Annotated in this window: 55 protein-coding genes (1 of these 55 running past the window's edge); 28 read left to right on the top strand and 27 right to left on the bottom strand. The window is 40.8% G+C overall.

The window, feature by feature from the left end; all coding sequences use genetic code 11:
* Positions 1-76: 76 nt before the first annotated feature.
* The gene (locus ACIQZ2_RS06410; protein WP_395768023.1) at positions 77-1,267 is read left to right on the top strand and encodes an FAD-dependent oxidoreductase; all 1,191 of its coding nucleotides are present in this window, start codon (positions 77-79) and stop codon (positions 1,265-1,267) included.
* A gap of 33 nt (positions 1,268-1,300) precedes the next feature.
* Here ACIQZ2_RS06410 and ACIQZ2_RS06415 read toward each other — a convergent pair whose 3' ends face one another.
* Positions 1,301-1,711: a DsrE family protein gene (locus ACIQZ2_RS06415; RefSeq protein WP_395768024.1), complete on the bottom strand. Its 411-nt coding sequence runs from the start codon at positions 1,709-1,711 to the stop codon at positions 1,301-1,303.
* A 35-nt stretch (positions 1,712-1,746) separates the two neighbouring features.
* Between ACIQZ2_RS06415 and ACIQZ2_RS06420 the strand changes: the two genes are divergently transcribed.
* The 4 genes from ACIQZ2_RS06420 to ACIQZ2_RS06435 all read left to right on the top strand — a co-directional run bounded on the left by ACIQZ2_RS06420 (position 1,747) and on the right by ACIQZ2_RS06435 (position 3,856).
* Entirely contained in the window at positions 1,747-2,349 is a 603-nt protein-coding gene (locus ACIQZ2_RS06420; RefSeq protein WP_395768025.1) for a class I SAM-dependent methyltransferase, read from the top strand.
* A 76-nt stretch (positions 2,350-2,425) separates the two neighbouring features.
* Positions 2,426-2,731, top strand: coding sequence for a rhodanese-like domain-containing protein (locus ACIQZ2_RS06425; RefSeq protein WP_395768026.1), 306 nt, complete (start codon positions 2,426-2,428; stop codon positions 2,729-2,731).
* A 61-nt stretch (positions 2,732-2,792) separates the two neighbouring features.
* Positions 2,793-3,095, top strand: a complete 303-nt coding sequence (gene trxA, locus ACIQZ2_RS06430; protein ID WP_395768027.1) for a thioredoxin — start codon at positions 2,793-2,795, stop codon at positions 3,093-3,095.
* A gap of 44 nt (positions 3,096-3,139) precedes the next feature.
* A complete protein-coding gene (locus tag ACIQZ2_RS06435; protein WP_395768028.1) occupies positions 3,140-3,856 on the top strand; it encodes a thioredoxin domain-containing protein in 717 nt (238 codons plus the stop codon).
* A 212-nt stretch (positions 3,857-4,068) separates the two neighbouring features.
* Here the strand turns inward: ACIQZ2_RS06435 and ACIQZ2_RS06440 are convergent, their stop codons facing one another.
* The 5 genes from ACIQZ2_RS06440 to polA form a co-directional block, all read right to left on the bottom strand.
* Positions 4,069-5,265: an MFS transporter gene (locus tag ACIQZ2_RS06440; protein WP_395768029.1), complete on the bottom strand. Its 1,197-nt coding sequence runs from the start codon at positions 5,263-5,265 to the stop codon at positions 4,069-4,071.
* A 63-nt stretch (positions 5,266-5,328) separates the two neighbouring features.
* Complete coding sequence (locus ACIQZ2_RS06445) at positions 5,329-5,898, bottom strand: Crp/Fnr family transcriptional regulator (protein WP_395768030.1); 570 nt, start codon at positions 5,896-5,898, stop codon at positions 5,329-5,331.
* Between the two features lie 8 nt (positions 5,899-5,906).
* Complete coding sequence (msrB, locus tag ACIQZ2_RS06450) at positions 5,907-6,380, bottom strand: peptide-methionine (R)-S-oxide reductase MsrB (protein ID WP_395768031.1); 474 nt, start codon at positions 6,378-6,380, stop codon at positions 5,907-5,909.
* Positions 6,381-6,422: 42 nt separating this feature from the next.
* Positions 6,423-7,415 (bottom strand): glycosyltransferase, encoded by a 993-nt coding sequence (locus ACIQZ2_RS06455; RefSeq protein ID WP_395768032.1) that lies wholly within the window; start codon positions 7,413-7,415, stop codon positions 6,423-6,425.
* A gap of 10 nt (positions 7,416-7,425) precedes the next feature.
* Entirely contained in the window at positions 7,426-10,251 is a 2,826-nt protein-coding gene (gene polA, locus ACIQZ2_RS06460) for a DNA polymerase I (protein ID WP_395768033.1), read from the bottom strand.
* Positions 10,252-10,316: 65 nt separating this feature from the next.
* On the opposite strand from polA, the gene pdxH reads away from it, so the two are divergent.
* The 3 genes from pdxH to ACIQZ2_RS06475 all read left to right on the top strand — a co-directional run bounded on the left by pdxH (position 10,317) and on the right by ACIQZ2_RS06475 (position 12,115).
* Positions 10,317-10,949, top strand: a complete 633-nt coding sequence (gene pdxH / locus ACIQZ2_RS06465; protein ID WP_395768034.1) for a pyridoxamine 5'-phosphate oxidase — start codon at positions 10,317-10,319, stop codon at positions 10,947-10,949.
* Between the two features lie 682 nt (positions 10,950-11,631).
* Positions 11,632-11,832: a hypothetical protein gene (locus ACIQZ2_RS06470; RefSeq protein ID WP_395768035.1), complete on the top strand. Its 201-nt coding sequence runs from the start codon at positions 11,632-11,634 to the stop codon at positions 11,830-11,832.
* The gene (locus ACIQZ2_RS06475; protein WP_395768036.1) at positions 11,819-12,115 is read left to right on the top strand and encodes a type II toxin-antitoxin system RelE/ParE family toxin; all 297 of its coding nucleotides are present in this window, start codon (positions 11,819-11,821) and stop codon (positions 12,113-12,115) included. Before ACIQZ2_RS06470 ends, ACIQZ2_RS06475 begins: the two co-directional genes overlap by 14 nt.
* A 168-nt stretch (positions 12,116-12,283) precedes the next feature.
* On the opposite strand, the gene ACIQZ2_RS06480 is transcribed toward ACIQZ2_RS06475, so the two are convergent.
* Positions 12,284-15,202 carry a DNA polymerase III subunit alpha gene (locus ACIQZ2_RS06480; protein WP_395768037.1) on the bottom strand — a complete coding sequence of 973 codons (2,919 nt, stop codon included), beginning with the start codon at positions 15,200-15,202 and terminating at the stop codon, positions 12,284-12,286.
* A 3-nt stretch (positions 15,203-15,205) separates the two neighbouring features.
* Positions 15,206-16,393, bottom strand: a complete 1,188-nt coding sequence (gene dinB / locus ACIQZ2_RS06485; protein WP_395768038.1) for a DNA polymerase IV — start codon at positions 16,391-16,393, stop codon at positions 15,206-15,208.
* A 108-nt stretch (positions 16,394-16,501) separates the two neighbouring features.
* Between dinB and ACIQZ2_RS06490 the strand changes: the two genes are divergently transcribed.
* A complete protein-coding gene (locus ACIQZ2_RS06490) occupies positions 16,502-17,230 on the top strand; it encodes an XRE family transcriptional regulator (protein ID WP_395768039.1) in 729 nt (242 codons plus the stop codon).
* A gap of 148 nt (positions 17,231-17,378) precedes the next feature.
* Positions 17,379-19,475 carry a Tex family protein gene (locus tag ACIQZ2_RS06495; RefSeq protein WP_395768040.1) on the top strand — a complete coding sequence of 699 codons (2,097 nt, stop codon included), beginning with the start codon at positions 17,379-17,381 and terminating at the stop codon, positions 19,473-19,475.
* Between the two features lie 29 nt (positions 19,476-19,504).
* Here ACIQZ2_RS06495 and ACIQZ2_RS06500 read toward each other — a convergent pair whose 3' ends face one another.
* The 4 genes from ACIQZ2_RS06500 to ACIQZ2_RS06515 are packed head-to-tail and all read right to left on the bottom strand — an operon-like array spanning position 19,505 to position 22,727.
* Positions 19,505-19,813: a heavy-metal-associated domain-containing protein gene (locus ACIQZ2_RS06500; protein WP_395768041.1), complete on the bottom strand. Its 309-nt coding sequence runs from the start codon at positions 19,811-19,813 to the stop codon at positions 19,505-19,507.
* 42 nt (positions 19,814-19,855) lie between these two features.
* Positions 19,856-20,056, bottom strand: coding sequence for a heavy metal-binding domain-containing protein (locus tag ACIQZ2_RS06505; protein WP_395768042.1), 201 nt, complete (start codon positions 20,054-20,056; stop codon positions 19,856-19,858).
* 8 nt (positions 20,057-20,064) lie between these two features.
* Positions 20,065-22,272 (bottom strand): TonB-dependent receptor domain-containing protein, encoded by a 2,208-nt coding sequence (locus ACIQZ2_RS06510; RefSeq protein WP_395768043.1) that lies wholly within the window; start codon positions 22,270-22,272, stop codon positions 20,065-20,067.
* A 44-nt stretch (positions 22,273-22,316) separates the two neighbouring features.
* On the bottom strand, positions 22,317-22,727 hold the full coding sequence (locus ACIQZ2_RS06515; protein ID WP_395768044.1) for a hypothetical protein: 411 nt from the start codon (positions 22,725-22,727) through the stop codon (positions 22,317-22,319).
* 268 nt (positions 22,728-22,995) lie between these two features.
* On the opposite strand from ACIQZ2_RS06515, the gene ACIQZ2_RS06520 reads away from it, so the two are divergent.
* Both ACIQZ2_RS06520 and ACIQZ2_RS06525 read left to right on the top strand, forming a co-directional pair.
* A complete protein-coding gene (locus ACIQZ2_RS06520) occupies positions 22,996-24,447 on the top strand; it encodes a S8 family peptidase (RefSeq protein WP_395768045.1) in 1,452 nt (483 codons plus the stop codon).
* A gap of 3 nt (positions 24,448-24,450) precedes the next feature.
* A complete protein-coding gene (locus ACIQZ2_RS06525; protein WP_395768046.1) occupies positions 24,451-25,557 on the top strand; it encodes an acyltransferase family protein in 1,107 nt (368 codons plus the stop codon).
* Here the strand turns inward: ACIQZ2_RS06525 and ACIQZ2_RS06530 are convergent.
* Genes ACIQZ2_RS06530 through ACIQZ2_RS06540 form a run of 3 tightly spaced genes read right to left on the bottom strand, consistent with a single transcriptional unit; the run spans position 25,554 to position 28,624 of the window.
* The gene (locus tag ACIQZ2_RS06530; RefSeq protein WP_395768047.1) at positions 25,554-26,477 is read right to left on the bottom strand and encodes an ROK family protein; all 924 of its coding nucleotides are present in this window, start codon (positions 26,475-26,477) and stop codon (positions 25,554-25,556) included. The two genes, ACIQZ2_RS06525 and ACIQZ2_RS06530, sit on opposite strands and share 4 nt — an antisense overlap.
* Positions 26,458-27,390 carry a ribosome small subunit-dependent GTPase A gene (rsgA, locus tag ACIQZ2_RS06535; protein WP_395768048.1) on the bottom strand — a complete coding sequence of 311 codons (933 nt, stop codon included), beginning with the start codon at positions 27,388-27,390 and terminating at the stop codon, positions 26,458-26,460. The genes ACIQZ2_RS06530 and rsgA overlap by 20 nt, the downstream gene beginning before the upstream one ends.
* Positions 27,377-28,624, bottom strand: coding sequence for a 3-deoxy-D-manno-octulosonic acid transferase (locus ACIQZ2_RS06540; protein ID WP_395768049.1), 1,248 nt, complete (start codon positions 28,622-28,624; stop codon positions 27,377-27,379). The genes rsgA and ACIQZ2_RS06540 overlap by 14 nt, the downstream gene beginning before the upstream one ends.
* Before the next feature lie 64 nt (positions 28,625-28,688).
* Here ACIQZ2_RS06540 and ytxJ point away from each other — a divergent pair, with 64 nt between their 5' ends.
* From ytxJ to ACIQZ2_RS06575, 7 genes are all read left to right on the top strand, one after another.
* On the top strand, positions 28,689-29,015 hold the full coding sequence (gene ytxJ, locus ACIQZ2_RS06545; protein ID WP_395768050.1) for a bacillithiol system redox-active protein YtxJ: 327 nt from the start codon (positions 28,689-28,691) through the stop codon (positions 29,013-29,015).
* A complete protein-coding gene (locus ACIQZ2_RS06550) occupies positions 29,015-29,821 on the top strand; it encodes a hypothetical protein (RefSeq protein ID WP_395768051.1) in 807 nt (268 codons plus the stop codon). The genes ytxJ and ACIQZ2_RS06550 overlap by 1 nt, the downstream gene beginning before the upstream one ends.
* An 11-nt stretch (positions 29,822-29,832) precedes the next feature.
* Positions 29,833-30,702: a lipoyl synthase gene (gene lipA, locus ACIQZ2_RS06555; protein WP_395768052.1), complete on the top strand. Its 870-nt coding sequence runs from the start codon at positions 29,833-29,835 to the stop codon at positions 30,700-30,702.
* A gap of 9 nt (positions 30,703-30,711) precedes the next feature.
* Positions 30,712-31,902: a lycopene cyclase family protein gene (locus ACIQZ2_RS06560; protein ID WP_395768053.1), complete on the top strand. Its 1,191-nt coding sequence runs from the start codon at positions 30,712-30,714 to the stop codon at positions 31,900-31,902.
* A gap of 61 nt (positions 31,903-31,963) precedes the next feature.
* Positions 31,964-33,220, top strand: coding sequence for a methionine adenosyltransferase (gene metK / locus ACIQZ2_RS06565; RefSeq protein ID WP_395768054.1), 1,257 nt, complete (start codon positions 31,964-31,966; stop codon positions 33,218-33,220).
* Positions 33,221-33,326: 106 nt separating this feature from the next.
* Positions 33,327-34,445, top strand: coding sequence for a VWA domain-containing protein (locus ACIQZ2_RS06570; RefSeq protein ID WP_395768055.1), 1,119 nt, complete (start codon positions 33,327-33,329; stop codon positions 34,443-34,445).
* A gap of 1 nt (position 34,446) precedes the next feature.
* On the top strand, positions 34,447-35,886 hold the full coding sequence (locus ACIQZ2_RS06575) for an AAA family ATPase (protein WP_395768056.1): 1,440 nt from the start codon (positions 34,447-34,449) through the stop codon (positions 35,884-35,886).
* A gap of 30 nt (positions 35,887-35,916) precedes the next feature.
* Here the strand turns inward: ACIQZ2_RS06575 and ACIQZ2_RS06580 are convergent, their stop codons facing one another.
* Together ACIQZ2_RS06580 and ACIQZ2_RS06585 are read right to left on the bottom strand one after the other, a co-directional pair.
* On the bottom strand, positions 35,917-36,249 hold the full coding sequence (locus tag ACIQZ2_RS06580; RefSeq protein WP_395768057.1) for an HPF/RaiA family ribosome-associated protein: 333 nt from the start codon (positions 36,247-36,249) through the stop codon (positions 35,917-35,919).
* A 128-nt stretch (positions 36,250-36,377) separates the two neighbouring features.
* Positions 36,378-38,015 carry a VRR-NUC domain-containing protein gene (locus ACIQZ2_RS06585; protein ID WP_395768058.1) on the bottom strand — a complete coding sequence of 546 codons (1,638 nt, stop codon included), beginning with the start codon at positions 38,013-38,015 and terminating at the stop codon, positions 36,378-36,380.
* A gap of 160 nt (positions 38,016-38,175) precedes the next feature.
* On the opposite strand from ACIQZ2_RS06585, the gene ACIQZ2_RS06590 reads away from it, so the two are divergent.
* The 4 genes from ACIQZ2_RS06590 to ACIQZ2_RS06605 all read left to right on the top strand — a co-directional run bounded on the left by ACIQZ2_RS06590 (position 38,176) and on the right by ACIQZ2_RS06605 (position 42,945).
* On the top strand, positions 38,176-39,366 hold the full coding sequence (locus ACIQZ2_RS06590) for a phosphoglycerate kinase (RefSeq protein ID WP_395768059.1): 1,191 nt from the start codon (positions 38,176-38,178) through the stop codon (positions 39,364-39,366).
* A gap of 82 nt (positions 39,367-39,448) precedes the next feature.
* A complete protein-coding gene (locus ACIQZ2_RS06595) occupies positions 39,449-41,905 on the top strand; it encodes a bifunctional UDP-N-acetylmuramoyl-tripeptide:D-alanyl-D-alanine ligase/alanine racemase (RefSeq protein ID WP_395768060.1) in 2,457 nt (818 codons plus the stop codon).
* A 323-nt stretch (positions 41,906-42,228) separates the two neighbouring features.
* Positions 42,229-42,588 (top strand): ArsR/SmtB family transcription factor, encoded by a 360-nt coding sequence (locus ACIQZ2_RS06600; RefSeq protein ID WP_395768061.1) that lies wholly within the window; start codon positions 42,229-42,231, stop codon positions 42,586-42,588.
* Positions 42,589-42,609: 21 nt separating this feature from the next.
* On the top strand, positions 42,610-42,945 hold the full coding sequence (locus ACIQZ2_RS06605) for a hypothetical protein (RefSeq protein ID WP_395768062.1): 336 nt from the start codon (positions 42,610-42,612) through the stop codon (positions 42,943-42,945).
* Between the two features lie 70 nt (positions 42,946-43,015).
* On the opposite strand, the gene fumC is transcribed toward ACIQZ2_RS06605, so the two are convergent.
* Positions 43,016-44,419 (bottom strand): class II fumarate hydratase, encoded by a 1,404-nt coding sequence (fumC, locus tag ACIQZ2_RS06610; RefSeq protein WP_395768063.1) that lies wholly within the window; start codon positions 44,417-44,419, stop codon positions 43,016-43,018.
* Between the two features lie 24 nt (positions 44,420-44,443).
* Between fumC and ACIQZ2_RS06615 the strand changes: the two genes are divergently transcribed.
* Positions 44,444-44,857 carry a Spx/MgsR family RNA polymerase-binding regulatory protein gene (locus tag ACIQZ2_RS06615; protein ID WP_395768064.1) on the top strand — a complete coding sequence of 138 codons (414 nt, stop codon included), beginning with the start codon at positions 44,444-44,446 and terminating at the stop codon, positions 44,855-44,857.
* On the opposite strand, the gene ACIQZ2_RS06620 is transcribed toward ACIQZ2_RS06615, so the two are convergent.
* From ACIQZ2_RS06620 to rsfS, 8 genes are all read right to left on the bottom strand, one after another.
* Entirely contained in the window at positions 44,858-46,165 is a 1,308-nt protein-coding gene (locus tag ACIQZ2_RS06620) for an ABC transporter permease (RefSeq protein ID WP_395768065.1), read from the bottom strand.
* Between the two features lies 1 nt (position 46,166).
* Positions 46,167-47,054 carry an ABC transporter ATP-binding protein gene (locus tag ACIQZ2_RS06625; RefSeq protein WP_395768066.1) on the bottom strand — a complete coding sequence of 296 codons (888 nt, stop codon included), beginning with the start codon at positions 47,052-47,054 and terminating at the stop codon, positions 46,167-46,169.
* A 92-nt stretch (positions 47,055-47,146) separates the two neighbouring features.
* A complete protein-coding gene (locus ACIQZ2_RS06630) occupies positions 47,147-47,515 on the bottom strand; it encodes a hypothetical protein (protein WP_395768067.1) in 369 nt (122 codons plus the stop codon).
* A 104-nt stretch (positions 47,516-47,619) separates the two neighbouring features.
* The gene (locus ACIQZ2_RS06635) at positions 47,620-48,153 is read right to left on the bottom strand and encodes a TrmH family RNA methyltransferase (protein ID WP_395768068.1); all 534 of its coding nucleotides are present in this window, start codon (positions 48,151-48,153) and stop codon (positions 47,620-47,622) included.
* A gap of 2 nt (positions 48,154-48,155) precedes the next feature.
* Positions 48,156-49,133 carry an acyl-ACP desaturase gene (locus tag ACIQZ2_RS06640; protein ID WP_395768069.1) on the bottom strand — a complete coding sequence of 326 codons (978 nt, stop codon included), beginning with the start codon at positions 49,131-49,133 and terminating at the stop codon, positions 48,156-48,158.
* A 51-nt stretch (positions 49,134-49,184) separates the two neighbouring features.
* Positions 49,185-49,991: a UDP-2,3-diacylglucosamine diphosphatase gene (locus tag ACIQZ2_RS06645; RefSeq protein WP_395768070.1), complete on the bottom strand. Its 807-nt coding sequence runs from the start codon at positions 49,989-49,991 to the stop codon at positions 49,185-49,187.
* Positions 49,992-50,030: 39 nt separating this feature from the next.
* Positions 50,031-52,154, bottom strand: a complete 2,124-nt coding sequence (ftsH, locus tag ACIQZ2_RS06650; RefSeq protein ID WP_395768071.1) for an ATP-dependent zinc metalloprotease FtsH — start codon at positions 52,152-52,154, stop codon at positions 50,031-50,033.
* A gap of 59 nt (positions 52,155-52,213) precedes the next feature.
* A complete protein-coding gene (gene rsfS, locus ACIQZ2_RS06655; RefSeq protein WP_395768072.1) occupies positions 52,214-52,600 on the bottom strand; it encodes a ribosome silencing factor in 387 nt (128 codons plus the stop codon).
* Between the two features lie 97 nt (positions 52,601-52,697).
* Here rsfS and ACIQZ2_RS06660 point away from each other — a divergent pair, with 97 nt between their 5' ends.
* The 4 genes from ACIQZ2_RS06660 to ACIQZ2_RS06675 all read left to right on the top strand — a co-directional run bounded on the left by ACIQZ2_RS06660 (position 52,698) and on the right by ACIQZ2_RS06675 (position 57,326).
* Positions 52,698-53,486 (top strand): biotin--[acetyl-CoA-carboxylase] ligase, encoded by a 789-nt coding sequence (locus tag ACIQZ2_RS06660; RefSeq protein ID WP_395768073.1) that lies wholly within the window; start codon positions 52,698-52,700, stop codon positions 53,484-53,486.
* Between the two features lie 13 nt (positions 53,487-53,499).
* Entirely contained in the window at positions 53,500-55,158 is a 1,659-nt protein-coding gene (locus ACIQZ2_RS06665; protein ID WP_395768074.1) for an AMP-binding protein, read from the top strand.
* 40 nt (positions 55,159-55,198) lie between these two features.
* Entirely contained in the window at positions 55,199-56,575 is a 1,377-nt protein-coding gene (locus tag ACIQZ2_RS06670; RefSeq protein WP_395768075.1) for a BamA/TamA family outer membrane protein, read from the top strand.
* A 187-nt stretch (positions 56,576-56,762) separates the two neighbouring features.
* Complete coding sequence (locus tag ACIQZ2_RS06675; RefSeq protein WP_395768076.1) at positions 56,763-57,326, top strand: hypothetical protein; 564 nt, start codon at positions 56,763-56,765, stop codon at positions 57,324-57,326.
* On the opposite strand, the gene ACIQZ2_RS06680 is transcribed toward ACIQZ2_RS06675, so the two are convergent.
* Positions 57,323-57,671, bottom strand: partial view of a branched-chain amino acid aminotransferase gene (locus ACIQZ2_RS06680; protein ID WP_395768077.1) — the 3' portion only. The gene runs 704 nt beyond the window's last position; 349 of the gene's 1,053 nt are visible here — the last part of the coding sequence; the start codon falls outside the window, past its right edge; it ends in the stop codon at positions 57,323-57,325. The two genes, ACIQZ2_RS06675 and ACIQZ2_RS06680, sit on opposite strands and share 4 nt — an antisense overlap.

Genomic DNA, 57,671 nt, shown 5'->3' on the forward strand with positions numbered 1-57,671 from the left:
CCCGAAAGTGATTATAATCACGTTTTACACTTTTGGTAATGACTAATATTGCCTACTAAAATTTAATTGGTTAACCATGAAAACACATCACGCCATTTTGATCGTAGGAGGAGGAAACGCAGGCATTTCTATCGCTTCACAGTTACTAAGAAAAGATGCCTCTTTGGACATCGCTATCGTAGATGGAGCTAAAAAACATTATTACCAACCTGCCTGGACACTTGTTGGTGGAGGTGAGTTTGATATACAAGATACCGAACGCGAGGAAGCTTCCGTGATTCCATCAGGTGCGACGTGGGTCCAACAAATGGTTTCCGGATTCAAGCCTGACGAAAATAAAATCACCTTAGCTGATGGCACAGACCTAAGCTATGATTACCTAATAGCTGCTCCGGGCATTCAATTAAACTGGACAGACATCAAAGGATTACCTGAGACGTTGGGTAAAAATGGGGTTTGCAGCAATTACAGCTTTAAAACAGCACCATATACCTGGGAATGCATCCAGCAAACAAAAAAAGGAAAAGCGATCTTCACCACTCCCCATACCCCAATAAAATGCGGGGGTGCCCCTCAGAAAATCATGTATTTGGCAGCCGACTATTTCCGTAAAAATAAGATTAAAACACATGTTGAATTTTGGAGCGGCGGTACTCGGGTATTTGGCGTTGAAAAATATGAACTCACCTTAAAAAAAGTCATCGAACGTTACGGAATTAACACCCAGTTTTTTGTAAAACTTGATGAGGTGGATGGGCCAAACAAAAAAGCAAAGTTTATGGGGATTGGAGAGGCCAACAAAGACAAAGAATATTGGGTGGAATTTGACATGCTCCATGTCACACCTCCTCAATCAGCTCCTGATTTTGTTAAAAATAGCCCCTTAGCTAATGCAGCAGGCTGGTTGGACGTTGACAAACATACTTTACAACATACTAAATACCCCAATATTTTCGGGGCTGGGGATGCAGCAAGTTTACCCGCCTCGCGAACCGGTGCTGCCATACGAAAACAAGCACCTGTTGTAGTGGATAACTTAATAGCTGCGATGCAAGGAAAACTCCTAACCACTAAATATCATGGTTATTCATCATGTCCGATCATTACCGGATATGACAAATTGGTGTTAGCTGAATTTGATTATGATAACCAACCAGTAGAAACATTTCCTTTTGATCAATCCAAAGAACGCTGGTCGATGTACCAAATGAAGAAATACATGTTGCCGTATTTGTATTGGAATCAAATATTAACGGGTAAGATGTAATAAAAAAGGCCACTAAACGTAGCGGCCTTTCGATTAATATTTGAGATAGGCCCAACCGGCTTCTTGCTTGAGGACGACCTCGGCAACACCTGAGGGTACGGTTCCTGCTTGAGGTAAAATCGTTGCACGATCAATTTTTCGTTCACGAATCGTATTTTCACAAGCTTTAAACAAGACACCTGAAGCTGCGAGTTCGGTAATTTTCGCTTTTTGAGTAGTTTTACCATCGACCAAAATTCCAATGGCAGAACCATGGGCAACTAATTCGATTTGAGTAGTTGGCCCTAAAGCCGTTTGAAGATTAGAGATATTTTTCAATGCGCCATGCCAAACAAGCGTATCACTCGTATTTAATTGAATGACAACTTTGTGAATAGGATTTTGGGCAAGTGTGGCCGAAATAGCTGAAATGGCAATAATTAAGGTTAATAGAATCTTTTTCATAAATATTTTTTTTACAATACTAAACATTTAGTCACATGAAAGCAATGTGGGATGAGCGATATCAACAAGAAGAATTCCAATATGGAATAAATCCAAATGATTTTTTTGCCCAAAAAATCAGAAATATGCCCCTTGGCCGAATATTAATCCCCGCCGCAGGCGAAGGGCGTGACGCAATTTATGCCGCAAAATTAGGTTGGGATGTCTATGCATTTGACCTCAGTGAACAAGGAGAAGCGAAGGCCATGAAATTAGCGCACCAACAACAGGTTCAAATCCATTATATGAGTGCAGATGCGTTAAAAATCCAATTTCCGATCGAATCATTCGATGTGATTATGTCGACCTATTTTCACACGGCACCAGAGGTTAGACCTGAAATTCATGCCAAATACATTAAATGGTTAAAGCCAGGGGGCACATTGTTGTTGGAGGGATTTAATAAACGCCAACTCTCCTTCACATCCGGAGGGCCTAAACATATCGAATGGCTATTTTCGTCAGAAATCCTTGCCACTGATTTTCAATCGCTAGAGATTCAACTAAATGAAGAAAAACAGCGGATATTGAACGAAGGGCCCTTACACCAAGGAATGGCAGAGGTCATTCAGTTCTGCGCGACAAAAACATTGACGTAAGAAACCATACTTCGAGACAATTATCACGATTCAGTCCTTTTCAGTCCCTTATCTTTGGAATATAAACAAGAATAACATGCTACAATTCATTAAAAACCTTTTGGGATTCGGACCCAAAGTAGATATCTCAGCCCTAATCGAACAAGGCGCAATCGTCGTGGACGTTCGTACACCGGCAGAATTTAAAGATGGTCATGTAAAAGGATCCATGAACCTACCACTTCAAACATTAGGTAGCCAAATGAACAAATTGAAGAAAGATCAAGTTATTATTACATGTTGTCGGTCTGGAAGCAGGAGTGGTATGGCGCGCCGACAATTACAAGCTGCCGGATTTACGCAAGTGTATAATGGTGGGCCGTGGAACGCCATTAAAAAATAAGACATTGGACGTTAGACAATAGACGTTGGACAATTAAAATCTAGATACTAGCGACTTATATATGAGCAAATTCGCAGAACTTTTAAAATCACCAGAACCGGTGTTGGTCGACTTCTCAGCCGAGTGGTGCGGACCTTGTAAGCAATTGAAACCTATTTTGGAACAACTAAAAACCAAAGTGGGTGATTCCGCCAAAATCATTAAAATCGATGTAGACAAAAATCGATCATTGGCAGAAAAATTCCAGATTCGGTCTGTGCCGACCTTGATATTATTTAAAGATGGAAAATCTGTTTGGCGACAATCAGGCGTTATTCAGGCGAGTACGTTGGAAGGAATAATTAAACAGCATTCCAGTCGCTAGTCCCAAACATTTACAAAAATCCTTACTCAACGCAATCTAACCAGATGAAAAAATTAATCCTTTCTCTATTAATCGCATCTTCGCTAATCGCTTGTTCTAAACAAGCAGGATTACAAGATGTGTCAGCAACAGAATTTCAAAGCCAATTAGTATCCTCAGATGATAAGCAAATAGTAGATGTTCGTACGGTCGACGAATACAATAACGGGCATATTGAGGGGGCTATTTTAGCCGATATCTCGAGCAATTTGTTCCAAGAGGTCGCTTCGAAACTGGATAAAGACAAACCTGTATTTGTGTATTGTTTATCTGGTGGCCGTTCAAGTGCTGCAGCGAATCAGTTGAAAGAAATGGGCTTCAAATCCATCACGAACCTCAGCGGAGGGATGTTGGCCTGGCAATCAGCCAACCTACCCGTATCAACAGACGGTACTAGTCCAAAAGCAGCTGAAGGCATGACCCTAGCTGATTTCAACAATCAAATCAAAGGTAAGAAACTCGTAATTGTGGATTACAATGCGGTTTGGTGCGGCCCATGCAAGCAATTAAGTCCCGTATTAGAAGCGTGGATTAAGGCTCAAAATGGCCAGGTAGAATTGATTAAGATTGATGTGGATGCCAACCAGGAATTGGCAAAAGCCAAGCAAATTGAATCCATCCCCTACTTGGAATTCTACAAAGACGGCAAGATGGTCGATAAGCAAATTGGCATGGGTGATGCAGCCAGCATGACCAAGCAGTGGACAAAAACGTTATTGTAATTGAAATGTAGAGACGCGATACCTCGCGTCTACTTTATTTGTAGAGACGCGATACCTCGCGTCTTTTTTTACATTATATTTTAGACGCGATACTTCGCGTCTTTTTTTACATAATATATTTTAGACGCGATACTTCGCGTCTTTTTTTACATAATATATTTTAGACGCGAGGTATCGCGTCTCTACAAGATATTGACCAAATAGCGTCTACACTAACACCGCATCCGCTTCCAAACAATCACCGCCGATAGGACCGTTAAGCCTGCAATACTCGCAATGGAAATTGAATACGAAAAATAAGCGCTTAAAACACCGGTGAGTAGCGCCCCAACGGCATAGCCCGAATCACGCCAAAGTCTAAATATCCCCAAGCTTTTCGCCCGATCCAATGGATGCGTATGCGTTGCAATTGCCGATAAGAACGTTGGGTAGACCATTGCCGTACCTAATCCTAATACAACAGACAAGCCAACGAATTGAAAAAAGCTAACAGCCCATATAAGCCCAACCAAGGCAAGCGCTTGAAGGAGAAGGCCGTAGGTCAACAAATCTCTTTGGCATATCAAATCAGCTAATTTACCTGTTCCCAGTTGGCCTAATCCCCAAACTGCCGGATAAATAGCTGTAATAACCCCAATTTCGGCTAAGCTAAATCCCTTCGATAGCAATAGCATCGGAAATAATCCCCATACCATCCCATCATTTAAATTATTCACCAATCCTGCTTGCGTAATTGATCCTAAATTTCGATTAGCCCAGGTCGTTTCCCAGAAAATAGATTTCAATTGTGGTACATGACTCTCCCCCACTGCCGTAGCCACATGACCTTGCGTATCGTGCACAAAAAAGATACTTAGTCCTAAACCCAGACCTACAAACGCAATACCGATATAAAAAGGGTATGGTCGAATGCCATAGTTTTGCGCAATCCAACCGGTTAAAAAAGCAACTAAGCCAACCGATATATAGCCCGCAAATTCATTGATTCCCATGGCCAAACCACGATTCTTATCCCCAACTAAATCAATTTTCATGGTGACTGTACTCGACCATGCAAAACCTTGGTTTAAGCCTAACAATACATTCGCAGCAATGATCCAATTCCAGCTAGGCGCCCACATCAATAAAAAGGGAATCGGAATAGCAAAGACCCATCCCAAAATCAATAGTTTCCGCCGACCTACCTGATTCGCAAAATGACCCGCATAATAATTTGAAACCGCTTTAACTAATCCAAAAACGACAATAAAGGAAAACACGGCTACGCTGGAAGCAATACCAAATTCCTGTAAAGCGAGTTGGGGTAAGATTGAGCGCTCAAGCCCAACCATACCGCCCACAAAGGCATTAACTAAAACCAATAAGCTGAATTGTTGCCAATTTTGACGTAACCCTAATTGAGTTTTCATGAATACTTCGGATTTCCTGCAAATTGACAAATTGCAGCTCAGAAGTATTTAACAAATGTTAAATTAGGTTCTCTTCGCGCGAATGCGACTTAAACTAACTTGGGTGATTCCCAAATAAGATGCAATAAATTTCAAAGGAGCCCGACGCAACACCTCCGGTTGGTCTTTCTGCAATAATTGATACCGCTCTTCTGCCGTATGAAACTGTAAGTTTTCGATACGCTGAATAGTCTGAACATAGGCTAATTCAAATTGGCGTACAAATAAGCGCTCAATATCGCGATGCGAATCATACAAAGCGAATAAGTCTTTGGTTGAAATTGACCATACTTCCGCATCTTCCAACACCTGGATTGCTTTTTTACTAGGCAATCCAGCAAACAAACTTTCTGCGCGCGCAATTAAGCAAAAAGGGCCATAAAAGCCCTCTGTAATGTCATTTCCTTCATGAAAATAATATATACGTGCCATGCCCGACTTTAAAAAGTAAAGCGTCTTACATGTCTGGCCAATTTGTTGGAGATCTTGATTTTTACAAACCTGCTGGGTACGAATAATCGAACTTAACGCGGATACAGCTTCTGTCGACAAGCTTGAAATATGTACTAAATGTTCGACTAATTCTTTGGCCATGAAATGAGTTATTGTTTCTCGAATCCCAAAGAAACGGAATTCACACAGTAACGCAAACCTGTTTCCGTAGGACCATCATCAAATACGTGCCCTAGGTGACCACCACATTTGGCACATGTAATCTCAATTCTACGCATGCCCAAGGTTAAATCGGCTGTTTCTTTAATAACACCAGCCTTGATTTCTTTGTCAAACGAAGGCCAGCCACAATGCGAGTCGAACTTGGAATCTGATTTAAATAAGCGCGTGCCACATCCACGACAGGTATAATATCCCTGCTCGTTGTGCATGAGAAATTTGCCCGTATATGGGCGTTCAGTGCCCTTTTGGCGTAAAATATAAAATTCTTCTTCACTCAATTTAGCCTTCCATTCTGATTCGGAAGTGGGTAATTGATCCATGGGTTTGGTTGATTTAGGTGTCTGGCTACAAGCTTGAAATGCAAGTGCCATAACAAACAAGAAATAAGAAAATGATTTCATAACATTTCGTTTAGAAATAAACGAAAATTAAACGGAATTGTTTTACTCAATCAAATCACCCAAAAACATTAAATAAGGAGTCTCCGCGGGAGCATCAATATCTTTGTAGCGGTGATAATTACCTAAAATCAAATTTTGAATTGTTTTCTTCAGTCGCTTCCAACGAGCTTTGGGCAAATTGGCCCGGCGATCCCAATAATCAATTCGGGTATCCAAAGGTTCAAAGCGTTGATTCGGAAATTTTTCAGAAACCGCGTGACGAAGTTCAATTAAAAACTCCAGTTTTTTCCGGTATGGCCCAACCTTATCCTCATGAGGACGTTGCATACGCTCCCAAAGTGTAGGTGGTGTACCTTGATTTCCTTTAACTCCTACTTGCTGCTCTGAATGTAAACGGTACTGCACATAAGTTGCTGGAATAAAATCAATCTTATTTTCTAAAGCGGCAGCTAAACCCATCCAAGCATCATGTAAGAAATAGCTCGGCAAATTCGTTGGAAACGGAGTGATACGATCCAAAAAACGCTTACGAACACCCATCGTACAACCCGTTACTCGATTTCCATTCAATAGAATATCCACCGATTTACCTAATTTCCAATCGCGTTGTTGCTCTTCACGAAAACGGAAAGTTGACCATAAACGCTTATCAGATATCTGTCCAAATTCATCCACCAACACAGCGTCCGTAAATACGACTTCGGTATCCTCATGGTGATTAAAATACGTAGCGATACGCTCAATTTTTTGTGGATCCCAAAAATCATCCTGATCGGCCGGGAAAATATAATCACCCGTACAAAGCTTCAATGCTTTTTGGAAATTCTGATAAGTACCTAAGCGTGTCGGATTCTGATGAATTTGCAAAGGTAAACGATCCTTAAATTGATCAAGAATCAACATGGTTCTATCTGATGAACCCTCGTCGCACACAATAACCTCGTCAGGCGGTAAGGTTTGGTCAACCAAACTACTCAACTGAGTCCGGAGAAATTTCTCTCCATTCAGGGTACAAAGTGCAACCGATATCTTCAAAACGTAATCATTAATGGGCTTCCAACCAATTCATTCCAACCCCAATACCCGTCTCAATTTTAACACCTAAATCCAAGGCCTTACACATGATTTCATCAATGTGCGCACGAAGGTAATCAATTTCTGAAATATGCGCATCAAAAACCAATTCATCATGTACAGTCAAAATCATCCGCGATTTTAAATTTTCTTGCTCTATAAATGCTTGAATCTGAATCATGGCTACTTTGATCATATCGGCGGCAGAACCTTGAATCGGTGCATTTATGGCATTTCGCTCCGCAAAACTCCGTTCATTCATATTCGCCGATAAAATATCACGCAAATACCGGCGTCGACCCAATACCGTTTCCACATAGCCTAATTCACGTGCATGGGTGATTGTGGTATCCATAAAGGCCTTGACTCCAGGAAACTCTACGAAATATTGATCTATTATTTCCTTTGCTTCGGTACGCGATATTCCCAATGAACCCGCTAAACCAAAAGCCGATTGACCATAAATAATTCCAAAATTGACCGCTTTGGCTCGTCGGCGCAGTTCTGAAGTAACCTCATCCAAATTGACCTTGAAAACCTTTGCAGCAGTAGCTTTATGTACATCAATTCCTTGATTAAAGGCGTTCAACATCGCTTCATCTTTTGCAAAAGCCGCCATAATACGTAATTCAATTTGGGAGTAATCAGCAGACAAAATCTGGAAGTTCTCATCCCTTGGAATAAATGCCTTACGAATTTCTCTACCACGAGGAGTACGAATCGGAATGTTTTGCAAGTTCGGGTCCTTTGAAGACAAACGCCCCGTCGCTGTAACTGCTTGCATAAAAGATGTATGAATCCGACCAGTCTTAGGCGAAATCAAAAGTGGAAGTGCATCTACATACGTCGACTTCAATTTCTGTAATTCTCTAAAATCAAGAATCAACCGCGCAATCTCATGCTCAGCCTCCAATTTGGAAAGAACCTCCTCCCCTGTCATATATTGACCCGTTTTTGTCTTCTTCGCTTTCGGATCTAATTTGAGTTTTTCAAATAATATCTCCCCTAATTGCTTTGGAGATGCCACATTGAATTCCTGTCCAGCTGCCTCAAAGATTTTTTGTTGGACCTCTCGCGAATCTACTTCCAGCGTCTTTGACATTTCCTGCAAAAAGGCTACATCCAAATTAACCCCCTCGCATTCAATCTTGGACAAAACACGTGCAAGCGGAAGTTCCACCTCATTCAATAATTCAATGGCCTTCGGGTTTTTAGCCAATTGCTCATCTAAAAAAGGTTTTAATTGTAAAGTGACATCAGCATCTTCTGCCGCATACTCTTTAATATCTTCCAAGGCTACATCACGCATATTGCCTTGCTTAATTCCCTTTTTCCCGATTAAGGTTTCAATAGATAAAGGTTCATAGCTCAAATAAGCCATAGACAAAGCGTCCATGTTATGGCGCTTTTCGGGTTCGATAAGGTAATGGGCCAACATCGTATCATAGGTAGAACCCTTGATTTCTAGGCCATAATTAGCCAATACACTCATATCGTATTTGATATTTTGTGCGACTTTTTGAATGGCTTCATTCGCAAACAAATCCTTGAATAAATCCACTTGGGCTTGTGCCTCCGCTTGACTTTCTGGGAATGGAACGTAAAATGCTTCTCCCTTTCGGTAAGCGAAAGACATCCCCACCAGTTCCGCTTCAACGGCCGTTAAACTAGTTGTCTCGGTATCAAAACAAAAAGTAGTTTGTCGGCCTAAAAATCCAATCAAAGATTTAATCGCGGCTTCCCCCTGAACTAAATGATATTGATGCGCCGTATTGGCCAAATTATTAAAATGAGAAACTTTTTCGTCTTCCTCTTCCGCCATCATGAAATCAGCAGGAGCAGCGGAAGGAGCACCAAACATATCCATTTGATTGGATGCTACTTTAGGACTTGCTTTGGGTTTTACAGCTACCGGCTCTGAATCTTCCCCTAATATGCGCCGACGTAGGGTCCTGAATTCCAATTCATCTAATAAGGGTTCTAATAATTCCCGATTAGGCTCGGTTTTAACCAATTTTTCTTCTTCGTATTCAATGGGCACTTCACATAATATGGTTGCCAAATGACGTGAAAGCATGCCTTGTTCTTGGAAATTCTCCAAGTTTTCACGCAATTTCCCTTTCAACTTATCCGTATTCTTAAAGAGGTTCTCCATGGAACCATATTCTTCGATCAACTTCTGTGCAGTCTTTTCACCCACACCCGGTACACCCGGAATATTATCAACGGCATCCCCCATCAAACCGAGCATATCAATTACTTGGTCCACATTTTGAATGTTCCATTTGGCACAAACTTCTTTGGGTCCCAAAACTTCAACGCCCTTACCCATGAAGGCAGGTTTATACATTTTGATTCGTTCTTCGACTAGTTGGCCGTAATCCTTATCCGGAGTCATCATGTACACCTCAATGTCCGGATTGGCACGTACCGCTTTTTTGGCAATCGTCCCGATGATGTCATCGGCCTCATAGCCATCTAAAATTAAAATAGGGATGTCCATAGCCTCGACCAATTTCTTCACATAAGGAATGGCGATGGTAATATCTTCGGGTTGCTTTTCGCGCTGTGCTTTGTATGGCGTATATTCGACATGACGAAAGGTAGGGGCCGACGTATCAAAGGCAACGCCTAAGTAATCAGGCTTTTCCTTCTGAATAACTTCCAAAATGGTATTGGTAAAACCAAAAACGGCACTTGTATTTAAGCCTTTTGATGAAATCCGGGGAGTTTTGGCGAACGCAAAATGGGCACGATAAATCAGCGCCATGGCATCAAAAAGGAATAATTTTTTCATAGAAATTAACTAAATTTGAACGAGCAGAAAGCCCGCTCAAAGATAAGAAATAAAAATTCTGAATTATGAATTTAGCTGCCCTTCGTGAGAATTATCAAAAAGGTGAACTTTTGGAAACTACCGTACATGCGAACCCGATTGAACAATTTAAAATTTGGTTTCAGGAGGCTAGTCATGCGAAGGTTATCGAGCCTAATGCGATGTTCTTAAGTACAGTAGGACATAATAATAAACCTGCAGGGCGCATTGTCTTATTAAAACATGTGAACGAGGCTTTTTCTTTTTTCACCAATTACCATTCCCGCAAAGGTACCGAATTAGCGAACCATGCTTATGCATCCTTGACTTTCTTTTGGGGTGAATTAGAGCGACAAGTGCGCATCGAGGGCCATGTTCATAAGATGTCGGAAGTCCTTTCTACCGAATATTTTCACCAACGCCCGCGTGAATCCCAATTAGGCGCTTGGGTTTCAGACCAAAGTGCCCGCGTGGAATCCCGCGAATATTTGGAGGAGCGCTATGCGGAACTAGCAAAAATGTATGAAGGCAAAGAAATCCCCAAACCGGCTCACTGGGGAGGATATGAATTGATTCCTGACTATTTCGAATTTTGGCAAGGTCGCCCCTCCCGACTTCATGACCGTATTGTGTATGAGAAAGAAGGACAGGAATGGGATCGGTATCGGATAGCACCGTAAATTTAGACGTTAGACGCTGGACGTTAGACGCTGGACGTTAGCCTCTTTGGCAAACCTTTCAGGATTGCCAAAGTTTGAGATGCATGCAATGCGGCGATTATCTTTAGACCTTAGACATTAGACGCTGGACCTTAGCCTCTTTGGCAAACCTTTCAGGATTGCCAAAGTTTGAGACGCATGCAATGCGGCGATTATCTTTAGACCTTAGACATTAGACGCTGGACGTTAGCCTCTTTGGCAAACCTTTCAGGATTGCCAAAGTTTGAGAAGCATGCAATGCGGCGATTATCTTTAGACCTTAGACATTAGACGCTGGACCTTAGCCTCTTTGGCAAACCTTTCAGGATTGCCAAAGTTTGAGACGCATGCAATGCGGCGATTATTATTAGACGCTGGACCTTAGCCTCTTTGGCAAACCTTTCAGGATTGCCAAAGTTTGAGACGCATGCAATGCGGCGATTATTATTAGACGCTGGACTTTAGACTTTAGACTTTAGACTTTAGACTTTAGACATTAGAAGTAAGAGGTCATTAAACTCACCTCCGGACTTCGGACTATTTCCCTTCGTACTTCTTTACTAACGACTAGTTACTAGCGACTTTTTTTTATCAGTTTATTAGTCATTTTTTGAATTAGACTTTTTAGTTTTTGCCCTTATGTTTGTTTTCAAATAACCAACTAATGCAAAAGCCTCACATTTATTCCTTTGACGATTTAGATTTAGAATTATCGATTTTAGAAGAATCCGAAAACCCTTCTATTCCGCATTGGCATAAATTAATCGTTGCTGAACGCCTCCGCATCAGAAATCAATCAAACAGCTTGGATATCCCCTGGGAAGATGTCATCCTAAGACTTAAAAATCAACATGACATGCTATAAAATTCATTCCGCTCCATTGGTTTATGCCGAATTGAACGGAAGCGTCTTGTGGTACAACAGACAAGCTGCGCAGCTTGGTGGACATTTCTTAAAACAGATTTCTAATTCTATCGGACTCATAAGTCAATTTCCACATGTAACCTACATTCGGTATTCACCCCAAATTCGTTGCTGCATTATTTCCCATTTCCCCTACATGATACATTACCAAGTTGATGAAGGCAAGCAAGCTATTTATATTATTGCGATCCTTCATATGAGGAGAAAAGGTAGTGAGAGGTGAGAGGTGAAAATTAAGGATTTAGACTTTAGACGTTAGACGCTGGACGTTGGAATTAAGAAGTAAGAGATCTTTAAATTTCCCTCCAGACTCCGGACTATTTCCCTCCAGACTTCTTGACTGACGACTAGCGACTAGCGACTGACACTTCTCTACTCTCTACTCTCTTATTTAGTCCTCCCTCCTCGGATCGACCCGCCAGCCCAACTTCCTTAATTGCTGCACCCGCAACGTGCGGTGCCCAAATTCCTCCATCACCACACCCTGCATCCAATACACCCCATTTCCTCGAAACGAGTACTTTTTCAGATCCGCCGGAAAATGCACCGTATCAAAAAACTCACCCCGCACATCTACAAAATACCCAAAATACATGCGGTCGCCCGACTTCGTGCGCGTTGGCTTTAAAGTCACCAAATAGCCTAAAATATCTCCCCGATCATACGCAAAATCTGCATTCAACAACGTTTGCGGCAGATCTGACACCAAATCAAACGGCGAACAAAGTGGAAAACCTAAAATCTCCCATTGATCAAACGCATCCTCCGCCGGATCATGTAATAATTCTGGCAATACACCCAAATCCGATACCTCATCCCCAAACATTTCCATCGCCACCACGGGTGCCACCTTCCCTTGAAAACGTGCATGCGCCTCCCACAACAAAGGCTTCTTCTCCACACCCAAATGCCGAAATGCCCCCACCCGAATCAATAATATCGCCTGCTCCAACCCCAAAGACACCCGATGAACAAAATCCTCCCAGGACCGAAACGGACCGCCCTGCCTCCGCGCCTCCAACAAATCCTGAATCACCCGCTTCTCCAATCCTTTGACATGCACCCAGCCTAACCAAATCACCGACCCTTGAATCGAAGTCAAATAATGACTCGCATTAATTTCAGGCGCCTCCACTTGTGCACCACATCGCCGCGCCTCATGCACATAAAACTCCGTCCGGTAAAATCCCCCAAAATTATTAATCACCGCCACCATAAACTCCAGCGGATAATACGTCTTCAAATACAAACTTTGGTAACTCTCCACCGCAAAGGACGCCGAATGTGCCTTCGAAAATGAATAACCCGAAAAACTCTCCATCTGCCTCCATACCTCCCGCGACACCGCCTCCGCATAACCCTTCGCCGTACAATTCGTAAAAAATGCCTCCCGAATTCGCTCAAATTCAGCACGCGAACGATGCTTGCCCGACATCCCCCGCCGCAACACATCCGCCTCCGCCAAACTCAAACCCGCAAAATAATGTGCCACCTTAATCACATCCTCCTGATACACCATCACCCCATACGTCTCCTTCATCAGCTCCCCCATCAAGGGATGCACCGGCTCATAGGAATCCGGCGCATGATACCGCTCAATATACGCCTTCATCATCCCCGAAGAAGCCACACCCGGTCGGATAATCGACGAGGCCGCTACCAAGGTTATGTAATCCTGGCAGTCCAACTTCTTCAATAATTGCCGCATGGCGGGCGATTCAATGTAAAAACAACCCATCGTCTCGTGGCGCATCAACTGCCCACGAATCTCCTCATCCTGCATAAAATCCTGCACTCGATGCACATCCACATCCACCCCCCGATTGGCGCGAATAATATCCACCGACTCCTTAATATGCCCCAAACCACGCTGCGACAAAATATCAAACTTCGCAAACCCGATCTCCTCCGCCACATACATATCAAACTGACAGATGGGAAAACCCTTTGGCATAGGTTCTAACGCCGTATACGCAAACAGCGGCTCCTCAGAAATCAAAATACCCCCCGCATGAATGCTGAGGTAATTCGGGTAGTCCAACAGTAAATTCCCGTACTTCACAATCAAACTTTGAATCTCCGAACTCACTTCCCGCATCGCCGTGGCCGGGTCCAACCACGCATCGATCTCCGCCTTAGGCAAACCAAAAACCTTCGCCAATTCCCGGTAAATCGACTTATCCCGAAACGTCACATAAGTCGCTAGCAAACAAACATGCTTCGCGCCATAGCGCTTAAAGATATAATCGATGATGTCATTGCGCTCATCCCATGAAAAATCAATATCAAAATCCGGCGGACTCGTTCGATGCGGATTAATGAAACGCTCAAAATACAAATCCAACGCCACCGGATCCACATCCGTAATCCCCAAACAATAGGCCACAATCGAATTCGCCCCCGAACCACGTCCTACATGAAAATAACCCCTAGAACGTGCATAGCGAATAATATCCCACGTAATCAGAAAATACGCATCAAAATGCAACTCATGAATCACCTTCAACTCCTTCTCCACCCGCGCCTTCGCCTCGCGATCCGAACGCGGATAGCGGTAGCGTAAACCCTCATAGGCCAACTTCGTCAATAGCGCCAAATCATCCTCCCGACTCGAGCCAAAAAGCTTACGGTTCTTTGGCATTTTAAAATCAAAGCTAAACGTACAGTCGGCCAGTAACTGCTCAGCAGCATCTAACAAACCCGGATAATCCCGACACACCTCCCTCAGTTCCTCCGGCGTGTACATACGCTCATCCTCCTGCGCTTGCGCCTTCGGGGAAAGCTTACTCAACAAGACATTTTGATCAATCGCCCGCAATAACCGGTGCATCGAAAAACCCTGCTTATTTAAAAAGGTGACCGGTTGGCACCACACCATCCCACTCAAATCCTGCACATTCCACAAAGCCTTCAAATCCGTCCCGCGAACACCCCAGCGTTCATTGGGGCCTAGCGTGCGTAATGACCTGCGCCGACTGTACGGAAAAATCGTCCAGACATCCTCCCATTCCGGTGGGCGCTCCGGCCAATCGCCGCCGGCCAATAAAATCTGGGATGCAAAGGCATTAATCTGGACCAAACCTGCGGGATTGCGGGCGAGGCAGACATAGCCTTTGGTAAATTCCATTCCCACCACTGGCTTAATCCCAGCTGCCGTACAGGCCTGCACAAAATCAAAAATGCCCGACGTCCGGTGAATATCCGTTAAGGCCAACACCTGAATTCCACGCGCAACGGCCGCTTCCACCAGCTGCTCGGGCGAAAGCGTTCCATAACGGAGGCTATAAAAGGAGTGACAATTCAGGTACATGGGCTATTCCGACTTAGGTCCTAACGCATTTCGACGCTCTCCGCGCTCCATCAAACCACTCGCTCGCAAAACCGAGAAATCCCCATAGCGATTTCGGAGATTATCCATCGCTCCATACAAAGGCACCAGCCGCGCCCCGTCATCAAACAAACTCAACTGCTCCTGCCCTTGCAATAATTTGGAAAAGCGCACCCCAATCAGCCGAATCAACAATCGGCGATCATACAATTTCTCAAACAACTCATGCACCGCTGGAATCAAACGATGATCACTCGCAGACGCAGGAATGCTGATTTGTCGGGTATGCGTATCAAAATTCGAATAGCGCAATTTGACCGTAATGCAGGAGGTGCATTGGCCGAGTTTGCGTAGGTCATAGGCCAACTGCTCAGTCAATGAACCTAAGATTCGGTGCAACAACTTCACATCAGTCGTGTCTTGCTCAAAGGTGATTTCCTTCGAGAGCGACTTTTGTTCGGAGTAAGGGACGACGGGACGTAAATCGATGCCATTGGCTCGCTCCCATAACATAACACCGGATTTACCAAAAGTCCGTTCCAAGACTTTAAGTGGCATTTGGCTGAGCGTACCTACATGCACAATGCCCATGTTGCGGAGAGTTTGGGCCGTTACGGCTCCGATCATCGGTATCTTCCCAACCGTCATCGGTGCTAAGAAAGCCTTCTCTTCTCCCGGCAAAACCTGAAACTGCCCGGCAGGTTTGACGTGATTCGTGGCCACTTTGGAAACTGTTTTATTGACCGATAGGCCAAAGGAAATCTGTAAACCTGTTTCCGTGTGAATACGTTTACGCAAATCCGTCGCAAATTGGTACGAACCAAAAAACCGCTCCATACCCGTCATATCTAAATAAAACTCATCGATCGACGCCTTCTCGACCACGGGCGCACGGTCCATAATCATCCGCGTCACCCAATCCGAATGCTGAGCATAAGCTTCGAAATCTCCCCGCAAGACAATGGCATCCGGACATAACTTCAAGGCCATGCGCATCGGCATCGCCGAACGTACCCCAAACGCACGCGTCTCATAACTGCAAGCTGCGACGACGCCACGGTCCGACAAGCCTCCCACGATCACGGGTTTCCCCACGAGACGGGGATCTCGGAGTCGCTCGACGGAGACAAAGAACGAATCTAAGTCCATGTGCACAATGGCGCGATCTTGCATAAAATTGGTAGCTATTTGGGTAATTCGAATACCTTTCGTAACTTCGGTGAGTATACGATTAAATATTGGATACGAATTTTATTCATTTTACTTAAATAAGCAAATTGCATGAGCACTTTTTTTAGTCAGAATTTACGTTTTTTACGCAGCAAGATGTCAGAGAAAACATCGCAAGAAAAACTGGCTGAATTAATCAAAATCAAAAAGCCCACCTTGGGCTCTTACGAATCCGGCAGAGCAGAACCTAAATATGCCGATCTCATCGAAATAGCTGAGTTTTTCAAGATAGAGGTGGATGAATTACTCAAGGAAGATCTTTCCAAAAGACTTCCCGGGATGGCCAATAAGCCTAAGCTACGTATTTTAGCCACCACGGTAGATTCTAATAATGAGGAGAATATCGAGATGGTTCCAGTGAAAGCTTTGGCAGGATATACCGCTTCCTACGACGACGTAGAATTCATTCAAGAATTACCCACATTCCAAGTACCCTTCTTACCACGCGACAAAAAATACCGCGTATTTCCGATTAAAGGCGAATCGATGTTGCCATTACAACCCGGCTCCCTTGTCTTCGCTGAATACGTGGAAGATTGGACCGCCATTAAAGACGGAACCATCTGCATCGTGGTGACGCGTGAGGACGGCGTAGTATTAAAACAAGTCATTAATCACTTGGCCGACCGCAAAGTATTAATCCTCAATTCGACCAACAAAACCTATGACCCTTACCCGATTCTCGGCTCTGAAATCCAAGAAATCTGGAAGTTCGCCGGGTATTTTCATAGTGATTTTCCAAGCAAGTCCGAAGGGAATGAATCCGAAGTCCGAAGGTAATAAAAGTCCGAAGAAAATAAGTCCGAAGGAAATGAGTCCGAAGGCCAAAGGCAATAAAAGTCCGAAGGCTTAGACAAAACGATTTCAAATCTAAAATACCCCTCCGGACTTCGGACTCCGGACTTCTTAGCTCTAACGTCTAATAATTATGTATTCCAAAATAGCCTCCAGCTTAGGTATTAATGAAAACCAAGTTCGCAAAACCATCGAACTGCTCGATGAAGGCGCCACAATTCCCTTCATTTCCCGTTATCGAAAAGAAGCGACAGGAAGCTTAGATGAAGTACAAGTAGCCCAAATTCGTGACATGCGTGATCAATTGGTGGAATTAGAAAAACGCAGAGAAGCCATCCTAAAATCACTCAAAGAACTTGATAAACTCAGCCCTGAACTCGAAAAAGCCGTACGCGGAGCTGAAACCCTTGCCAAACTCGAGGACATCTACCTTCCCTACAAACCCAAACGCAAAACTCGCGCCATGGCCGCAAGGGAAAAAGGATTGCAGGCTTTGGCAGATAAACTATTCGAACAGCGCATGCTCGACCCAGAAGTCTTAGCAGCTGAATTCTTAGAAGACACCGAAGAAGCCCTAGCTGGAGCACGCGATATTTTGGCTGAAGAAATGATGGAAACGGCCGAAGTACGCGAAGAAGCACGCTACCTATTTGCCCGAAAAACCAACGTCAAATCTACCGTAGCCAAAGGCAAACAAGAAGTGGGCATTAAATACAAAGACTATTTCGACTGGTCCGAATCCCTAGCTCAAGCACCTTCCCACCGCGTTTTAGCCCTATTTAGAGGCGAAAACGAAGGGGTTTTGAACTTAAACTTGACAGGCCCCGACCAAGAGGTACTCGATAAATTAGACCGTCGGTTCATCAAAGGAAATAATGCTTGCGCCCGACAAGTAACGCTCGCCATTCAAGATGGCTACAAACGGCTGCTCATGCCCGCGATGGAAAACGAGATGCGCGCGGAAGTGAAGAAACGTGCCGACGAGGAAGCGATTCGTGTCTTTGCAGAAAACATACGTCAATTATTATTGGCAGCTCCACTCGGCCAAAAACGCGTACTTGCACTTGACCCAGGATTCCGTACCGGATGTAAATTAGTCTGCCTAGACGAACAAGGTACCTTACTCGATAATACAGCCGTCTTCCCGCATACAGGACCAGGCCAAGCTCAAGAAGCAGCCCATACCATCAGCGCTTGGGTAAAGAAACATAAAGTTCAAGCCATTGCGATAGGAAACGGAACAGCGGGACGCGAAACAGAAGCCTTTGTACGCAACCTAAAACTCGAAGGAATCACCATCATCATGGTCAATGAAAGCGGCGCTTCCATCTATTCTGCCTCCGAAGCCGCGCGGGATGAATTCCCAGATAAAGATATTACCGTGCGTGGAGCGGTGTCCATCGGGCGTAGATTAATGGACCCTTTGGCTGAGTTGGTTAAGATTGACCCGAAATCGATTGGCGTGGGACAATACCAACATGATGTTGACCAAAAGAAATTACAAGCCTCGCTAGACTATACTGTAATTTCTTGCGTAAACTCCGTGGGCGTTGAACTAAACACGGCCTCCAAACAGATACTTTCCTATGTCTCTGGACTAGGTCCGCAACTGGCTCAAAACATCATCGACTACCGAACTAAAAATGGCCCCTTCATTAAGCGGTCCGATTTGAAAAAAGTAGCCCGACTAGGCGAGAAAGCATACGAACAAGCCGCGGCATTTTTGCGCATTCGCAACGCCAAAAATCCGTTGGACGCCAGTGCCGTTCATCCAGAACGCTACGAAATCGTAGAAAAAATGGCCAAAGATCTCAACTGTAAAGTAGCTGATTTATTAGCGAATGATTCCTTACGTAAGCAAATTCAGTTACAGAAATACGTCACTACGGAAGTGGGGATGCCTACTTTAACCGATATCCTAGCTGAACTAGCTAAGCCAGGTCGTGACCCGCGTGAACAATTCGAGGCATTTGAATTTACCGAAGGCGTGAATGAGATTAAGGATTTACGGGTAGGAATGAAACTCCCAGGAATCGTAACGAACATTACCAATTTTGGTGCTTTTGTGGACATTGGCGTACATCAAGACGGATTAGTCCACGTAAGCCAGTTGGCAGATAAATTTGTCAAAGACCCCAACGAAATCGTCAAAGTAGCTCAAAAAGTCATGGTTACCGTGACCGAGGTGGACGAAGCCCGTAAACGCATTGCACTAAGCATGAAGAAATAAAAAAGGCCATCCGCGGATGGCCTTTCATTTTACTTTTTACAGCAATTCGGGAGTTTCTCGTAACTCTTTTTAACTGCTTTAACATCGTCGGCATCGTAGCCTGTTTCTGCAATCACTTGTTTGATTTTCGCTACATCAATTTTGTCTGGATTGTAGACTACGGTGATGTTGGACTGATCCTCGAGATTCAAATCAGATTTTTCAACCCCTTTAGTCAACGCTAAATTCTTTTCGATGCGCTCCTTGCACATCTCACAAATAGCCGATGTTTTAATCTTTACGGTTTGTGTTGGTCCTGCTAAAAATCCGAAGAGCAGCACTAATAATATTGTTTTCATTCTATTTTATTTAACCCCAGGCTTCAGCCTGGGAAGCCTAAACTATTTTTTGACAACTTTTAAATCCATGGTACACGCAGGGCACTTCCCTTTTTTCGCATAAGTTTTAGTCCCTTCGCACTTCATAGGACACTGATACACTTCTTTTTTCTGTTCTGTTTTCGTTTTTTTCGACTCTTGTGTTTGTGCAAATGTTCCAAACATTGCAAAAACCATTCCGGAAACCAAAATGAATTTTTTCATATTATTTTTTAGTTGATTTTATAACGTAATCCTGTGTAAACCATGCGCCCAGCTATGGGCCCCCAAACCATGGTCGCGTCAAATCCCCTTGCAAAAGGGTCAGCTGCCCCCATGATAGGATTTGCTTGCGTAAAATTAAATAGATTTTCTACACCTACATACATTTCCCAATGTTTAAATTGACGTGTTACTTGTCCATAAACCATCGAAAAGGCTGGCGCGTTCACCTCTGGCGCATCACCCGCATGCACATAGGCATTTGGAATTCTTCGCGGTCCACTCCACTGCCAAGTCAAATCAAACTTCCAAATATCATATTTAGTCGCATAAGCTAAGTTGACAAGCACACGATCCCGATTCAAAAATGGTTTAGACAAACGCCTTAGACCTCCACTTTCTGACAAATAATCGGATGCCACATCTTGGAAGCGATAGGCAGCTTTCCATTCCAAGCGCGGCAATGGGCTATAATTAAATTCAATTTGGGCACTTTTTGAATAGGACGCCCCTGGATTCGAGTACATGCGAATGGCGTGGGCAATTTCCATGTCTACGATCCACTGATGCGTAAAATCAGTTTGGAAATAATCGAAAACGAGATTCGCTTTGCGGTTGGCCAACTGGAATTCGTGCGACAATGAGAATCCATAATTCCATGCCTCTTCTAATGGATTAAGATCCCCGACTAATTTGATCGACCTCGCATTCGCCAAGAATCCCATGTTTTCCGCTAATGGATTTACTCGGCGCCAGCCTTTGCCCACAGAGGCACGAGCTAACCATGTTGGCGTAATATCCCATTTGGCGTGCACACGTGGTACCCATTTTGTTCCCAATTGATTGTGAAAATCAACGCGATTTCCTAGTACCAAAGTAAATCGATTCGGAATTGTCCAGATATATTCACCGAAAAATCCCGGAACGAGTTCCGTTCGTGCATAGGTAGAATCAAGGTAACGTTCTTGGTAAGCATCATACAAAAAGCTAGAACCTGCCTTCCAAGTATGATTCGTATTGTCAATGATGGATTGATAAATTAAATTACCAAATACACTTTGCTCACGACCCAAATATTGCTTAAACGCAAAATAGGAATCGTTTCGATGGTCGGCAGCCGACAAAATAAGCCCCAAACCTTTCCAAGGTTTGGTTTGAAATAAGCGAGCTATTTTGGCAAAGCTCTCAAATCGCGTGGTTGCACTTCCAAAACCATACACAAAGTACCGATTAGACGTTTTTTCCTCGAAATTCATCTGTCCTGCCACACGTTGTTCGTGCAAATAGCCGCCCCCCCATTGCACCATCCACTTGTCACTTGCATATTTCCAACGATTCATCACATTGACCAAATTAAACAAAGGCAAATCCATAAATCCATCTTTATTCCCATCTAGTCGGGATACTTGTTGGGAATAATGCGTCAACAATGCCGTGGAAAGTTTCCCATTAAATTTATGCGCAGCTTGTTGGTTCACCTCAAAACGTCCTTGCGAATTCCCATAAGCATTCAAAAAATAAACTTCTGAAGTATCAGGCTTTGCTAATTCCATGTTTATCGCTCCGGTCATCGATTCATAGCCATTCACCACGGAACTTTGGCCTTTAGCCAAATCAATGGATCGAATCCAAGTGCCTGGAATGTAATTCAAACCAAAAGTTGACTTTAAACCACGAATCGACGGCACATTTTCTACCTGGGTTTGTACGTAGGTGCCCGAAAGGCCCAATAATGATATCTGCTTAGCGCCAGTAACCGCGTCCGTAAAATTCACAGATACACTCGCATTAGTTTCAAAACTTTCTGACAAGTTACAGCAAGCGGCTTTAGCCAAGGTTTTCATCGTTAGAATCTCTCTACTCTGAATCGATTGCATATCGTGCCCACCGGGACTAGCTACCACTTTAACCTCACTTAACTCGGCGCCGTTCGCACGTAAATGGACATGAAAAAATTGCGGTTTGGTAACCCAAACCGAATCAGGAGCGAAGCCAACCGAACGGATGCGCAACCAACCAGGAAACTGGCGTACTTTGATGGAAAACATGCCATTGGCACCTACGATACCACCCTGACTATCAGGAACATAAAATACCGTTGAACCTGGCAAATCTTCCATCTTACCAGCATCATCCAAACTCATTACCCGGCCGGTAATTTCTTGAGCCCATACCTGCGAGCAAAACAGCAAAAAAATAAATAGATATCGAATAAACATGATTTAGCGAAAATTAAGGTGAACAAAAAAGATTGTCCAAATTCCTAAATCAAATAAATCTGCAAATATGCCCTACCAGACGATGGGTGAAGGGGTTGAGGAAGCTGACGGTAATCGACCTTTACAATTAGCCAATTTATAATCGCATGGCTAAATGCCTCACGCGAAAAAAAAGTTACTGATGAAATGATTTGCGATTCCTTCTTTTGAAAAACAGATACCTGTTGCTTAACCTGAAAATGCTTATGGTGACAGCAAGATGCGCGAGATAAGAATGATTTACCCGAATTTCCTCCAGATTTGGAATTCTGACAACAACGTACCTTGGAGCTCCAGGAAGATTTTTGAACACCCGTAAATACACAGGTAGATTGTGTCCACGATAAACCTACACTTGACACGAAAAGCCAAGCAACTAAAAAGTATAATATGCTACGTTGAATAAATGTGCGCATTACCTATGGTTTCGAAAGAATTTAAACGAATAAATCGCATTAATTGTTCAAATTCAACCCAAATATAGGTAAATTAGACCAAATGAAAAGAGCAACCCTTTTTTATCTTCTTTACCTGTATTTGACATTTTTCCTAAATGAAGGCGCATATTCTCAAGCAACTAAATTTCGGTATTTGGTATTATTCAAAGACAAAAAGAACAACGGATACGCTGTAACCCAGCCTCAGTTATTCTTAAGTTCGCGTGCCATTGAAAGGCGGACTAAAATGAAAATCAAAGTTAATGAACAAGATTTACCTGTTAATCCAACCTACCTAAACCAATTAACTGCCCAAGGTGCTCAAGTACTCTATCCACTAAAGTGGGTTAATGGCGCGGTTGTCAAAATGGATCAAACAACCCTAAAAAGCATATTAAATTTAAGCTTCGTAAAGGGATACTACAAAAATATGGCCTTGGATTCCCTGCCAAATCAATTAAAAAACACCTTAAACCGTACGATAATTACTGATGCCCAACCAGATTATGGTACATCCATGACTCAAATAACTCAATTGGGTGTCGATGCCATGCATAAATCGGGATTTCGAGGAGAAAATATCCTAATTAGTTTATTAGATGATGGCTTTTTAGATGCTAATAAGATTCAAGCGCTTGCCGCTTTATATCAAGAAAAAAGAATTTCAGCAACCTTAACTACTGACCCAACAAGAAAGTCGGTATACGAATCAGGTTCCCATGGCACAGCCGTATTAGGTACCATAGCAGCGCAAGTTCCAGGGAAACTTTTTGGAACAGCTTATATGGCTAAATTTGCACTGGCGCAGACAGAGGAAAGCCAACATGAATTACTCGTCGAAGAGGCTAATTGGCTTCGAGGAGCTGAATGGGCAGATAGTTTGGGAACCGATATTTTAAATTCCTCGCTTGGATATACAAAATTTGACAACCCCATTTATGACCACGCTTACCAAGATATGAACGGAAAAACAGCACTAAGCACATTAGCTGCTGTATGGGCGAGTAGACGAGGTATCATTTGCACCATTTCGGCGGGGAATGAAGGGGCTGGGAACTGGAAATTCATCTCATCCCCAGCAGATGCAGATTCCATTTTAAGCGTAGGAGCTGTAGATCGTTCTGGATTAAGAGCATCATTCAGCTCCACGGGGCCTAGCTTTGATAAAAGAATCAAACCAGACGTCTCCGCGATGGGCCTTGGTACGGTTGTAAGCCTTTCCAACGGAAATATTTCAAACGTGAATGGAACATCCTTTTCCGCACCTTTAATGGCAGGTTTAGCAGCAGGTCTAGTTCAAGCTCATCCCACAAAGAATGCATGGGAAATCATGCAAGGAATGCGTAAATCAGGTACTTTAACGCTTAACCCTGATAATTTATTAGGCTATGGAATTCCGCATTTTGAACGTGCAAGCAAGATAATTAACCCCATATTGGGAAATGAACCACAAAGAGTTGAAAATATTAAAATATTCCCTAACCCAACAAGCACTGGCCAAGCCATACAGATAGAACATCATGCCTCAGGTTTGGTAAACCTAGAAATCATATCACCACAAGGTGCTGTTATCCAAACACTTACCAATATCCCCCCGAAGGCAGAAATTTTCCTTCCGCCTTTCGTTTCTGGAAAATATTATTTTAGATTTACATCAGATAACGGTGTTCAAGCCATACCTGTATTACTAAACCTATAAATAATGAAGTCAAGATTTTTATCATTGGATATTTTCCGCGGGATAACTTTGGCGAGTATGATTTTAGTTAATACTTCAGGGAATGGCGACTTTACATATGGACCACTGAAACATGCTGACTGGCATGGATTTACCCCTACAGACCTCGTTTTCCCCACCTTTTTATTCATGGTAGGTGTAGCCATGCGATTTTCTTTCAAGGCACATAATTACACATTGACACCACTTGTAAAAAGTAAAATCATTAAACGGACGATTTTACTTTTCTTGATTAATTACGTGATTTTTTACTTCCCCTTTACAGACTTTTCTTTTGAAAAATTGCGATTCTTAAATGTATTGCCAAGAATCGCACTTTCATATTGTGCCGTTTCTTTTATTACCTTGGGATTTTCAAATCAATGGCTCACACGCATAAATATCCTGATTTTACTTAGTTACTGGGCCATTATGTTCTATTTTGGTGATACTGGTGTACCGTATGAACTCGGATCCAATGCCGTGTTAAAATTGGATTTGTTTTTGTTCGGCCCAAATCATCTATATGACGGCAATGGAATTCCTTTTGATCCGGAAGGACTTTTAAGCACATTACCTGCCATTTCAACCTGTTTGTTGGGTTACCAAGCTAGTATTTTCCTTGAAAAACAGCAAGCTATAAATAGATCGCCCTTACCTAATTTATTGGTATACGGCCTGATCCTCATAGGCATTGCGATACTATGGGATAAGGCCTTTCCAATCAACAAAAAGCTTTGGACTAGTTCATTTGTGCTGCTTTGTGCAGGTATTGACTTCATCCTTATCGGATTAATAAGTTGGTGGGTGGAAACAAAAGCACGTCCTTTTGCCAATACATTCTTCCTAGTATTTGGGAAGAATTCAATTCTTGCATATGCGATATCCGAAGTATTAACCATCCAAATGGGAAAAATAGAGGTAACAGAAAGCAATGGCGTTACCGACCTACCCTCATGGTCTTATTGGCATTTTTTTGAACCCATATTTGGAAAATACAACGGCTCATTGGCATTTGCAATCAGCTTCATGCTTGTTTGCTGGACTCTATGTTATATTTTCTACCGCAAAAAGTGGTTCTTGAAGGTTTAGGCAAATAACATGGCTGCACCAAAAACCCCTGCGCTATCGCCAAGTTTGGGCTTAACAATTGGCGTTAAGACTTCTCTTGAATTGAATATATATTTCCTTATGCGGTCATATCCTTCGGTGTAGAGCAAATCGATGTTCCCTAAACCCCCACCTACGACAATAACATCAGGATCAATGACATTGATAAGCGTGGATACTGCCCGACCGAAATTTTCCAACATGCGTTCCACAGTAGCTTCAGCAACCGGGTCAGATTTAGCCGCATAAAGCCGCATAATTTCGGGCATGCGTTTAGATTCACCGGTTTGATTGAAATAAAACTGCTCCAATGCCGGCCCTGAAATAACATGTTCAACACAACCAGCCTTACCACAATAGCAAGGTGTACCACCTTCCTCTAAAATGTTATGTCCCCACTCGCCTCCGATACCATGTAGCCCTTGAACTACTTTGCCGTGCGCTACTAGTCCACCGCCAACACCCGTACCCATAATGATACCAAATACCATTTCAGCTGATGGATTGACTTCTTGAACAACGCCCAATAAGGTTTCAGCCAAGGCAAAGCAATTGGCATCATTCGCCAATTTAACCTCACAAGCTAAAATTTGCGCCAAATCCTTAGCCATTGGCTGGTCATTCATGCAAACCGTATTACAGTTTTTCATGGTTTGAGTCCTCGGATTTAAAACGCCAGGGGTGGCAAAGCCAATATGTGTAGGACGCTGACCCAATTTAGAAGAAACGATATCCACAAGAATCTTTACCCGCGCTAAGATATGCTCGTAGCCCTGGCCAGCTTCTGTATCTATTCGTTCACGAATCAAAACTTCTGATGGTTTTGCTGCGTTCAGGACGGCACATTCAATTTTGGTGCCTCCTAAATCAATACCCCATAAATTAGCGTCGGTTGTCTTCATTTTCGAATATACTTAAATAACTTAAATAGCGACTTGTGGAAATATCCCCTTCATCTACAGCCTTACGCACCGAACACGCTGGTTCAGATAAATGAAGGCAATTATTAAACTTACATTTTCCCAATAAGGCACGCATTTCAGGAAAATAATGAGCTAAATCCGATTTTTCCATTTCAAATATCCCCATCTCGTTGATGCCAGGACTATCAATCAAATAGGTCCCCGGATTCATTTCCCACATGGTAGAATACGTGGTCGTATGAACCCCTTTTTGGGCAAAATCCGAAATTTCTTTCGTTTTAATATTTAGGTTCGGGGCAACAATATTCAATAAACTTGATTTCCCTACACCAGAATGACCAGCAATTAACGATACCTTTCCTTGAAAAATAGCTTTAAACTCCTCTATACCTTGATTAGCCGGAATGGAAGTAAATAATATTCCATAGCCTAGTTCTTGATAAAGAGCCGCATATTCAAAAACTTGATCTTTTTCTTCCTCTGAAAGTAAATCCATTTTATTAAAGACAATTTGAACGGGTATTCGAAAAGCTTCCGCGGTAACTAAAAAACGATCTAAAAAGCCTAAAGAAGTTTTAGGTGATTTTAATGTCATAACGAAAATAGCCTGATCAACATTGGCGGCCATTAATTGGCCTTGAGCGGTCTTATGAACTGATTTGCGAATGATGTAATTTGTTCGAGGTAAAATTTCTTCTATCACAACGGTCTGATTAGTAATATCCTCCATCGCATACATAACCTGATCCCCTACCGCTATTGGATTTGAAGTTTTGGGTCCCTTCAGCTTAAATTTCCCCTTTAATCTGCCCGCAAAAACTTTTCCTGTTTCCGAACGAATTTCATACCAAGAACCCGTCGAACGCATAATGAGTCCTTTATTTAATTCCATGGCTATTTTCGTTCAAGTAATTCATGATTTTATCCGTTGCACCCGCTTGCAATGCCACAAAGGTGCGCGCCTGAACTTGTTTGTTGACAAATACATCCTCTGCATCATAAATTTCTTTCATCTTGTGCGCAAGGGATGCTGTACCTTCAACAGGGTAGGCCAAACCAAATTCGACCAAATCCCTCGCCTCTTTAAATTTAGTGTAATTTTTATTACCAAAAAATACCGTTGGCCCAAACACACTCGCCTCTAAAGTATTATGTAATCCCATACCAAATGCCCCACCAATAAATGCGAAAGATGCGCCTCGGTAGATTTGAGACAGATAGCCAATTTGATTTACGATTAATACCTGGGCATCTTTTTGGGGTGCATCAGTAGAAAACTGGGTTTTCAAATGAATCGCCGACTCCCACTTTTTCAACTCTTCAAGATGAATTTCATGAGGTACAATCACCCATTTAAAGGGAAACTCTTTTGAATTAATGAGCGGAATCAAAACGTCCATATCGGACTGCCAGGCAGAGCCTACGACCATAAATGCTTGTTGGTCCACAAACTCATCCAATACCTTCCATGGTTTCGGTTGACGTAAATTCTGCACAACGCGATCAAAGCGGGTATCCCCACCAATTTGAACATGTTGAATATTAATCTTTTCCAACATTTTTTTTGATTCTTCATCTTGCACAAATATTTGCGAAAAACAGCCCAGAAGTGAACGAAAAAAACCTCCATACCACTTGAAAAAAACTTGATTAGGGCGGAAAATTGCAGAAATCAATAAGGTTGGGATTTGGCGATTAGCCAAGCCCTGTAAATAAAAATACCAAAATTCATATTTAACAAATAGGGCTATTTGAGGATTAACTAAATCCAAAAATCGCTGGCTTGAACAAGATCCATCCAAGGGTAAATAAGAAACATAATCTGCACCGGATGTGTTTTTCCGAATCTCATAACCTGATGGCGAAAAAAAGGTAAGCAATATAAAATGGGCTGGATACTTACTGCGAAAGGCTTCCATGACGGGTTTCCCTTGCTCAAATTCTCCCAATGAAGCCACATGAAACCAGGCAACGGGTCGCTGATTCGTAGAAAAGATACTTTCTAAGCCTTCCCATACTTCAAATTGGCCTGCATTCCATAATTGAGCTTTGGGATTCACATAGGAAACAAGCCGAACCAATTGTCGGTATAAAAACAAGGCAAAAGAATACAACCAAACTCTCAAGTTTTTACTAAATTTGATGTTGAATCAATAAAATTACTAAATAAGCATCATACTGCCTCAAAAAATGAATTGGATTCCCCTAACTACTGAAGCCCAACTAGATGAAATTATCGATATGTCTGCATCAAAGCCGACGTTAATCTTTAAACACAGTACACGTTGTTCTATTTCATCCACAGCGCTGAATCGATTGGAACGGGCTTGGGGTTCAACTCAAACTTCGGCTTATTATTTAGACTTAATTGCATATCGACCTATTTCAGGATTGATTGCAGAAAAATTTAACGTAGAACACCAATCCCCCCAAGTATTGGTCATAAACCAGGGAAAATGCAGCTATTCTGCAACTCATTTGGATATTTCAATGGATGAAATCAAACTTCACTTGTAATGATACGGTATTCCCTGCTTCTTCTATGCTTTATTTTTTCCTTGAACTCTTGGGCTCAAAGAAAAGCAACGTCAGCAGAAACTACCTTGCAAATATCGAGTAAACAACCTAAATCAACGAAAACAAAACTGCCCATAGATAAGCTTTCTAGCACGTGGGCATTGGGCATAACTACGACCACAAACTCGGGAATTATTGGTGGATTTAGCCTCCGTAAATATTGGCTTAATGGCCAAAATAGTCAGTTTTTCGCCCAATTAGATGCGGATGCAATCAATGATTATCGAGAGTTCACATCTCCATATTCCTTTAATGGACGAACATATACAGAAGGAAAGTTGAATCAACTAATTGTAATTCGGCCTGAATTAGGAAAACGTTGGACTTTATTGCAAAAATCTGCCCAAGGTGGTCCCGCGTTAAATGGCATTTTGTCAACTGGACCAAGCATTGGATTACAAAAACCGTACTATGTTGATATTTCTTACACAAATACCACCACCTCAAGTACCGCAACTTTTGCCGTCCCTTACGCCCGAACCTTAGACAATTCGTATCCTAAATCATTTATTATTGGCTCAGCGAGTATTTTTGAGGGAATTGCTGAAATAAAACCCATACCGGGATGGCACATAAAATCTGCTATAAATCTCGAATTAGAGTCATTTAAACAAAATCACATGAGCTTGGAACTTGGATTTTGTGTCGATTATTTTAGTAAACCCATCGAAATGTTAAACCAAACCGAGGGTCGTAACGTTTATACGACTGGTTACCTAACATTTTTCTTTGGAAAAAGTCAATAAACGCCTAAATCATGATTGAATTACCTCAAGTAAATCCAGTACCTACAAATCGCAAGCCCGATTGGCTTCGAGTTAAACTCCCAATCGGTGAGAATTATTCGAAAGTACGTAAGCTCGTGGATGAGTATAAATTGCACACCATTTGCCAATCCGGGAATTGCCCAAACATGGGGGAATGCTGGGGTGAAGGTACTGCAACCTTCATGATTTTAGGAAATGTATGTACAAGATCATGTACCTTTTGTGCCGTAGCAACGGGAAGACCACAGGAATATGACGAGGATGAGCCTAGACGTGTGGCTGAAGCGATTCAATTAATGCAAGTAAAACATGCGGTAATAACATCGGTCAATCGCGATGAATTAAAAGATAAAGGAGCTGAAATTTGGTATCAAACCGTGCGAGCTGTCAAAGAAACGACACCTGCCACGACTATTGAGACCTTAATTCCAGACGTAAAGGCAAATTGGGACGCCTTGATTCGTATGATTGAAGGAGGACAAGAAGTTGTTTCTCATAACATGGAAACGGTGGCACGTTTGTACCGTTATGTACGTCCACAAGCTAAGTATGAGCGGAGTTTGGAACAAATCAAACGAACAAAAGAATTTGGGAAACGCAATAAATCTGGCATTATGCTGGGATTGGGTGAAACCCAAGATGAAGTTTTTCAAGCCATGGATGATTTAGTGGCCCATGGGCTTGATGTGTTGACTTTAGGACAATATTTACAGCCAACTAAAATGCACCACGAAGTCATTGAATGGATTCATCCAGATACGTTCGCGATGTACAAAGAAGAAGGACTTAAGCGCGGGCTTGCTTACGTGGAATCCGGTGCCTTAGTCCGTTCAAGTTATCACGCAGAACGACACATTTAAATGAGCGATATGCCTACACATAATCTGCCTACATACACCTATATCCTAGCGGGTGGCGGTATGGCCGGATTATCGTTGGCATATTACCTCAATCAAAGTAGCATACCCTTTGATTCGATATTAATCATAGATCAGGCTGAGAAAAATACCCGGGATAAAACCTGGTGTTATTGGTCAGATCAACTAGAAACCTTTGACTCGGTGGTCGAACATTCCTGGGACCAGCTTTGGTTTCATTCATTCGACAATCGGAGTGACAAATTCTCGATTCTACCCTTTAGTTATCGTAAAATACAAAGTGATTCCTGGTACGCATTTATCCAAAAAGAGCTGAAACAAAATCCAAAAATTCAGTTTATTCAAACTAAGGTACTTGGCTTTTCATACGAAGGGCGTTTTGCTAATGTTCGAACAGATGCGGGTGAATTCACCGCAACCGAAAAGATTTTTGACAGTATTAGTGCCTTTCCTTGCGAGCTTGATAATCCGCAGCATCTTAAGCAACATTTTGTGGGGATTACCATAGAGGCCAACTTCCCAATATTCGATCCGGAGGCAGCTCATTTATTTGATTTTAGAATCGCCCACACAACAGCGTGTGAGTTTATTTATGTATTGCCAACTTCAGATCGAATCGCATTATTTGAGCACACCTATTTTTCAGGCCAACTGAAAGAAAAGCAGCATTATTTGGATCAAATAAAGGCCTATTTATTCGGTGCCTATGGATTGGGTGAAGATGATTATTTAATATTGGAGGAGGAGTCGGGTATTATCCCTATGACCATGTCGGATGCGGAACCTCAAAATTTATATACGAAAATCATACAGATTGGAACCTCGGGAGGATTTGTTAAATCGACAACTGGGTATAGTTTTTTACGGACCCAACGAAAATTAAAAGAACTGGTGACCAACTTAGAAATAAGACATTTAGATGTGCCAGTGAATGAAACAAAACCATTCAAGAAATGGATGGATCGAGTGTTTCTACAAGTTTTGATAGACCAAAAAATAAAAGGAAACCGCGTGTTTGAATCGCTATTTCAAAAAAACAAACCCCAACTTATTTTACGATTTCTCGAAGAACAAACCACGATGCGGGAGGATTTAAAATTAATGACGAGCGTTCCTACCCTCCCCTTTGTACAAGCAGCACTAAAAATCGGGTTAACTAAGCTACCTTTTCCTAGAAAATGATTGCCTTGCCCGAATATAAATCTTAAATTTGCACGTTTTTAAATCTAACAACCAATACCCAATGGCTTATTTATTTACTTCAGAGTCAGTATCCGAGGGGCATCCCGACAAAGTAGCTGACCAAATTTCAGATGCGTTAATCGACCATTTTATGGCGTTTGACCCAACTTCTAAAGTAGCTTGTGAAACGCTGGTTACCACAGGTCAAGTTGTTTTAGCTGGTGAAGTAAATACCACAACGTATTTAGATGTGCAAGCCATTACACGTGAGGTAATCCGCAAGATTGGTTACACTAAATCAGAATACATGTTTGAAGCTAACTCATGTGGTATTTTATCAGCCATTCATGAGCAGTCGGCCGATATCAATCAAGGCGTTGACCGAGCGAATCCAGAAGAGCAAGGAGCAGGTGACCAAGGAATGATGTTTGGTTTTGCAACAAAAGAGACAGACAATTACATGCCTTTGGCATTGGATCTAGCCCATAAAATCCTTCAAGAATTATCCTACATCCGTAATAACGAGCCTAACTTAATTGGTTATTTACGTCCGGATGCAAAATCTCAAGTAACCATCGAATACAGTGATGATCATACGCCACAACGTATTGATACCATTGTTGTTTCGACACAACATGATGACTTTGCTACGGAAGCGGATATGTTGGCCAAAATCAAAAAGGACATCGTTGAAATCGTTATTCCTCGCGTTAAGGCAAAATTAAAGCCTGCATTACAAGCTTTGTTCAATGATGCAATTACTTACCACATTAACCCAACAGGTAAATTTGTGATCGGTGGACCACACGGAGATACCGGTTTAACGGGCCGTAAAATTATCGTAGATACCTACGGTGGAAAAGGAGCGCATGGAGGTGGTGCATTTTCAGGTAAAGATCCATCCAAAGTAGATCGTTCAGCAGCTTACGCGACACGTCATATTGCGAAAAACTTAGTTGCTGCAGGATTATGTGACCAAGTATTAGTTCAAGTATCCTATGCGATTGGTGTTGCTAAACCATGTGGTTTGTTCATTGATACGTACGGAACAGCAAAAGTAAACTTAACTGACGGAGAAATTGCACGTAAAGTAGAAGCTATCTTCGATATGCGTCCATACTTTATTGAGCAACGTTTAAAATTACGTAACCCAATCTATTCTGAAACTGCTGCTTATGGCCATATGGGACGTAAGAATGAAGTTGTTACGAAAACATTCCATGGTCCAGGTGGTCAAAAAGTAACTAAAGAAGTGGAATTATTCACATGGGAAAAATTAGATTACGTTGATGCCGTTAAATCAGCATTTGGAATATAAATGTAGAATCTATTGAATTTAAAGGTGCTCCAAAGGAGTGCCTTTTTTTTATGATTTAAATACGAATTTATTTGAACAAATTCAGGATTAATAGAGTTAACTAAGCATGAGCACGAAAGGTAAAAAAGGTTTTTATTTTAAAGAATTTGAGGAAAAAAGCATCTCTCCTTTCGATAAACTCTTTGGTATTTTCAAAGAGCTGATCACACATACATCCGGGGATTTTGATGAAGCAATAGAATGGCTTCGAGAATTAGATAAGGAGTACGAATTAACGGATGAAAATTACACCATTGAGGATTTCATAGAAGACCTTAAAGCCAAAGGATACATTCGTGAAGAAGTAGACGAAAACGGAGGTTCAGGCATGGGAATTACAGCAAAAACCGAAAGAGCTATCCGACAAACAGCATTAGAAAACATTTTTGGAAATCTTAATAAAAGTGGGGCCGGAAATCACAAGACCAAAGCGTCTGGTCAAGGAGATGAATTGACAGGTGAATTTAGATCCTATCATTTTGGTGACAGCTTAGAAAAAATCTCATTGACTGAAAGTCTAAAGAATGCACAAATTAACCATGGAATAGGCGAATTTGAGTTAACAGAAGAGGATTTAGTGGTAGAGGATACGCAATATAAATCTCAAATGAGTACTGTTTTGATGATCGACATCAGCCACTCCATGATCTTATATGGGGAAGATCGAATCACTCCAGCTAAAAAAGTTGCTATGGCCTTGGCGGAGTTAATCACCACGCGATATCCGAAAGATACCATTGATATTCTCGTTTTTGGAAACGATGCTTGGAGCATTTCAATCAAAGATATCCCCTATTTAAAAGTAGGACCATACCATACGAATACGGTTGCCGGGTTACAATTGGCCATGGATATACTTCGCAGAAAACGCAATACCAATAAGCAGATTTTCATGATTACGGATGGAAAACCGAGTTGTGTAAAGGAAAAAGATGGCACTTATTACATGAATAGTAATGGACTTGACCCCTATGTGACAGAAAAATGTTACACGCAGGCGGCCCAAGCACGTAAATTACATATTCCCATTACCACTTTCATGATTGCCCGAGATTCCTATCTCCAACAATTTGTGGACAAATTTACAGAAGCAAATCAAGGGAAAGCCTTTTATACAGGTTTACGTGGTTTAGGTGAAATGATTTTTCAAGATTACGAAACGAATAGAAAGAAAAGACTAAAATAAGATGATCAACACGTTAGGTGAGTTAAAAGCTTCTGGCTACGAGAGTAAATCCATTAAAGATGAATTACGGGACAATTTAATACAGCACTTGCAGGCTGGAACTACTGTTTTTGAGGGTGTACATGGATTTGAAAATTCAGTGATTCCGGAATTAGAACGTGCCATCTTGTCGCGACATAACATCAACTTACTCGGACTTCGCGGTCAGGCAAAAACGCGTTTGGCACGATTAATGGTGAATTTACTAGATGAATACATTCCGTTTGTTGCTGGTTCTGAGATCAATGATGACCCATTGAGCCCTATCTCACGTTTTGCGATTAACCTAATCGAAGAGAAAGGGGATCAAACGCCTATCGCTTGGTTACATCGTTCGGATCGATTCGCAGAAAAATTAGCCACCCCGGACGTAACCGTTGCCGATTTAATAGGTGATGTGGATCCCATCAAAGCGGCAAATTTAAAGCTGTCCTATGCAGATGATCGTGTCATTCATTTCGGAATGATTCCACGGGCTAACCGGTGTATTTTTGTTATAAATGAAATCCCGGATTTACAAGCGCGTATTCAAGTAGCCCTTTTTAACATATTACAGGAGGGAGATATACAAATCAGAGGATTCAAATTGCGTTTGCCATTGGATGTACAATTCATCTTTACGGCAAATCCAGAGGACTACACGAACCGCGGGAGTATCGTAACCCCATTGAAAGATCGAATAGGATCTCAAATTTTAACCCATTATCCCGAGAGTATTGCTGTTGCGCGAAAAATATCCTCACAAGAAGCGCGCTTAAATGCATCCCAAACAGATCGCGTTTACATACCCAATCTTGCGTATGATTTACTGGAGCAAATCATTTTTGAGGCACGTCAAAGTGAATACATTGACATTAAAAGTGGAGTCAGTGCGCGAATGAGCATTTCGATGTTAGAAAGTTTAGTAAGCACAGCAGAAAGACGTGCATTATTGAACAAAGAAACGCATACGAGCGTGCGTTTAGCTGATTTTATGGGCATCATTCCAGCGATCACAGGCAAAGTAGAGCTTGTCTATGAAGGTGAGCAAGAAGGGGCCGCATTTGTAGCTGAGCAATTAATTGGATCAGCCATTAAAACATTCTTGCCCGGCTTATTCCCAAAAATTGAAAAGCTAAGTAAGAAAATAGAAGAAAGTCCATACAGTAATTTGTTAGAAGCAATATTCTCAGATGGCGGCATGGTCTTATATGATGAGGCGGCAGATAAAGATTACCAATCTACGTTGGACGAATTAAAACCGCTGAAAGCTTTGATTTCAAAGTACCAACCTGATACATCAGCTAAAGACCGTTATTTTGTTGGGGAGTTCGTGTTATGGGCATTAGCTGAGCATCATAAACTAGGCAAAGAGCGCTTGCAGGATGGTTTCCAGTTTAAAGACTTATTGGGAATACTATAAAAAAAGCGCCCCGATTGGGGCGCTTTTAATTTATTCAATGGTAAGACTGAGCTTATCCGTTTTCACTTGATTAATTTTAGATTTAAATCTTTTTATTTGCTCGGCTAGCGCATTTAAGGCTAAATCTAGAGCTTCTTCAAAAGAGCGAGCTGTTTCCTTGACAAATAAAATAGCACCAGGAACAGCAATTTTAATTTCTAATAACTTTTCTCGCATTTTGCCTTCGCCTCTGGCAAGTTTCAAAAATACCTCTCCGCCGGTTATTCGATCATAAAAAGTATCTAATTTATTCAACTTAGCTTGAATGCTATCCAACAATTTACGATCAGCACTGAAGTGAATGGCGTGTACTTGCACTTTCATAATCATTAAAATTAAAGGGTGAATAAGATGCTTTGGGAATCTTAGCAAAGCCACCGAAAAACAGAACGTTTTAGATTCATCGAAAAGGTATATTTTTTTCGAAATGATGTCAAGCAATTAACAAATTTTTATTTCCAAATGACGCGAACCAATTGTACCGGAATACCCAAATCGGCAAAAAAATCATGCCAATAATGCTGTATGGCAGATAAATGGTCGTTGGGTGACTTAACTTCAACAAAGCAATAATAATCATCTTTCTGAATAAATAAATCCGGGAATCCCTTGGCGTGTGTTGATAACCGCGACCACATCATAGCTAAAACCTGTTTCAAAGCACCCGATTCAACATGAAATAATACCTTTTCAATCAATTCCCAATTGAGGTGAGCCCAATCAACCAAGGGATTAATCACGCCCTGATGCTCATCAGCAACTGTGTGCAAATGGTTCATTACCGCGGGTAGATCTTGAAGCATGTTAAGTAATTTGGCAAACTTTTCTGGATTTACTTGTGTAAAGTCAACCGTAGGGGCGTATTGAAATGGATGATGAAATCCAGCACTCCGATCTGCATAAATCAGTTCCCAGGTTAAGAGACCTAAAATATTCTTCCAAACTCCATTCTCAGAAAATGCCGCATAAAAACCCAAAGATTGATAATAATCTATCAGTCCTTGTTCGACCTTACCCTGATAGGAAACATCAATTTCAAGCTTATCTGCTTTTTTTAATCGTGCTGTTACTTGCTTAACTTGTTTTTTAGCGAGCTGTCGAGCTAAAAAATCTTGAAAAAAATGAAGTTCAGTAGGATTTTCAACATACAATTGGCCAAAATCGGCCCAATGAATTGCTTCATCTAACCGATTTAATTTAGCTAAAATTCGCACCCGCCGCTCCAGCGCCTGAGCTGAACCTGCCTGTTCAAAAATCATCAATGCGTCTTCCAAAAGTTTCTGACGCTCAAAATAACGTCCTACCTGAAACAGCAATCGCTCATACGCTGGAAGAGCCAATTCGGTAAGATTAGCTGCCATTGGAATAATTGACTCAAACAAGGAAGCCTTCAAAAGGCTAGGTTCCAATTTGTCTTGACTATCGAAAAACCACTCCCTCCAAAGGCTGAGTTCCCACTTATGATCAATCTCTTCACGTGAGCTAAAATAAGGTTGAAAATCCTCCTCCGCAATTTCTACATACTGACGATGACCTAAATCACGTACGACAAATTCTTTCAAATCCCGATTTTTACTTCCAAAAAACAAAAAAGAACAGAAATGATACCTATCAAGATGCAAAGGCCTAATCCACGCAGAACCATCAAATTGTAATGGGAGAGGTAAATCAATCAACAAAGCCATTACCTCTGCTTTGGATAAAGCCTTGAAGGATTGATTCACCACTGAACTTGATTTAAGCAAATCTATACAAGACTGCTTCGTCATAACTTGTAACAACTCCATGGTTATAACCTGGTCGGAATAGGTGCTAATAAATCCGTGTTTGATTAGCTCATCTACGGAATCTCGAATTGACTGAATTTCAGCATAGTGTAAACTTGTCAGATTATACCAAGCAACACTCCTTCCAGAAAGTCGAAGATAAAGACACTGGGCTTGAAAAGAAAGCGATTGATAGGATGAAATATATGCTGATTCTAAGGGATTTAGCAAATTTTTATAATGCTTATCCACATACCGCAAAACATACTGAAAGTTGTCCCAATAATACGTTGGAGAAAGATTAGAAGCTACGTTGTTCTCCATGCATTTGGGAAATAATATTTAACAAAATAGGACTATTTGGGTATAAATTTCAAAATTTTCAACAGAAAATTAGATTTTTTCAACAATATAGGAAATGATGTTATATTTGTACACCTAATATTTTTTGGGTTTATCACATTAATCTAAAGTAATAAAATTTATGCAAACGGTTTCAAATTTCAACTTTGCTGGTAAAAAAGCATTAGTTCGTGTTGACTTTAACGTTCCGCTTAATGAGCGGTTTGAAATTACAGATGATACCCGCATCAAAGCAACGATTCCTACGATTCAAAAGATACTTTCAGATGGTGGTTCTGCGATTTTAATGTCGCATTTAGGTAGACCAAAAGATGGCCCAACAGAGAAATATTCTTTAAAACACCTAGTAACTCCCCTTTCTTTAGTGTTCGGGGTTAAAGTAAAATTTGCTTCGGATTGTATCGGAGATGATGCGGTAGCTTTGGCATCTGAATTGCAGCCTGGTGAAATATTATTATTGGAAAACCTACGATTCTACAAAGAAGAGGAGAAGGGGGATGAAAATTTTGCTCAAAAATTAGCACAATTAGGTAATGTTTGGGTAAATGATGCATTTGGTACGGCACACCGAGCACATGCTTCTACAGCGGTTATGGGCAAATTCTTTACCGAAAAAGTTGCAGGCTATGTGATGCAAGCTGAACTTGAAAATGCCCAAAAGATTCTAGAATACGCTGAACGACCATTTACGGCAATTATGGGAGGTTCTAAAATCTCTGATAAAATCTTAATTATTGAACGATTACTTGATAAGGTGGATAACTTGATTATTGGTGGTGGAATGACCTATACATTCTCGCTAGCAGAAGGTGGTAAAATTGGTAAATCAATCTCTGAACCTGATAAGGTTGAGTTAGCGAAAGAGTTAATCGAAAAAGCCAAAGCTAAAGGTGTAAATCTTATCATGCCTGTGGACAACGTTTGTGCAGATGATTTCAGTAACAATGCAAACCGCCAAATAGTTAATCGTGGTGAAATACCAGATGGTTGGGAAGGATTAGACATCGGACCTCAATCGGTAAAATTATTCCAAGACGTAATTGCTCATTCAAAAACGATACTTTGGAACGGCCCTATGGGAGTTTTTGAATTCCCACACTTTGCCATTGGTACAAATGCGATAGCAGATGCCGTTGTAAAAGCTACTGAAGAAAATGGGGCTTTTTCGTTGATTGGTGGAGGAGATTCTGCATCCGCAGTAAACAATGCTGGTTACGGTGATCGTGTTTCATATGTTTCTACTGGTGGAGGCGCATTATTGGAATACATGGAAGGAAAAATCCTACCAGGAGTAGCAGCTTTAAACGCATAATCGTTGACAGATATTTATTTTTAAAGGCGAGGAAATGTTTCCTCGCCTTTTTGTATTTTAGCCCTTCGTTCAAACATTACACATGATTTACCACAACGAACCAAATCAGTTAAAATCGACTTACATCAGTTTAGACAGTCGGCAAATATATGAACCAGCGGATACCGCATTTTTTGCTGTTCGCGGCTTGCATCACGATGGTCACCAATTTATTGAATCATTATACCAAAAAGGGGTTCGTGAATTTATCGTAGAAAAATCTGCTTGGAATGGACCATTAGTTGAGAAGGCCAATACCTGGCAAAATACATCTATTTGGGTTGTAGCTAATAGCATCGATACCTTACAACACATTGCCCAATTACATCGAATCGCTTATAATATTCCAGTCGTTGGCATTACGGGTTCAAATGGTAAAACAACTTGTAAAGAATGGTTATTTACCCTTACAAAATCACACTTTCAAGTTGTGCGAAGTCCAAAAAGTTTTAACTCACAGATTGGGGTACCGCTTTCCATCTGGGGAATTCGTTCACAACATCGTTTAGGCATATTCGAGGCAGGTATCTCGCGCATAAATGAGATGGATCGTTTAGAGCCTATTATTCGTCCGGAATTTGGCATTTTAACCAATATTGGAGAAGCCCATGGCAAGAACTTTGAAAGTGAATCTGAAAAACTCGTGGAAAAGCTAAAACTTTTCAGACATACAAAGAAACTTATATACCGGGCAACACCCAATACAAGTCCAATTGTAGGCGAAACAATGCAAAAAATAAATCCTGAATGCGAATTGATCAGTTGGAGCACCCAAGACCCCAATCAATCGATTTATGTATATTGGAAAATCACAGGAAAAAGTAGTCAGATAAAATTTCAAAAAAGAAACCAATCAGAGACCTTTTTATCCGTACAAACCAATCTTCATGATGAGGCATCTCTTGAAAATCTAAGTCATTGCCTCATTCAAGCGCATGTACTTGGCATAAAAAGCGAGGAACTTACTTTAGCAATAACAGGAATCAAACCTGTTTCAATGCGCTTGGAAATAAAAGAAGGTATTCGCAATAATCAACTAATTGATGATTCATATAACAATGACATTGATGGTTTAAAATTAGCACTTCCCTTATTCAAACGCTATGAAGAAAAAAAGAAAGTACTAATCATTAGTGATTTTATCGAAACAGGGTTAAATGAAACAGAATTATACCAAAGTATTGCCCAATTAATTAGAAATCAACGCATAGAAAAAATCGTTGGTGTAGGAGCACAAATAGATCGAAATAAACACCATTTTGACCATATAGAAACGTATCCTACAGCTGAATCATTAATAGAATCTGGAGATTTAAACAACATTAAAGATTCCGTTATCTTACTGAAAGGGGCAAGAAAATACGCCTTTGAAAAAATAGTTAATGCGCTTGAAAATAAGTCCCACTGTACACAATTGGAGATCAACTTAGAAGCTTTACAAAACAACCTAAGTTATTACCGAAAAGTACTTGGAGCAAAAAACAAAATCATGGGCATGGTAAAGGCACAGGCCTATGGAGCAGGGGCGGTAGAAATAGCAAAAATATTACAAACACAAGGAATTGAATACTTAACTGTAGCCTATACAGACGAAGGCGTACATTTACGCAATAATGGCATCTATACGCCAATAATGGTCATGAATCCACAAGTGGAAGAATTTGATAAAATGGTATCCTATGCGCTAGAACCTGAAATATATAATTTCAGTATGCTAAGAGCAATCGATGACTACAGCAATAATCAAAATAAAAATATTAAAATACACATCAAATTAGATACCGGAATGAAACGTCTAGGATTTGAAATGAGTGATTTACCCGAATTATTAGACGAATTAAACCAAATGCCCCAATTATGGGTGGTAACTATATTGAGTCATTTAGCAGCATCAGAAAATCCACAACACAAGGAATTCACTCTACACCAAATAACTCAATTTAAAGAAGCAGCAGGAGCCATAAGTGAACGATTAGGTTATAAACCAATATGGCATATTGCAAACTCCGCTGCAATCCAAAATTATCCAGAAGCGCATATGGATATGGTGAGATTAGGTATCAGTATGTACGGAATTTCAGGTAATCCAATAGAAAAAAAAGCACTCGAAAATGTTTTAACCTTAAAAACATACGTTTCACAGGTGAAAAATGTAAAAAAAGGTGAAACGGTAGGCTATGGTAGAATAGGACAATTCAAAGAAGACGGGAGGATAGCAACCTTAGCAATTGGCTATGCCGATGGCTATTGTAGGACCTTAGGAAATGGAGAAGGTTTATTTGAAATACATGGACAATTATGTCCAACGATAGGCAGTATATGTATGGACTTATGCATGGTAGATATAAGCCACATAGCGGAAGTAAATGAAGGAGATGAGGCTATTGTATTTGGCGGAAAAATACAATTAGAGGCATTAGCAAAAGCAGCTCAAACTATACCATATGAAATGATGACGAGCATCTCATCAAGAGTAAAACGGATCTACGTAAGGGATTAAAAAATAATCCAAAACCATTCAAAGAGGAGCCATATGTTTTTTCATATGGCTCTTTTTTTTGATTACTGAAAAGCACAAGAAACAATCAAAAAAAATCACCAACAGGCGATTCTCAAATACAGCTACACGAGAAACCTAATAATTAGCGTAACAACTAAATATTTAATGTGACTCGTATAAATTATTAGCAATACCACTAATTATAACTTAGCATAAAGGCTAATTAATTAGCTTTACTACTAAATATGCTGACTTTATTGTCAATTAGCTGATTTTGATATCTAATTGGAATATATTAACTTAGCTAAATAAGTAATAATTATATGACAATCGAGGCGATTAGCAAAGCAATTGGAGATGAGTCCAGGCGTAAAATCATTGAAATGTTGAAGGATGGCGAAATGCCCGCCAGTAGCATTTTCGATCAATTCGACTATGCTGCTCCTACAATTTCAAGACATTTATCAGTATTAAAAGAAGCTGGAATTGTAAACACTCGAAGAAATGGTGTATTCATCTATTATGCATTAGATAAGGAGGCATTAGGAAAACTGTCGCAATGGCTTAACCCCCTACTCCCAGTATCAGCTCAGGTGACAAAAGCTACACCTAAAGAGCGCGTAATTCGTACACCAAAAGTGAAAGTAGAAAATCCATTTGACAAATTCCAAAGCGAATTTTAATAGAAGAATAATACAATTTTTATGAAACGATTTGTTATCATTATTCGTGGGCCAGTGGAAGGAATTTCAGGAGCAAACAGCTTAGCTACATCTGAAGAATTAGAACAAATTCGCACTTGGTTAAAGGCAGTCAAAGAGCAATACCAAGACATGCTATATCAGAAATTTTCAGGACAAAATTTGTATTTAGCGTCCACTGGAAAAATTGAACAAAAGATAGTTCAACTTATTGACGGTGGTGAAATTTCTCAAGTCATTACCCTCATCATGTCATCATGGGAAGAAGCAACACGTGTCGCAGAGAGTTTTCCCTTCCCCAACAACTTTTATTCTCTAGAATTGCGTGAAATGGCATAAAAATGCCCCATACGAGTCGTAAAGGGCATTTAAAGGCTTGCGGCGCGAGAATCGCGTATTTTTATCTTACTTATACATTGTTCTCACCTACCATATTCTCAGGGCGAACCCAAGCATCAAATTCTTCAGCTGTCAAATAACCCAAGGAAATAGCTGTTTCTTTTAGCGTAGTGCCATTTTTATGAGCTGTTTGAGCAATTTCTGCTGCTTTGTAATAACCAATCTTGGTGTTTAGCGCAGTTACCAACATCAATGAATTATTTACATGCTTAGCGATGTTTTCGTGTAAAGGTTCGATACCCACAGCACATTTATCATTAAACGCTACACAAACGTCACCAATTAAGCGTGCAGAATGCAAGAAGTTATAAATCATAAGCGGTTTAAACACGTTTAACTCAAAATGACCTGAAGCCCCACCGATGTTAATGGCTACATCATTCCCTAAAACCTGCGCTGCTACCATCGTCATTGCCTCACATTGCGTAGGATTTACTTTACCTGGCATGATGGACGAACCTGGCTCATTATCAGGAATATAAATCTCTCCAATCCCTGAACGAGGTCCTGACGACAACATACGTACATCGTTACCGATCTTCATTAAGCTAACAGCTACCGTCTTTAGAGCCCCATGAGCCTCTACAATAGCATCATGCGCCGCCAATGCCTCAAACTTGTTTTCAGCGGTTCTAAATGGCAATCCCGTTAAGCTAGCAATGTGTTTGGCTACATTTTCTGAATAACCTTTAGGCGTATTTATTCCAGTCCCAACAGCAGTCCCTCCTAGCGCTAATTCTGATAAATGATCTAAACAATTATTTATGGCTTTTAGCCCATGATTCAACTGTGAAACATAGCCTGAAAATTCTTGTCCTAATGTCAAAGGAGTCGCATCCATAAAATGAGTACGGCCTATTTTTACAACATTTTTAAAAGCTTTGGCCTTCGCATCCAAGGTATCGCGCAACTTGGTAATACCGGGTATCGTAACCTCCACTAAAGCTTGGTAAGCTGCGATATGCATAGCCGTTGGGAATGTATCATTCGATGATTGGGACTTATTTACATCATCATTCGGGTGAACAAACTTCTGCTCATCCAGTAAATCACCACCTTGAATTACATGTGCACGGTACGCAATAACCTCATTGCAATTCATGTTGGACTGTGTACCTGAACCTGTTTGCCAAACTACTAAAGGAAATTGGTCCGCCCATTGTCCCTCCAAAATCTCCTCACAAACCTGAGCAATTAGATTCTTTTTTGCTTCATCCAACACGCCTGCCTCAAAATTCGTAATAGCTGCCGCCTTCTTCAAGTACGCAAAAGCCCGAATAATTTCTTTCGGCATCTTATTGATATCTTGGGCAATCGGGAAGTTTTCAATCGAACGCTGCGTCTGTGCGCCCCAATAGACATGTGCAGGTACGTTAACCTTGCCCATCGTATCTTTTTCAATTCTATATTCCATAATGGCTATTTGTATTAATTTTGTATGCAGTTCACAAAAATACCACCAAAACCAACAAGGTGGGAAGGATTTTTAATAAAAAATAATATGATTACGATCTACGGAATTCCAGCGTGCAATACCATGAAAAAAACTTTCGAATTTCTAAACGAAAAAGGTATTGAATACACCTTTCACAACTATAAAAAAGAAGGTATTTCAGCACCTATTTTACAGGGTTTTATAGACCAATTGGGTATAGATAAGATCCTAAACAAACAAGGTTCAACTTACAGACTGTTGCCAGACAATACGAAAGCATCAATCAACAATACGAAAGAGGCATTTCAATTCTTGCTTGAAAAAAATTCAGCGATCAAACGCCCCATTCTGACAGATGGGAAACGAATTATCGCTGGGTTTAATTCTGAAGAATTAGATAAATGGCTAAATATTTAATTACCCTTTATAAAATATCCATTTCCCCAGCTCCTTCCAAGTTATTTTCTTGCCATACATCAGTATTCCTATGCGATAAATTCGGGCTGAAATCCAACTACAACCCAAGAATCCCAATACCAATAAGCCCATAGATAAAACCAACTCCCATACAGGAACCCCATAAGGCAAACGAACCATCATATTAATAGGCGAGGTAAACGGGATCATAGACGACCAAAAAGCAATGGAACTGTCTGGGTCTTGCATGGAATATTGAGCTAAAATAAAAGAAAGAATTATGGGAATCATGACAATAAAGTTGAATTGTTGAGCTTCCGTGGCACTCTCTACAGCTGACCCAATAGCTGCAAACAAGGAACTATACAATAAATATCCCACAAAGAAGTAAAACAAAAAGGAAACCAATATAAGGGGAATATTGGTACTCTCAAGTACTTTTGTCACCTCACCCATAGGTGAATCTTGCATGACTTTTGACATATCTTCCGTCGATTTTCCTTGACTAAGCTCTACCATAGACTTGGATTTAGAGGCATATATTTTCCCCGTAACCTGTGTCAAACCTATTGTTAAAACAATCCATAATACAAACTGCGTAAGTCCTACCAACCCCACACCAATAATCTTACCTAACATCAGTTGATAGGGTTTTACCGAGGAAATAATGACCTCAATTATCCGACTACTCTTCTCTTCAATAACCCCATTCATTACCTGAGAACCATACAACAAGAGTGTCACATATAAAATCAAACCCATGACCCCAGCCAGTATCATTGCTCCTGCTGAACTGGAACTCGTCTCATCGCCTGTAGCCGAGATGGTAATCGTCTCACTGTCTACATCAACTTGCGTATCCTCATAGATTTTTTCCGATATACCTGCCTTGTACATTAATTCTTGTCGGACTCTATTCTGAATCAATTGTTCCACAGATTCCTTTAAAGCAAGTCCGATGTTTTTCGAAGAATAGATGTGAACACCTTTGGGATTTGTCAACACATCCGCTGGAATACTGACAAATGCGTCATATCCTGCTGTAGCAAATTCCTTCTTAAAAACTGACTCTGGCTTTGAAACATAGGTAAATACCAGCTCTTTGCTTTTCAAATCACTCGGCTTCCATAAGTGGCTTTGATCTAATAAGGCAACCTTCTTTAGCTCCTTATCTTTCATAGCCAACCAGATCGGAATCGCATAAATTGCCGTAATTAAAACAGGTGCCAACAAAGACGAAATCCAAAAGGATTTTTTCAATACACGTGTCACATATTCACGCTGAATGATTAATAAAACCTTATTCATATTAATTTGTCTCGCTTACTACTTGAATGAAAATTTCATTAAATGTTGGAATCATTTCTTTAAACTCCAATAAAGTTACTTGCCTAATCAATAGAGCAATGGCTTCATTTGTTGACAAACCTGCCGTAAAACGTAACACCGCCTTACCAGAGTCATATGATAGTATTTCTATGCCCGGCAAATCACCCAAATTACCCTCATACCGTATAAAAAATTGATTTTTCTTGTAACGAGCTTGTACTTCCACTTTATTTCCAGAAAGAACAACTTCTGCATGATTAATGAGCGCAATTTCATCACATAATTCCTCAACAGATTCCATTCGATGCGTAGAAAACAAAACGGTTGTTCCTCTTTCCTTAATTGCTAATATTTCATCCTTTAACATGTTGGCATTTATCGGATCAAAGCCCGAAAAAGGCTCATCTAAGATTAGTAACTTGGGTTCATGAACCACTGTAGCAATAAATTGGGTCTTTTGCTGCATTCCTTTGGATAAATCATTTACTGGCTTATTCCACCATTCCTTGATATCCAATCGAATAAACCACTCTTTCAGTTTTGTTAAAGCTTCTTCCTTGCGCATACCCTTTAACTGAGCTAAATACAACAATTGCTCCCCTACCTTCATCTTTTTATACAAACCACGTTCTTCAGGCAAGTACCCAATCTGATCCGCATGCGCTAATCGCAATGGCTCTCCATCAAAATAAATTTCCCCAGCATCAGGTCCTGTAATTTGGGTAATAATCCGAATCAAGGACGTTTTTCCAGCACCATTAGGACCCAATAAGCCAAAAATTTTACCTTTAGGAATTTCCAAGCTTACATCACGTAGGGCCACATGATCAGCATAATTTTTTTCTAAATGTCGAATTGATAATAACATTTCTTACTAAATAGATTTTTCAAATATAAAAAAAAGCGCTCACCCAAAAGTACTATTGGGATGAACGCTTTGATTCGAGGATAAATGACCCCTTATTTCTTGACAGCTTTCGCTTTTGGCTTAGCAGGAACTTTAGTAACTGGCTTAGGTACAGCCGGAGCAGATTCTTTTGCCATTAATTGAGCGACTTGTTTAATTTCAGCAGCTTTTTTTGCCAACTTCGCTTTTTTCTTTGCTTCCTTTTCTGCTAATTTCTTCTTCGCTTTATCAGCCTTTTCTTTGGCCTTGGCTGCTTCCTTTTCTTGATCTTGTACCAACTTCACATATTTTTTAGCGATAGTGGCAACCGACTTTTCAACTATAGATAATACCTTCTTGGCATTCTTTTCAGACAAGCCTTTCAGTTTAGGTAAAACAAGCGATGAAAGCTGATTCGATAATGTTTTTTTCTGGCCGTTCATTATGTTAATGTTAAATTTTTGCTAAATCTAAGTAAACAATTGAAAACTAAAAATTTATCCGTATTAAGTTTTCAGTGAAATCAAATAATTTAATATTGAACAAGCTAGAAATGAGATTTAAAGACATAATCCCACGCTACCACACCCATGGTTACTGATACATTCAACGAATGTTTTGTTCCAAACTGAGGGATTTCGAGGCTACCTGAGGCAGATTCTATCCAAAAATCATTAACCCCAAACACCTCATTACCAAATACAAAGGCATACTTACTACCCATAATTGGCTGAAAGTCATTCAAAGCAATCGATTGGTCGACCTGCTCAACGCAATAGACCTCATATCCTTGGGATTTTAAATGTACATGACATTCCGCTGCTGTTTCAAAGTAAGTCCATTCGACTGACTCATCCGCACCTAAAGCCGTTTTACTTATCTCCCGATGAGGCGGCTGTGCTGTAATTCCAATTAAATAAATATGGCTACAACGAAAAGCATCGGCAGTCCTAAATGCCGAACCAATGTTATTCATACTACGAATATCATCTAGCACAAATACGTAGGGAAATTTTTCCACCGATTTGTATGCATCTACATCGAGCCGATTCAGCTCATCCAAAGATAACTTCTGGGGCATATTTATACAATCCAGCTAAACGGATATGCTAATTCAGGGACTTTTACACGCTCAGCTAAGCGCTCTAAACGAGAAGGCAAAGCAATCACATAATCACGTGCCTTTTCCGCCTGGTCACTCAAGCCTCGAACACTTTCTAAGTCCCAATCTTGAATTAAACCACGCATAATGGTGGTATAATCAGCTGTCGTATATACTCCGATACGCTGGGCCGCATCAGAAAAATGATCAAACAATGAACTCTTTACACCATTCATTTCACGTAAGAAATGCGCAGGCATCACAATCTTCTTCTTCATCATATCGGCAAAAGCCAACATCATTTCCGAAGGATCTAATTTAAATATCTCAGATACAAAGGCCTTGTAAGCTTTCGCGTGACGCAATTCATCTGCAGCAATTTGGGCACACATGCGTGATAAATTCGAATTGCCATGCTGCTTTGCCAATGAGGCTGTTCTACGGTGTGAAATGTTTGTTGCCCACTCTTGAAAAGAAGTGTACACAAAATTTCGATAGGGGTCAGCTGTTGTACCAATATCAAAGCCATCTGCAATTAAATATTGAGTCGAAATAGCAACAGAGCGCATATCAACTTTCCCAGATAAATAAAGATACGTCCCCAAAAGCTTACCATGACGATTTTCTTCTGCAGTCCAACTACGGATCCACTTAACCCAACCATTCTCTTGATCTAAATGATCAACAGTCTCCATACCCAACAACCATGACTCATAAGTAGGTAATGCCTCCTCCGTAATAGTATCACCAATCAAAACAGCCCAATAATCGTAAGGGAGTTCTTGAGCAGCTTGTTGCAATAATTTTACTTCATCAAAGAAATTATCTTTCGTCGAATCAGGTAGCATATCAGATGGCTGCCAATTGGAGTCAATCGGATTTAAAAAATCCTTCATGTAGCTATCCATATTTTTGGCTAACTCGGACATAACCTCTAAACGCGTGTGAAATTGAGACATAATTCGATTGGTTAACAGAATGATTTCTGAAGATACGTAGAAAAATCAGGATTAAGCCTGAAAATTTACAAAATCAAACCCCTGCTCACCAATCTTTACTATGTAGGCATTTTTAAATGCAGGCGTAAACCAATCCCCTAAATTATAATAACTAACGCCATTACCTAGCTCCAAAGCAACAGGATGGTGTCGATGACCAAAAACATAGCCCTTTATCCCCCTATTTTCCTTTTGATCAATGACAAAACGTTCGCGCACTGCCGAAAGAATATAATCTGAATCGGGATCAAAAGGTACTTCACCGGCTTTAATTGTCGAAGTCTTTCGGGTACCCGACCAAGCATGAGCCATTCGTACTCCTAAATCAGGATGTAACCAGCCGAATAAAAATTGCGCTACCGGATTAACAAAAACTTTTTTTAACAACTTATATCCCATGTCTCCGGGACCCATTCCATCCCCATGACCCATGCAAACCTTAAATGATGTAGCTGAAAATTGAAACTCGAAATCACTGGGCTCAAAATAAATATTAGCGCGCAACTCTTGAATGAAGTAATCGCGCATCCAAAGATCATGATTACCCACAAAAATATGCAAACGCACACCTCGATCTGAAAGCTGAGCTAAAGCTCCCAAAAAACGAATGAAACCCTTTGGTACGACTTTTTTGTATTCGAACCAAAAATCAAATAAATCCCCTAACAGAAATAGATCACTTACCTCATCCTGAATATCAGCTAACCAAGCCGCCAAAACACGTTCGCGATCCCGCGAAGTATCCTCATCCGGAAAGCCCAAATGCAAATCTGAGATACAATAAACATGTTTTCCCGAAGGAATTATTAGCTGCTTCATAATGAGCAAAAATGGGGAGGGAATACCCACCCCATTCGGTTAATCTTCTTTCTTTGGACTTCGTTTCCGCGGAGCCGGCTTCTTCTTTGCCACCGTTTCGTTAGCGACAACCTCTTTGGTAGGCGCAGGCTTTTTAGCGGCACGTTTCTCTGTTTCTGCTAACTCGCGCTCATCTTTGGCATCTTTCCGTTTTTTCTCCGTCTCTCCTTTAATGAACTCCTGATAAGAAGTTAATTGCTCAAAAGGCCTTGGGCCTACGAGCTCTTCCAAATCACTTTGAAATAAAACCTCTTTCTTCAATAATTGCTCTGCCAAAATTGTTAGCTTGTCCTTCTTAGACGTTAACAATTTCTTGGTTCGCGCGTAGGCCTCTGCAATAATCTTGCGCACTTCTTCGTCAATCTCACGCGCTGTGGTCTCCGAATAAGGCTTATTAAATTGATAATCAGAACCTTTTGAATCGTAATACGAAATATTGCCCAACTTGTCATTCATCCCATAAACGGTCACCATCGAATACGCTAGTTTTGTAATTCGCTCCAAATCATTTTGCGCACCAGTTGAAATTTTACCAAACACAATTTCTTCGGCAGCACGACCACCCAATGTCACACACATCTCATCCATCAGCTGCTCTGTACGATATAAGAACTGTTCTTTCGGTAAGTATTGCGCATAACCTAAAGCGGCTACGCCACGTGGTACAATAGAAACTTTAACCAATGGATTTGCATGCTCTAAGAACCAACCAGCAATCGCATGTCCAGCCTCGTGATAAGCAACAATCTTCTTTTCCAAAGGATTAATTATCTTGTTTTTCTTCTCCAAACCGCCAATTACTCGATCCATTGCTTCTTGGAAATCATCCATATCCACAGCCGTTTTACTGCGACGAGCGGCAATCAATGCTGCTTCGTTACAAACATTAGCAATTTCAGCCCCAGCAAAACCGGGCGTTTGCGCCGAAAGCTCTTTGGGGTCAATATCAGATGCTAGTTTTAATGGTTTCAAATGTACCTTAAATATCGCTTCACGGCCAATGATATCAGGTTTATCAATGGATATCTGGCGATCAAATCTACCTGGACGAAGTAAGGCAGCATCTAAAACATCAGGGCGATTCGTAGCTGCCATGATGATGATGCCTGAATCGGTCGCAAAACCATCCATTTCAACCAACAATGAGTTTAACGTATTCTCACGCTCATCATTTGAACCGGGCATTTGACCACGCCCACGTGAACGACCCACGGCATCAATCTCGTCGATAAAAATAATACAAGGCGCCTTTTCTTTGGCTTGCTTGAATAAATCACGTACGCGAGCTGCACCCACCCCGACAAACATTTCAACAAAGTCTGAGCCAGAAAGAGAAAAGAATGGAACTCCTGCTTCGCCAGCAACGGCTTTTGCTAACAAAGTTTTACCTGTTCCTGGAGGACCCACTAATAATGCTCCTTTAGGGATTTTACCCCCTAAATCCGTGAATTTTTTAGGGAATTTTAAAAACTCAACAATCTCCTGTATCTCTTCTTTGGCCTCATCTAATCCAGCAACATCATCAAACGTCACACGCACCTTTGACTCTCCTTCGATCAGGGTAGCCTTACTTCGACCAATGTTAAACAGTTGGCCTCCACCTCCACCGCCACCGCCCATGCGGAAGAATAGGAAATAAAAACTCAAACCCATCAGTATAAAAAAGCCCCATGTCCCCAACCAATCCAATGGGCCTGTTCGGGTTTCTGGCGTAGCAAAAATACGCTCATTCCTAGGGAAATCTTTTTGGCGATCTTCTAGAAATTGCTCAAACCCTTCTTTCGATATAATCGGAAATTCAAAGTGCGGACCCTGTTTAACAGACACCAAACCCTGAGGAGAATTCTTGAAATATTTTGTAACAAAATTGGGCTTGAGGCTTACCTCAACTAGCTTATCATTGACAATAACCACAGACTGAACCTCTTTTTGAATTACCATGGTTTCAAATTGTCCCTGATTAATCTGCTGTAATGTGCGCTGTTTTGTAAAGAAAAACATACTCACCATGGCGATTACCAAACCAATTATCATCCAACTCTGCATTCCACCCGCTGGCTTCTTGGGCATGCGTGGTTGAATTCCTGAACGTTTATTATTTCTACTATTACCTTGTTTTGCCATTGGAATAATTTGTTTGGGCTATTAACAATGAGAACTATTAAAAAAGTTCGATTTGACATTTAATCTTCAGAAATATGCGTAAACTTCGCATCTCCCCAAAGCTCTTCTAACTTGAAAAAATCACGTTTTTCTTTTAAAAATACGTGCACAATAACATCGTAATAGTCCATAAGTATCCATTCCCGATTAGCTTTACCTTCCATGGCATGCACATGTATTTTTCCAGACTCCCACACTTCTTTATCCACCGAATCTGCAATAGCTTCAATCTGTGTATCTGATGTACCTGAAGCGACTACAAAAAAATCTGTAAATGCGTTAGCTACGCCACGCATATCCATTACCACGATATCTTGAGCTTTCTTCTCCTGCATACCCTTCACTACCCACATTGCTAATTCTTCTGATGCCTCGATGGTAGTGGTCTTCTTTGTACTTTTGCTCATATGTTTGTTAAAATCGCATTATCGAACCGATGTAAAGTTCTTATAACGAATAAAAAATTAAATTTGTTTCTTGTAAACCTAAAATTACGAATAAAAATTGAACAATTACCAAGCACCCACTCGCTTCATCGGCAAAATAACAAAATACCTAGATTGCTGCGAATCGACTAATTTAATAGGCTTTCAGGAAGCGACAACTCAAGACCTTCCAGAAGGTTATGCTTGGATAGCGGGCCAACAAACTGCCGGGAAAGGCCAAAGAGGCAATCAATGGCTTACGCAAGCCAATCAAAATCTTTTAGTTTCCTTCTTACTAAAGCCCTCCCACGATTTATTACCCTTTCAATTTTTTCTTAGTAAAGCAATTGCCATTGGAATTGTTCAGGGGCTTCAGTCATGGTCAAATGCTTCTTTTGGAGAAGATTTGCCTCTCGAAATCAAATGGCCCAATGACATCTACCTCGCTGGCCAAAAAATGGGAGGAATTCTCATTGAAAGCAATTTTCAAGCAGGGAAATGGGCATTTTCAATTATTGGAATTGGTTTAAACATTAATCAATTGGAATTCCAAGGCCTGCGAGCCACTTCGATTCGTAAATTTTTAAAAAACCCTCAGCGAATCGACCTCAGTGAGGTCTTTAATTACCTTTCAACGGGCTTAGAAAAATCCTACGATTCTTTTCTAACTCAATCCTTTCAAGCCATTGATGAAACGTATCATCAACTTTTATTTCAAATGAATACTTGGCACTTGTACGAAGACCAAAATGGACAATTTGAAGGTAAAATTGTACGTGTTGATGACCAAGGACTTATCCAAATTGAAAAAAACCATGGAGTCAAAAACTATGAAATCAAAGAATTAAGTTTTATTTTTAAGGACTAACCTCACAAAGACCTTGATTCAAACCTACGAAAGCAATTTGCTCAACTTCATACATTGGGCAAAACATACACCTCAAAACACCTATCTGAAACAACCTTACGGGAATAAGTATCAAGATTACTCTTATCACGATTCCCTACAAATTGTCAAGAAAATAGGTAGCCACCTCAATCAAAGCTTGATTCAGGAGAAGCCCAAACACATCGGTATTCTATCAAAAAATTGTGCGCATTGGATTCTTGCTGATCTAGCCATTTCCTATGCAGGCGCCATTTCGGTACCATTTTATCCCACGTTGACTGGCGAGCAATTAAATCAGGTCTTGGTTCATTCAGAATGTCAAATACTCATCGTAGGCAAACTCGACCATTGGGATGAAATAAAAAAGGGAATCCCGGCATCAGTTCAAATTATTTATACCCCGGATAGCCCGTGTCAAACGGGTTCATCCTGGAACGACCTCGTTGAGAAATCGCATGAAGAAATTGAACCTGCCTTGATTCAACCTGCGGATTTATCAACCATAATTTATACATCTGGCACGACTGGGATACCCAAAGGGGTAATGATCACCTATGGTGCCATTGCGCAGGCGTTAAATTTGGCAAGAAAAATTGCCCATTTAGACCGACCGAATAATCGATTCATATCCTATTTGCCTTTATGCCATATAGCAGAAAGAAATTTTGTTGAATTTGCATGTACTGCGGCAGGAGGATCCATCTTTTTCGTAGAAAACTTAGATACCTTTCAACAAAATTTGGTTCAAGCTAGGCCGAGTCATTTTTTAGCTGTACCACGCATTTGGGCTAAATTCAAAGAAGGAATTTTGACAAAAATCGGTGGGCAAAAAAAACTTAACCGCTTACTTTCCATTCCTTTGGTCAAAGGATTTATTCAAAAAAAGATTCAAAAAGGCCTCGGTTTAGATCAAACTTGCATGGTCATTACGGGAGCTGCTCCCATGCCGCAAGAATTAACAGCTTGGTTTCAGTCCATTGGACTTTATATCCAGGAGGCTTATGGCATGACCGAAAACATGGGATTAAATAGCCTCATGCCGCGCAATCAAATCAAGTTGGGAACGGTTGGCCGTGTTCACGAACTATGTGAAACACGCATTGACCCTGAAACAGGGGAAATTCAGATGAAGGCCGACTACAATTGCCTGGGATATTATAAAAATCCTGAACAAACAGAAGCATTGTTTGATGGACCATGGCTAAAGACCGGCGATATGGGTCAGTTGGACCATGATAATTTCCTAAGCATCGTAGGCCGTGTAAAGGATAACTTTAAAACTGCCAAAGGACAATATGTATCACCGGCTCCAATTGAAAATGCCTTATCACTTCATGAACTTGTTGAAGTGGCCTGTGTCGTAGGTGTCAACCTCCCACAGCCATTAGGTTTAGTTTTATTAAGTCCTCAAGCGAACAAAGTAGATTCAGGCGATCTTGTAAATTCTTTGGAGGAGCTGTTAGTGAAAACAAATCCACAATTCAAAAAATATGAACACTTGAAAAAGTTAATTATTTTAAAAGAACCCTGGACTGTTGAAAATGCTTGCCTGACTCCTACCTTAAAAATTAGACGCATGCAAATTGAGAAAAATGTAGAAGATCGAATCGAATCTTGGTATCAGGCAAAAGAAACAATCATTTTCGAATAAGGTAACCAATTTTCCCTTTGCTTTTGTGTAACTTGAGGAGATGCGAATTATTTCTCGATTTATTGAAATTAGCCTAATCCTCTTAAGCTTTACCTCTGCGGGGCAATCCATTCGCATTGACTCCATTCATTTTTTAGGTAATGAGAAAACGCGTGAAAACATATTAAGAAGAGAACTGGACTTTCAAGAAAATGATTCCATCTCTGTTCAGAATTTAAACGAGCGCATTGAATTCAATCGAAGAAAATTGATGAATACGGATTTGTTCATTTGGGTAAAATCCGACTACCATCAATTACCTAATGGGAATCTTTCCATCAACTTTGAATGTTTGGAACAATGGTATGTTCTCGCTTTCCCCGTGGTACAATTGGCCGACCGCAATTTAAATGATTGGTGGTCGAGAGGATATGATTTAAAACGAACGATTTATGGCATTAATTTTCTGCACAATAATTTTATGGGCAGAAATGAAAAAGTGATAATAAAAGCTGAAACGGGATTTACTCAAAAGCTTGAATTAAGCTACCAAAACCCTTACCTAGACCCTAAGAAAACGTTGGGATTAACAGTCAATTTAGCATACAATAATCAAAAAAATTTAGCCTTTAAAACCCAAAATGATACACTATGTTTTTTTAACTCAAATGAAATACTTCGGGAAAGGTGGATAGGTGGAATTCAACTAAGAAAGCGATTTAAATTCTATGATTTTCAAACCTTAGAATTTAAATACAATCGCTCCACCGTGGCCGATACAATTGCGCAATTAAACCCGTCCTTTTTTGGCAATAAAAAAACGGAACAAAACTTTGCACAATTGGGCTACCTCTTTTCATATGATTTTCGCGATTTTATTACCTACCCTTTGCGCGGCAAAAAAATTGATTTAAGTTTCACCAAATTTGGGATTCTTCCGTCAGACCAGGTAGATTTTTGGGAGGCTACTGCCTCAGCAGCCTTTTTCATCGATTTAGGTAGTCGCTTCTTTTTAGCCTCACAAGTGAAAGGCAAACTTAGTAGAGAAGGATTTATCCCCTATTCGCTTACGCGAGGACTCGGATATGGCAATGACCTAGTTCGCGGCTTTGAGCTAAATGTAATTGATGGCACAAACTTCTTTCTGTGGAGAAATACCTTTAAGTTCCAGTTAATTTCGACCACGTTGCGAATCCCGTTTATTAAGTATAAACAGTTCAACCAAATGCCCATTATGCTCTACCCAACGGTATTTACAGACTTAGGCTACGTGTATAATTCAAATAAAGAAACACGCAATAGTACGAATCAATGGCTCTTTGGAACAGGTTTGGGATTTGATTTTGTTACCTACTATAATTTCGTTTGTAAGGTAGGCTTTCCCGTTACCAATGGAGGAAAAACTGGAATGGTGGTTAGCATAGGACGAGAGTTTTAAACAAAAAAAAACCAGTCATAGACCGGCTTCTTTTTAAAATACCTAACCACTAATAATCTTTAATATTGTTATGCGTAATGCACTCGTTTCTTTTCCTAACTCCAAAAATAGGAATATTTTTCAATAGTATGAATCAAGCCACCTTGAATTTATTTAAATTTGGAATAACAACTCAATTTAATCCGACATGAAAACGCTAAAAACGCTCATTTTACTATTACCATTGTGTATCTTTTTGTACGCATGTAATCAGGATACAAGCAATTCAGAAAATAGTCAATTAAGTAATGGGCCTAACCAAAGTGAAAGTCAAATTGCCTGGAAAGCAAGTAGCGATTTGGTTAGAAAAATAACATTGAGCGATTCATTAGTAATTCGAAACCAAAACTGGGGAACGGATATAAATCTGATAAATGATCAATTAGAACTTGCTGAGTCTCAACCGGACACGGGTAAGTCTTATTCATTATATTTTGATGATACGGATTTAAATTTCGTAGATATCACTTACCGGCCAAACAACAAGGGCCAACTAAGTGAAATAGAAATGAATGTATTTTTTGATGATAGCCAAAAGGTAATTGAGCTAATGCAAAATTTCAAGTCTTATTTTGACGTCAAATTTGGAGCTTCAGTAGAAAAAGGGGAAAAGCTTATTTGGTTGAAAGACAAAAAAACCCATGTCGAATTGGAAGACGCAAGTCGATCAAAAGACGCAGGTTTTATAATTTTATTAAAGGCTAAACCTTAGACTTTCCAAATCCACCCACGCATATCGGGTATTTCTCCCAAACGAATCTGATTGATTTCATTATAGACGCGAACAGAAAAATCCGAATCTTTGCGTTCAGGCAAATGGTAATCCTTACCTTCAAATCCTATGGTAGCAATCGGTGCGATAACAGCAGCCGTTCCAGCACCAAAAGCCTCTGTAACTGAACCATTAGTTATACCTTCAATCAGTTCCTTAACCGCTAGCTGGCGTTCTTGAACCTCAATTCCCCAATCTTGTGCAATACGCATAACAGATTTACGAGTTACCCCATCTAAAATGGTATCCCCCGTTGCAGCGGTAACCAATGCGCCATTAATCACA

It is taken from the genome of Aquirufa sp. (assembly GCF_044342065.1).
GTDB lineage: Bacteria > Bacteroidota > Bacteroidia > Cytophagales > Spirosomataceae > Aquirufa.

Bases quoted from the DNA above. Each gene is read 5' to 3' on its own strand.
- ACIQZ2_RS06410 (WP_395768023.1), top strand. From the start codon at position 77: ATGAAAACACATCACGCCATTTTGATCGTAGGAGGAGGAAACGCAGGC.
- ACIQZ2_RS06415 (WP_395768024.1), bottom strand. From the start codon at position 1,711: ATGAAAAAGATTCTATTAACCTTAATTATTGCCATTTCAGCTATTTCG.
- ACIQZ2_RS06420 (WP_395768025.1), top strand. From the start codon at position 1,747: ATGAAAGCAATGTGGGATGAGCGATATCAACAAGAAGAATTCCAATAT.
- ACIQZ2_RS06425 (WP_395768026.1), top strand. From the start codon at position 2,426: ATGCTACAATTCATTAAAAACCTTTTGGGATTCGGACCCAAAGTAGAT.
- trxA (WP_395768027.1), top strand. From the start codon at position 2,793: ATGAGCAAATTCGCAGAACTTTTAAAATCACCAGAACCGGTGTTGGTC.
- ACIQZ2_RS06435 (WP_395768028.1), top strand. From the start codon at position 3,140: ATGAAAAAATTAATCCTTTCTCTATTAATCGCATCTTCGCTAATCGCT.
- ACIQZ2_RS06440 (WP_395768029.1), bottom strand. From the start codon at position 5,265: ATGAAAACTCAATTAGGGTTACGTCAAAATTGGCAACAATTCAGCTTA.
- ACIQZ2_RS06445 (WP_395768030.1), bottom strand. From the start codon at position 5,898: ATGGCCAAAGAATTAGTCGAACATTTAGTACATATTTCAAGCTTGTCG.
- msrB (WP_395768031.1), bottom strand. From the start codon at position 6,380: ATGAAATCATTTTCTTATTTCTTGTTTGTTATGGCACTTGCATTTCAA.
- polA (WP_395768033.1), bottom strand. From the start codon at position 10,251: ATGAAAAAATTATTCCTTTTTGATGCCATGGCGCTGATTTATCGTGCC.
- pdxH (WP_395768034.1), top strand. From the start codon at position 10,317: ATGAATTTAGCTGCCCTTCGTGAGAATTATCAAAAAGGTGAACTTTTG.
- ACIQZ2_RS06470 (WP_395768035.1), top strand. From the start codon at position 11,632: ATGCAAAAGCCTCACATTTATTCCTTTGACGATTTAGATTTAGAATTA.
- ACIQZ2_RS06475 (WP_395768036.1), top strand. From the start codon at position 11,819: ATGACATGCTATAAAATTCATTCCGCTCCATTGGTTTATGCCGAATTG.
- ACIQZ2_RS06480 (WP_395768037.1), bottom strand. From the start codon at position 15,202: ATGTACCTGAATTGTCACTCCTTTTATAGCCTCCGTTATGGAACGCTT.
- dinB (WP_395768038.1), bottom strand. From the start codon at position 16,393: ATGCAAGATCGCGCCATTGTGCACATGGACTTAGATTCGTTCTTTGTC.
- ACIQZ2_RS06490 (WP_395768039.1), top strand. From the start codon at position 16,502: ATGAGCACTTTTTTTAGTCAGAATTTACGTTTTTTACGCAGCAAGATG.
- ACIQZ2_RS06495 (WP_395768040.1), top strand. From the start codon at position 17,379: ATGTATTCCAAAATAGCCTCCAGCTTAGGTATTAATGAAAACCAAGTT.
- ACIQZ2_RS06500 (WP_395768041.1), bottom strand. From the start codon at position 19,813: ATGAAAACAATATTATTAGTGCTGCTCTTCGGATTTTTAGCAGGACCA.
- ACIQZ2_RS06505 (WP_395768042.1), bottom strand. From the start codon at position 20,056: ATGAAAAAATTCATTTTGGTTTCCGGAATGGTTTTTGCAATGTTTGGA.
- ACIQZ2_RS06510 (WP_395768043.1), bottom strand. From the start codon at position 22,272: ATGTTTATTCGATATCTATTTATTTTTTTGCTGTTTTGCTCGCAGGTA.
- ACIQZ2_RS06515 (WP_395768044.1), bottom strand. From the start codon at position 22,727: ATGCGCACATTTATTCAACGTAGCATATTATACTTTTTAGTTGCTTGG.
- ACIQZ2_RS06520 (WP_395768045.1), top strand. From the start codon at position 22,996: ATGAAAATCAAAGTTAATGAACAAGATTTACCTGTTAATCCAACCTAC.
- ACIQZ2_RS06525 (WP_395768046.1), top strand. From the start codon at position 24,451: ATGAAGTCAAGATTTTTATCATTGGATATTTTCCGCGGGATAACTTTG.
- ACIQZ2_RS06530 (WP_395768047.1), bottom strand. From the start codon at position 26,477: ATGAAGACAACCGACGCTAATTTATGGGGTATTGATTTAGGAGGCACC.
- rsgA (WP_395768048.1), bottom strand. From the start codon at position 27,390: ATGGAATTAAATAAAGGACTCATTATGCGTTCGACGGGTTCTTGGTAT.
- ytxJ (WP_395768050.1), top strand. From the start codon at position 28,689: ATGAATTGGATTCCCCTAACTACTGAAGCCCAACTAGATGAAATTATC.
- ACIQZ2_RS06550 (WP_395768051.1), top strand. From the start codon at position 29,015: ATGATACGGTATTCCCTGCTTCTTCTATGCTTTATTTTTTCCTTGAAC.
- lipA (WP_395768052.1), top strand. From the start codon at position 29,833: ATGATTGAATTACCTCAAGTAAATCCAGTACCTACAAATCGCAAGCCC.
- ACIQZ2_RS06560 (WP_395768053.1), top strand. From the start codon at position 30,712: ATGCCTACACATAATCTGCCTACATACACCTATATCCTAGCGGGTGGC.
- metK (WP_395768054.1), top strand. From the start codon at position 31,964: ATGGCTTATTTATTTACTTCAGAGTCAGTATCCGAGGGGCATCCCGAC.
- ACIQZ2_RS06570 (WP_395768055.1), top strand. From the start codon at position 33,327: ATGAGCACGAAAGGTAAAAAAGGTTTTTATTTTAAAGAATTTGAGGAA.
- ACIQZ2_RS06575 (WP_395768056.1), top strand. From the start codon at position 34,447: ATGATCAACACGTTAGGTGAGTTAAAAGCTTCTGGCTACGAGAGTAAA.
- ACIQZ2_RS06580 (WP_395768057.1), bottom strand. From the start codon at position 36,249: ATGAAAGTGCAAGTACACGCCATTCACTTCAGTGCTGATCGTAAATTG.
- ACIQZ2_RS06585 (WP_395768058.1), bottom strand. From the start codon at position 38,015: ATGGAGAACAACGTAGCTTCTAATCTTTCTCCAACGTATTATTGGGAC.
- ACIQZ2_RS06590 (WP_395768059.1), top strand. From the start codon at position 38,176: ATGCAAACGGTTTCAAATTTCAACTTTGCTGGTAAAAAAGCATTAGTT.
- ACIQZ2_RS06595 (WP_395768060.1), top strand. From the start codon at position 39,449: ATGATTTACCACAACGAACCAAATCAGTTAAAATCGACTTACATCAGT.
- ACIQZ2_RS06600 (WP_395768061.1), top strand. From the start codon at position 42,229: ATGACAATCGAGGCGATTAGCAAAGCAATTGGAGATGAGTCCAGGCGT.
- ACIQZ2_RS06605 (WP_395768062.1), top strand. From the start codon at position 42,610: ATGAAACGATTTGTTATCATTATTCGTGGGCCAGTGGAAGGAATTTCA.
- fumC (WP_395768063.1), bottom strand. From the start codon at position 44,419: ATGGAATATAGAATTGAAAAAGATACGATGGGCAAGGTTAACGTACCT.
- ACIQZ2_RS06615 (WP_395768064.1), top strand. From the start codon at position 44,444: ATGCAGTTCACAAAAATACCACCAAAACCAACAAGGTGGGAAGGATTT.
- ACIQZ2_RS06620 (WP_395768065.1), bottom strand. From the start codon at position 46,165: ATGAATAAGGTTTTATTAATCATTCAGCGTGAATATGTGACACGTGTA.
- ACIQZ2_RS06625 (WP_395768066.1), bottom strand. From the start codon at position 47,054: ATGTTATTATCAATTCGACATTTAGAAAAAAATTATGCTGATCATGTG.
- ACIQZ2_RS06630 (WP_395768067.1), bottom strand. From the start codon at position 47,515: ATGAACGGCCAGAAAAAAACATTATCGAATCAGCTTTCATCGCTTGTT.
- ACIQZ2_RS06635 (WP_395768068.1), bottom strand. From the start codon at position 48,153: ATGCCCCAGAAGTTATCTTTGGATGAGCTGAATCGGCTCGATGTAGAT.
- ACIQZ2_RS06640 (WP_395768069.1), bottom strand. From the start codon at position 49,133: ATGTCTCAATTTCACACGCGTTTAGAGGTTATGTCCGAGTTAGCCAAA.
- ACIQZ2_RS06645 (WP_395768070.1), bottom strand. From the start codon at position 49,991: ATGAAGCAGCTAATAATTCCTTCGGGAAAACATGTTTATTGTATCTCA.
- ftsH (WP_395768071.1), bottom strand. From the start codon at position 52,154: ATGGCAAAACAAGGTAATAGTAGAAATAATAAACGTTCAGGAATTCAA.
- rsfS (WP_395768072.1), bottom strand. From the start codon at position 52,600: ATGAGCAAAAGTACAAAGAAGACCACTACCATCGAGGCATCAGAAGAA.
- ACIQZ2_RS06670 (WP_395768075.1), top strand. From the start codon at position 55,199: ATGCGAATTATTTCTCGATTTATTGAAATTAGCCTAATCCTCTTAAGC.
- ACIQZ2_RS06675 (WP_395768076.1), top strand. From the start codon at position 56,763: ATGAAAACGCTAAAAACGCTCATTTTACTATTACCATTGTGTATCTTT.